The organism is Agromyces sp. Root81, from assembly GCF_001429165.1.
GTDB lineage: Bacteria > Actinomycetota > Actinomycetes > Actinomycetales > Microbacteriaceae > Agromyces.
This window is the reverse complement of sequence record NZ_LMIR01000001.1, coordinates 907696-964500: the sequence shown is the minus strand read 5'-3', so window position 1 is coordinate 964500 and position 56805 is coordinate 907696. Positions and strand designations below refer to the sequence as shown.

Genomic DNA, 56805 nt, shown 5'->3' with positions numbered 1-56805 from the left:
CGGCTGCGTCGGTGCCTCGCCGCCGCCGCCGAGCGGCCTCACTCGAACGTCGAGTCGACCGTTGTGCAGCCGCCCTCGGCCGGGATGGCCGAGACGGCGAGGGAGAGATCGGCGAGAACGGTCGTGCCCGAGACGACGTCGTTGTCGACGAGCACCTCGACGGCCGGCGTGCGCCCGTAGGTGGTGAACAGGTAGTTCGGCTTCTGCGACTCGTCGACGATCCAGTCGACCCCGTTGACGCTGGCGCAGCGATCGGTCGTGGGGCCGGGGGGCTCGGCGCCGCAGCGCAGCACGACGGATGCCGGTTCGCCCCACGCGCCCGTGCCCTGCGCGTTGGTCTCGCGCTTCTGCTGTTCGGCCTCGGTGTCCTTGGCGAGCGTGTCGGGCAGCCGCACGACGACGGCGGCGCAATCGGGGTCGCTCGCAAGCGGCGCGGTCTCGACCGGCACGATCGGGCTGCAACCGGCGAACACGAGCACCGAGGCGGCCGCGGCGGCGGAGGCGAACAGGCGGAATCCCGTGCGAGACCGGGCGGAGGCGGGTGAATCTGACATCCCGTTCAGGCTATCGCGAGTGACGCGCTCCCAGCTGGACGTCACCACTGACGCGCACGCTAGCGTGATGGGCATGCACGAGCCCGAGCGCGCTGACCCCGCAGCCCTGCCCCGAACCGTCGGCGACCTCGGCGAGGACGCCGCGCTCGCGCGGATCCTGCCGCGGCTGCGCCCGGCCGACGCCGCACTCCTCGGCCCCGGCGACGATGCCGCAGTGGTCGCCGCGGCCGACGGGCGGTTCGTCGTGACCACCGACCTCATGGTGCACGGCCCCGACTTCCGGCTCGCCTGGTCGACCCCGTTCGACCTCGGCTGGAAGGCGGCCGCCACGAACCTGACGGATGTCGCGGCCATGGGCGCCCGCCCGACCGCGCTCGTCGTGGCGATCGCCGCCCCACCGTCGCTCGACGCCGTGGTGCTCGAGGGCATCGCCGACGGACTCCGTGAGGGACTCCGCGCACTCGCCCCTGGAGCCGGCGTGGTCGGCGGCGACCTCACGGCCTCCGCGGTGCTGACGATCGCGGTGACCGCGTTCGGCGACCTCGAGGGCCGGCCGCCCGTGACCCGCAGCGGCGCCCGCCCGGGCGACGTCGTGGGGCACGCCGGTGCCCGCGGCGACGCGGCCCGCGGCCTCGCGCTGCTCTTCGACGAGGCGACGGATGCCGCGGGCGAACCCGATGCCGCTGCGGCCGAGGCCGTGCGCGCCCGGCATCCCGAGCTCATCGGCGCCCAACTGGCGCCCTCGCCGCCCGTCGCGGCCGGCGCGGCCGCCGCGATCGCCGGCGCCACGTCGATGCTCGACGTCTCCGACGGCCTCGCGAGGGACGCCCGCCGCATCGCGCAGGCGAGCGGCGTCGGCATCGACTTCTCGGCCGCGGCGCTCGGCCCCGACGTGCGCCTCGCGCTGTCCGGCGGCGAGGACCACGGCCTGCTCGCGACCTTCCCGCCCGGCACGCAGCTGCCTGAGCCGTTCGAGGCCATCGGGCTCGTGACGGATGCCTCGGGGGCGCTCTCCGTCGACGGGGTCGCGATCGGCTCGGCCGGCTGGGATCCCTACTCGGGCTGGGACGGCAGGTCGGGCTGAGCCGTGGTCGCCCACCAGAGCGTCGTCTCGCCGTAGTCGCGGCGACGCTCGAGCTCGATGCCGGCCGGCCACGCGGGTTCGGGGGAGCGGGAGCTCCGCTCGACCATGACGACGGCGTCAGCGGCCAGGAGCGGCGCGAGCAGCTCGAGGTCGCGGGCGAGCGCGCTCTCGTCGAGGTCGTACGGCGGGTCGATGAACGCGACGTCCACGCCCGCGGCTGCGGTCTCGAGATAGGCGGCGACGGGGCGCACGACGACCCGGACGTGCGGTCGCGGCCCGCTCTTCGCCGCCTTCAGCAGCGCGTCGGCGTTGGCGCGGCAGACATCGGCCGCCGGCTTGGCCCGTTCGACGAGCACGACGTCGGTGGCGCCGCGGCTCGCCGCCTCGAGTCCGAGTGCGCCCGATCCGGCGTACAGGTCGAGCACACGGGCGCCGTCGAGGGCGTCCCGCGCCTCGAGTGCGGAGAAGATCGCCTCCCGGACGCGGTCGCTCGTCGGGCGGGTGCCGGAGCGCGGCACCCGAAGGGTGAGTGAGCCGGCGAATCCGGCGATGATGCGGGTCATGCTCAGGCGAGCATAACGGGCGACCTCCGGGCGCTGCCATGATGCGTGGATGCGCGGCATGCTCGGCCGACCTCCGGGCGCTGCCATGATGCGTGCGTGGATGCGCGGCATGCTCGGCCGACCTCCGGGCGCTGCCATGATGCGTGGATGCGCGGCATGCTCGGCCGACCTCCGGGCGCTGCCATGATGGGAGGGTGGATGACTCGACCGACCAGGTGCCCGCCGAACCGTCCCGACACCGCGGCGCCGAACAGCAGATGATCGACCGACTCTGGGACTTCGGGGACCCTGCGGCCAGTGAGGAGCGGTTCAGGGAGGCCGCAGACGACGACGGCAACTCCGCGCACCTGCGCGCGGTGATGACCACCCAGCTCGCGCGTGCCCTGGGCATCCAGGGCCGCATCGACGAGGCGCTCGCCGCGCTCGAGGGCGTGGCGGCCGGCATTCGGGCCGACGACCCGCCCGCGGATGCCGCGGAGCTGCGAGCGCGCGTGGCGATCGAGCGGGGCCGGCTCGCGGCATCCGCTGGCCGCCCGGCCGACGCCGTGCCTGAGCTCACCCGAGGCGTGCGGGAGGCCGCGATCGCTGGTTCGCCGTTCCTCGTGCTCGACGCCCTGCACATGCTCGCGCTGAACGACGCCGGGCACGAGGAGGAGTGGGCCGCCGAAGGCTTCGACGTGCTCGCCGGGCGGCGCGACGCCAGGCTGCTGCGCTGGGGCGTGGCACTGCACAACAACCTCGGCTGGACGATGCACGACGGCGGCCGGGCCGAGGCGGCGCTCACGCACTTCGAACTGGCCGTCGAGGCGGCCGACCGCTACGGCACGGCCGAGCAGCGCCACGTCGCCCGCTGGTCGGTCGCGCGGTGCCTGCGCAGCCTGGGCCGCACCGACGAGGCGCTCGCGCTGCAGCGCGAACTCGCCGAAGCCCGTCCCGACGACCCGTACGTGCAGGCGGAGCTCGCCACACTGACGGAGGCGGAGCCTACGATCGAGCCATGACCGATGGGCGCGGCACAGAGGGGCGCGAAGCGACGACCGGCGGCGAGATCGCGCCCGGTTCGTTCACCCTCGATTCCCGCCTGTCGGGCGCGCTCGGCGGACGTACCGCGCAGGCGTTCGAGCGCGGCTTCGGGCATCGCACCGTCGGCGACCTGCTCGCCCACTATCCTCGGCGCTACGCCATGCGCGGTGAGCTCACCGCTCTCGCGACCCTGCCGCTCGACGAGAACATCACGATCATCGCCGAGGTGATCGAGGTGGGCGAGCGATCGATGCGCGCCCGCCGGGGCTCGATCGTCGAGGCGAAGATCACCGACGGCACGGGAGTGCTGACCCTGACGTTCTTCAACCAGCGCTGGCGCGCAGCAGACCTCCGGCCCGGGCGGCGCGGCATCTTCGCCGGCAAGGTGAGCGACTACAAGGGGCAGCGTCAGCTCGCGCACCCCGACTACGAGCTGTTCGACGACGCCACGCCGCTCGAGGCCGGCGACGCAGCGGCGAAGCGATGGGCCGAGGCGCCGATCCCGATCTACCCGGCGACGAGCACGCTCGCGAGCTGGCAGATCGCGAAGGCGATCGAGCTCGTGCTCGACGGTCTCGCCCCGCTCGACGACCCGCTGCCGGACTCCGTTCGCGCGGCGAAGTCGCTCCTCGTCCATCGACAGGCGCTCGAGCTCGTGCACCGGCCGGAGCGCGACGGTGACTGGAAGCGCGCCCGCGGCACCCTGCGCTTCACCGAGGCGTTCGTGCTGCAGACGGCGCTGCTCGAGCGCCGCGCCGAACTGCGCACGCACACGACCGCCGCGCGACAGCCCGTGCCCGGCGGACTGCTCGAGCGGTTCGACGCTGCGCTGCCGTTCACCCTCACGGGCGACCAGCTCGAGGTCGGTGGCGAGATCGCGCACGACCTCGGCGAGCCCGTGCCGATGAACCGGCTCGTGCAGGGCGAGGTGGGTTCCGGCAAGACGGTCGTCGCCCTGCGGGCGATGCTCGCCGTCGCCGACTCGGGCGGCCAGTCGGCGCTCCTCGCCCCGACCGAGGTGCTCGCCGGCCAGCACCTGCGATCGATCGCGAAGATGCTCGGCCCCGATCTCGCCGCCGAGCTCATGCCGACCCTGCTGACGGGCCAGCTCCCCGTCGCCGAGCGCAAGAAGGCCCTGCTGCGCGCCGCTGCGGGACAGTCCCGCATCGTCGTCGGCACGCACGCGCTGCTCGGCGACACCGTCTCGTTCGCCGATCTCGGGCTCGTCGTCGTCGACGAGCAGCACCGTTTCGGCGTCGAGCAGCGCGAGGCGCTCCGGCTCAAGGGGCAGAGCCCCCCGCACGTGCTCGTGCTGACGGCGACGCCGATTCCGCGCACCGTCGCGATGACGGTGTTCGGCGACCTCGACGTGTCGACGATCCGCGAGCTCCCCGCCGGTCGCGCGGGCATCACGTCGCAGGTCGTGCCGCTCGCGATCCGTCCCACCTGGCGGCCGCGCATCTGGGAGCGGCTCGCCGAAGAACTCGCGCTCGGGCGGCAGGCCTTCGTCGTGTGTCCGGCGATCGAGCCGAAGGTCGTCGAAGACGAGGGGCCGGGCGGCGCCCCGGTGGCCGAGTCGTCCGATGGTGAGGGCCGGGCCGACGCCGCCGCGCCCGTGGCATCCGTTGCCGTGGTGCTCGCCGAGCTGCGCGCCCACCCGCGCTTCGCCGAGACGCGCATCGCCCCGCTCCACGGCCGGATGTCCGCCGAGGAGAAGGATGCCGCGATGCGCGCGTTCTCGTCGGGCGAGATCGACGTGCTCGTCGCGACGACCGTCATCGAGGTGGGCGTCGACGTGCCGAACGCGAGCGCCATGGTCGTCGTCGACGCCGACCGGTTCGGCGTCTCCCAGCTGCACCAGCTGCGCGGCCGGGTCGGCCGCGGCGGGGTGCCGGGGCTCTGCCTGCTCGTGACCTCGGCCGTGCCCGGCTCCCTGGCCCTGCAGCGGGTCGAGGCCGTCGCCGCCACGCTCGACGGCTTCGAGCTCGCCCAGGCCGACCTCGAGCTGCGGCAGGAGGGCGACGTGCTCGGCGCCGTGCAGTCCGGCGGCCGGTCCTCGCTCAAGCTGCTGAAGGTGGCGCGCGACGGCGACCTCATCGCCGAGGCGCGGGAGATGGCCCAGGAGGTGCTCGCGGGCGGCGACGGACTCGCGTCGCACCCCGCCCTCGCGGCCGCGGTGCGCCGCCGACTCGACGAAGAGACGAGCGGGTACCTGAGCAAGGGCTGAGACTCTCCACAGCCCCTCCGGCTGGGCTGCGCGGGCAGTACGCTGTTGCGTATGCAGCGGATCGCCGTCGTCCCAGGTTCATTCGACCCCGTCACGCGCGGCCATCTCGACGTCATCGAACGGGCCGCGGGGCTCTACGACGAGCTGCACGTCGTCGTCGTGCACAACCCCGACAAGTCGGCGCTGCTGCCGATCGCGCAGCGCGTCTCGCTCATCGAGCGCTCGATCGCCGAAGCCGGCATCGAGGGCCGCATCGTCGTGGCCTCGTGGAGCATGGGCCTCCTCGTCGACTACTGCACCGACGTCGGTGCCTCCGTGCTCGTGAAGGGCGTGCGATCGCAGCTCGACGTCGCCTACGAGACGCCAATGGCGATCGTGAACCGCCACCTCGCCGGGGTCGAGACGGTCTTCCTCCTGCCTGATCCGGCGAACGCCCACGTGTCGAGTTCGCTCGTGCGTCAGGTCTCGGCGCTCGGCGGCGACGTCGCGCCGTATGTGCCGCCGGTCGTGGCCGAGTACCTCCAGGCGGCGATGACGCCATGACCGAGACCACGGCCGTCGCGGCCAAGATGGGCATCGACGAGGTCGGTGCGCGCGCGGCCACCATCGTGCAGAACGTCGAGGCGGTCATCGCCGGCAAGCGCGAGGCCGTGACGAGCGCACTCACCGTGCTGCTCGCCGAGGGCCACCTCCTCATCGAAGACGTGCCGGGCGTGGGCAAGACGATGCTCGCCAAGACCCTCGCCCGCTCGGTCGACGCGACCGTCAGCCGCATCCAGTTCACCCCCGACCTGCTGCCGAGCGATGTCACCGGCGTCTCGGTGTTCGACCAGTCGACCCGGCGGTTCGAGTTCAAGCACGGCCCGGTCTTCGCGAACATCGTGATCGGCGACGAGATCAACCGGGCGAGCCCGAAGACCCAGTCCGCGCTGCTCGAGTGCATGGAGGAGCGCCAGGTCACCGCCGACGGCACCACCTATCGGCTCGAGCCGCCGTTCACCGTCATCGCGACGCAGAACCCGGTCGAGATGGAGGGCACGTATCCGCTGCCCGAGGCGCAGCGCGACCGGTTCATGGCGCGCATCTCCATGGGCTACCCCTCGTCGGCCGACGAGCTGGCGATGCTCTCCACGCGGGAGACGTCGAGCCCGCTCGACGCACTCGAGCCCGTCGTCAGCCTCGCCGAGCTCCGCGGCATGATCGAAGCCGTGCAGCACGTGTTCACGTCGCAACCGGTCAAGGAGTACGCCGTCGACCTCGCGAGGGCCACCCGCGAAGACCGGCAGCTGCGGCTCGGGGCGAGCCCAAGGGCCACACTGCAGCTCATCCGCGCGGCCAAGGCGCACGCGGCGATGCACGGGCGCGATTTCGTGCTGCCCGACGACGTCGACGCGCTCGCCGTGCCGGTGCTCGCGCACCGGCTGGTGCCCACGAGTCGTGCGGTCGGGGCGCACGACCGCGACAGCGGGCCGCTCATCGACGCCATCGTGCGCCGCATCGTGGGGGAGACGCCGGTTCCGGTCGGCAGCGCACGAAGGAACTGACATGTGGCGCCCCCGCTCCGTTCGAGTCGCGACCTGGCCGCGACTCACTCGCCGGGGTGCCACGCTCGTCATCGTCGGAGTGCTGCTCCTCGCGGTCTCGCTCTGGTTCGACCTGCGCGACGTGCTCGTGCTCGCCTTCGTCGGCATCGCCATGCCGGCGGTGGCCGCGCTCTTCGTGACGCTGCGCAAGCCGACGCTCGCCGTGACCCGCCGGTTCGCGCCGCCGGTCGTGTCCGCCGGGGCATCGACGAAGGTCGCCCTCGTCATCAAGAACCGCTCGCGGCGCACCTTCGACGGTGCGCACTGGCGTGACGGCGTGCCGGCGGCGCTCACGGCCTCGCCCGAGGCGATCCTGCCGGCGATGGGGCCGTACGAGTCGATGCTCCCCTCGGGCGACGACACGGTGCGCGTCGAGTACCGGCTGCGGATGCCGCGGCGCGGCGTCTACCCGATCGGCCCCCTGCGGGTCGGCATCGCCGACCCGTTCGGGCTCGCCCGCATCGACCGCGACGTCGGCACGGCGCACGACGTGGTGGTGACCCCGCGGGTGACGCCGCTCGACACCGCGCTCGGCTCAGCGGCGAGCGTCGACGGCGTGCTCAACGGGTTGCAGCGGCGCACGCACCCGAACTCCGACGAGCTCATCGCGCGGGAGTACCGGTACGGCGATCCGCTGCGGCGGGTGAACTGGGCCGCGACGGCCCGTCGCGGCGAGCTCATGGTGCGCGAAGAGGAGCAGCGCGGCGACCCCGAGGCGCGCATCATCCTCGACACGACCCTCGCCGGCCGGGCGCGACAGACGAGCCACCGGCGCGAGGGCGACGATACGCCCCATTTCGGTTTCGAACTCGGCGTCGAGGTCGCGGCGTCGATCGGCATGCACCTGCTGGAACGCGGCTTCCGGGTGCGCTGCGACCGGGTCGACGACCCCGACCGGAGCCTCCTGTCCGAAGAGGCCGGCGCCGGCTACCGCATGCCGGGCGGCGATCGCATGCTGCTCGAAGACCTCGCGCGGCTCGACGGGCCCGCCCGGCCGGCCGGACCCCGAACGCAGCACGTCGATGCAGCGGCCCCGGCGTCGGGTGCTCGGGGCCGCGACGCCCGCATGCCAGGCTTCGCGGTGCTCGTCGATCCCGACGAGCACGATGCCCGCACCCTCGTGGCCCTGCGATCGACCTTCGAACCGGCCGTGGCCTTCGCGACCGAGGGCGTCGCGGCCGGCGTCGTCGACGCTCTCGAGAAGGCCGATTGGCGGGTCGTGCGCGTGCGCCGGGGCGCGGAGATCGCGGCGGCCTGGTCCGGCACGACCATGACCCGCCCCGAGCCGCAGGCGCGGCGCGGCGCGGCGCCGCGTGCGCCGGCAGACCTCGGCGGTGACTCCGATGCGCCCTGACCCCGTCCCCCTCTCGCGAGCGCAGCGACTCGCGCTGACCGCGGCCTCCTTCCTGCTGCTCGCGACCGCCGCGATGGCGCTCGGCCCGCTCATCGCCGGCAGCGGATGGTGGTGGCTCTGCGCCTTCATCGCGGGTGGAGTGCTGTTCTCAGGAGCCGGGCTGCGGGCGCTGCGGGCGCCTGCCTCCCTCGTCCCGGTGCTCGAGCTCGTGGTGCTCCTGCTGCTGCTCACGCTCGTGTTCGGCGGGGCGTCGAGCATCGCGCTCATCGTTCCGACGCCCGAGACGTTCGACACGTTCGGCGGCCTCATGTCGGGGGCCCAGCGCACGATCGAGCAGCAGTCGGTGCCTGCGATCGCCGTGCCGCCGCTGCTCTTCGCGCTCGCGCTCGGCATCGGGCTGCTCGCGGTCGTCGCAGACATCCTCGTCCAGACGCTGCGCATGCCGGCGCTCGCCGCGGCGCCGGCTCTCGTGCCGATCCTCGTGCCGGGCTTCATCATCGAGGCGGGCGCCGAGCTGCCGGCGCTCGTGCTGACCGCCGCGGCATATCTGCTGCTGCTCCGCGTCGACGTCCGCGTGCGCCGTCGGGCACGCCTCCTCGCGGGCGACGAGGGCGAGGACGCCGCCGTCATCGTGCCGCCCAAGCGCGTGCCCATCGTCTCGACGCTCGGCGCTTCGCTCGGTCTCGCCGCGGTGGGCCTGCTCACGGCGTCGGTGCTCGCCGCATCCACGCCGAGCGTGTCGACGAGCCTGCTGCTCGGGTCTCCCAGTCAGGGCACGCTGTTCGCACGGGGGGTGAGCCCGTTCATCGATCTCGGGCGCGATCTCCGGCGACCGGAGGCACGGCCGGCGTTCCACTACTTCGCCCGCGACGCCGATCGGCCGTACTTCACCCTGCTGACGCTCGACCGCTTCGAAGGCGAGGTCTGGGGGGTCACCGACACGGCCGTCGACGGCGACAACACGGTCGATGCGATGCCGCTGCCCGATGGACTCTCCGAGGAGGTCGAGACCTCGGAGCATCCGATCGAGGTCGTCGTCGACGAGGTGCGCACCACGTGGCTGCCCGTGCCCTACCCGGCATCGCGCATCGAGGGGCTGAGCGGCTCCTGGTTCTGGGACCCCGGATCGCTCGCCGTGCGCAGCGTCGACACCAACACCGGGGGTCAGCGGTACCGGGTCACCCGGCTCGAGGTGACGCCCACCGTGGCGCAGCTGCGCGACGCGAGCACCGAGGTGCCCGCCGAACTCGAGGCCAATCTCGAGCTGCCCGAGGAGATGCCGCCGATCATCGCGGACACGGCCGTCGTCGTGACCGCCGGAACGACGTCCAAGTACGACGCGGCGGTCGCGATCCAGTCGTTCCTGCGCTCGTCGCAGTTCGACTACGACACCGAGGCGCCTGTCGCAGAGGGCTACGACGGGGGAGGGTTCGACGTCATCGCGCAGTTCCTCGAGACGAAGTCGGGCTATTGCGTGCACTTCGCCTCGACGATGGCGGTGCTCGCACGCGAACTCGGCATCCCCTCGCGGATCTCGCTGGGCTACACGCAGGGCTCGCCGACCCAGGAGCGGGTCGACGGCGTGCAGCGCGTCGAAGTCGACTCGCACGACCTGCACTCCTGGCCCGAGCTGTACTTCGAGGGCGTCGGTTGGGTGCCGTTCGAGCCGACGCCGGGTCGTGGCAGCGTGCCCGACTACTCGCGCCCAGGGGCCGGCGACGGCACCGGCGCCGCTGCGCCGAGCACCGCCCCGATCACGCCAGGCGCGAGTGGCCGTCCCGACCTCGATCCCGACCGCGGGCTCGCAGGGCAGGGCGGCGGCGGCGCCACCGCCGATTCGTGGTGGCAGCGCGGCCTTTCCGTCGTGCTCGTCGCGGTGCTCGTGCTCCTCCTGCCGGCGATGCTGCGGCTCGGGCAGCGCTGGACGCGCCGCCGCCGCATCGCGAAGGGCGAGCGGCCGGCGGATGCCGCGTGGGACGAGGTCATCGCGACGGCCCGCGATCTCGGGGCGGGCGGTGACGACGTCGAGACCGCCCGGGCCTTCGCCGCCACGGCCGCCGAGCGCGAGGCGTTCGGCGAGGCGGCGGCGCTTGCCGCGCTCACCGCCCTGCGCGATGCCGTCGAACGCGAACGATACGGGCCCGAGACCGGTTCGCCGCCCGAGGCATCCGAATTGCAGGAGCAACTCGATCGGGTGCGCGCAGCGCTGCTCGCGGATGCCGCGCTGTCGGCGAGAGCGCACGCCGTGTTCGCACCGCGTTCGCTCTTCGACGCCGCGCGCCGGGCTTTCGGCGAACGCCCATCCGTCGACGCGTAGACTCGTCGCTCGTGGCCATCAAGCATTCTCCGTTCCGCGTGAACGTGCGAGATCTCGTCAACCGTCCGGGCGAGATGCGCGAGCACCCGTTCACCGTCCCCGCAGGCGACCAGATGGGCGAGGGACTCGTCGCAGTCCGAGCCGGTTCCGAGCTCGATCTCGAGGTCCGACTCGAGTCGGTGCACGAGGGCATCCTCGTCACCGCCGAGATCGATGCGGTCGCCGAAGGGGAGTGCGGTCGGTGCCTCATTGACATCGCCTTGCCGGTCGAAGTCGAGTTCCAAGAACTCTTCGGGTATCATTCTGGGGAAGCCATCGAGTATGAGGTTCAAGACGACCACGTGGATCTTGAACCACTCATCCGAGATGCGGTAGTGCTGGCACTGCCGTTCCAGCCGGTGTGCCGACCGGATTGCCCGGGTCTCGACCTCGAGACCGGGCTCCGACTGGCCGATCATCCGGAACTCGTCACCCCTGAGCACAGCGATCCACGATGGTCCGCGCTCGCCGGGTTCCAGGCTTCCGAAGACAGCGGCCCGGATGACGCATCCGGCGCCGACCAGCAGAGAGAAGAGAGATAGTCATGGCTGTTCCGAAGCGGAAGAAGTCACGCGCCCGAACCCACATGCGCCGTGCGCAGTGGAAGGCCGAGGTCCCCACCCTGGTCAAGACGGTCGAGAACGGCAAGGTCACCTACAGCCTTCCTCACCGTGCCAAGGTCGTCGAGGACTCGGCGGGCACCCCGCTCTTCCTCGAGTACAAGGGCCGCAAGGTCGCCGACGTCTAGTCGGCCCCAGATACCTGAACGACCGGTCGTGACGCGAACGGAGCTCATCGGGGCTGAGGATCGAGCGATCGAGGAACTGCAGCAGCGTCTGCAGATCTCGATCGATCCCGCCCTGCTCCAGCTCGCGCTCACGCACCGGTCATTCGCGTACGAGAACGGCGGCATCCCGACCAACGAGCGCCTGGAGTTCCTCGGCGACTCGATCCTCGGGCAGGCCGTGACGGTCAAGCTGTTCCGCGATCATCCCGACCTCGACGAAGGCGAACTCGCGAAGCGGCGGGCGAGCCTCGTCTCGAGTGTCGCCCTCGCCGAGGTCGGTCGTTCGATCGATGTCGGCCCGTTCATCAGGCTCGGCCGCGGCGAGACGATGACCGGCGGCGCCGACAAGCCGTCGATCCTCGCGGACACCGTCGAGGCGATCATCGGCGCGGTGTACCTCGACGCCGGCGGCGATGCCGCCACTGCGCTCGTGCTGCGACTCGTCGCACCGCTCATGAAGGACCCGGCCCGGTTCGGCGCGGCCATGGACCCGAAGACGAGCCTGCAGGAGATCGCCGCGCGTCGTGGCGCCTCCGCGCCCGTGTACACGGTGGCCGAGAGCGGCCCCGACCACAACAAGCACTTCGTCGCAACGGTGACGGTGAGCGACCTCGTCGAGGCGTCGGGCGAGGGCTCGAGCAAGAAGCAGGCCGAGATGGCAGCTGCGCTCGAGGCCTGGACCCTGCTGAACTCGCACTGACGTGCCCGAGCTGCCCGAGGTCGAGGTGGTGCGGGCGGGACTCGCGCCTGCGGTCACCGGTGCCGTCGTCGCTGCGGTCGAGGTGCTCGAGCCGCGTTCGCTGAAACGGCACGACGCGGCATCCGGCGATTTCGAGACGTTGCTGACCGGCGCTCGCATCGAAGCGGCCGTGCGGCGCGGCAAGTTCCTCTGGCTGCCGCTCTCGGGTGACGAGCGCCGTGACGGCCGCGCGGTCGTCGGCCACCTCGGCATGAGCGGGCAGATGCTGCTGCGCACGCCCGACCATCCCGGTGACGACGCCCACGCGCGCGTCCGGCTGCACCTCGAGCATCCCGAGCACGGCGAGCTGCGCGTCGACTTCGTCGACCAGCGCATCTTCGGCTCGCTCGCCGTCGATCGTCTCGTGCCGACGGCCGATGGCGAGATCGCCGGCTTCTCCGACGGGGTGTCGGGGGAGTGGGCGCGGCTCGTGCCGGCCCAGGTGGCCCACATCGCGCGAGATCCCCTCGATCCCGCCTTCTCCGATCGCGCGTTCTTCGCCGCACTCGACAGGCGCGACACGGCCGTCAAGCGCGTGCTGCTCGACCAGGGCGTCGTCAGCGGCATCGGCAACATCTACGCCGACGAGTCGCTGTGGGCCGTGAAGCTGCACGGCGAGCAGCCCGCCTCGTCGCTCTCGACGAGAAGGGCGCGCGAGCTCCTCGCCGCCGTACGCGACGTGCTCGGCAAGGCGCTCGCCGAGGGCGGCACGAGCTTCGACGCCCAGTACGTCAACGTCAACGGGGCATCCGGGTACTTCGAGCACTCCCTGAACGCGTACGGGCGCGCAGGCAAGCCCTGCTCGCGCTGCGGCACGCCGATGGTGCGCGAGGCGTTCATGAACCGCGGTTCGCACTTCTGCCCGAGGTGCCAGCGGCGGCGGTAGTCGATCAGTCGACGAGCGAAACGTGGTCCACGGTGTCGCAGCACAATGACGCGACTGCATAAACTCCGCCATCGAAACCGTAGGCAAGGGAGAGCCTGAGCGACTGCGTTTCAGAGCGCCATGCCGCGCTGAGTGACACGAGCTCGCACTCGCTGAAGATGTGCGGATCCGCCTCAGGGGGAAGGCGGTGAGCCACAATTGCATGGAGGTCTTCGGGATGCTTGTCTTGCACGAAACTGAAAGCGGTTCGCGCCTGCTGCAATGCGATTTCTTGCTCCGCAGAAGGAACTTGGCTGTCGAAAAGCACACCGGATGAATACGTGCAGTCCGAAATCGTGATTGCACATCTGAAGAAGTTGGTGGAGAGTGGCTCGAACTCAAGGGGCGACATCGGCCCCAGCCTATCTGCGCAAACAGTAGGGACAGGGCTGCTGCACGCTTGGGCCACAGCTAGTTCAGGCAGCAGGTCCGAGGCTGATTCGGGCGATGGCATGGTGTCCAGGTGCGCGCCGGGAAGGATGTCGGAACTCGGCGCGGATCCGGATGAGCTGTGGGTCAGAGACGGGCAGGTCGAAGCGGCTCAATGACCTGGACCTCGGAGCGCTCGCGCAGCTCGAGGAGCGCCTCGGCAAGGTTCGAGCCGAGCAGATGGAGGGTGTTCATGCCGCGCGATTCCCACACCGGGAACTCCCCGTCGGCATTGCGGCTTGCGACGTCCCAGAGGAGAAGATCGCCGTTCTCGCTCCAGCCGAAGACGTCGAGTCGTTCGGCGAGGTCCCAGCCACCGTCTGGCTCGATCATCCAGTCGAACTCCTGCTCTTCGCCGTCGCGGAAGACCGTGTGGAAGTGCGCGGTGAGGTTCGCTGCACGGGCCCGCCCGTCTGCGAAACCGGGTTGCACGGGCGGGTAGATGAGCCACAGGCCGAACGTGCGAGCCCAGCCGCAGGTGCGAACGAACTCGCGGTAGCTCTGGGGATACCCGCCGCCGTCCGGGAAACGGAACGAATCGAGTGCCTCGAAGTCGACATGCTCGAACGAGGGGGATTCAGGCGCGGGGAAACTCATGACTCGAGTATGGTCGGGGCCGCTGGAGCCAGGCCTGTGGAGGCAGACGGAGTGACGGCGGCGACGGTCAGTCCCACACCAGGAACACGATGCGCTCGTGTCCGGAGATCGCCGGGATGCTGCAGTAGTCCTCGAGTGACTGCTCGTCCGACTCGATGATTCCGTCGCTCTGCAGCGACTCGGTATCGAGCCGGGCCTCCAGGTCGACCGCGGGCGCCGTGGTCGCGATGAGGATCGATTCGGCACACACGTCGCCGTTCTCCTCGTCCGTCTCGGTGTCCCAGTGCAGCCCGACACGGACCCAGGCGACGTCCGTGGCCTGCTCTGCTTCTCGAAGTCGGCGCAGGATCTCAGTCAGTGGCGGCCTTCCGTATCCCCACTGGTTCGGGGCGAGTGAATCCTCCGCCTCGTTGCCGTCGAAGAACTCTTCGAGGGTGAGCAAGGGCAGGCGGTCGCCCTCCATCCGTCGGGCGACCTGAGCAGAGGTGATCACTCGGCTTCCTTCCTGTGGGGATCGTGGATGGTTTCGGGTGTCCGAACTGCCGGCGGGTCAGGCGCGCTGCCACTCGGCGCTCATGCCGCGGGGTGTGAAGCCGAGCGCGATGTTGATCGCGAGCATGTGCTCGTTCTCGTCGGCGTTCCACGTGTAGATGTCGCTGCGCTCGGGCGCGGTCTCGCCGAGGCGCACGAGGTTGCCGAGCTTCAGCAGCATGCCGAGCCGGTGACCGCGGTGCGGACCGAGCACGATCGTGTCCCACTGGAACACCGCCACCGAGTTCGGCGGCAGTGAGAGCTCCGTATAGCCCGCCACTGCGCCGTCGGGGGCGATCGCGGCTTGCACGAGCGTCGTGCGACCACCCGCGAGCGCGAGCGTCTCGCCGGCCCGCACCCGATCGGCGTCCCAGGCCTCCTCGTCGATCGTGATGCCGCCGGCGGGCGGGTCCGTGGCCATCGAGGCGTGCGCCACTGCGAGGGAGTCGAGCAGTTCCTCGGGGGCGCGGTCGATCCAGCCGACGAGCCGGTAGGCGGCGGAGGCGGCGTCGCGGGCGGCGAGTCGCTCCGCGAGCAGCGAGCGGAATTCGTCGAACCGCCCGGTCACGGTGAGCCCGCTCACGCGTTCGAGCTGGCCGAGGCGGTACCCGTGACGGGTCGCGAACGCGGCGCCCGGGTCGGCCGCGGGGATCGAGCCGGTGCCGTCGGGTGCCTCGAGACGCGGTCCTGCGAGTTCGAGGCCGGCAGGCGGCACATCCGAGAACCCGGTGAGCACCTCGCGACCGATCGATCGCGCGTGCACCTCTGCACGGCGCAGCAGCGCAGTGCCGATGCCGCGTCGGCGCTCGGCGGCGGCGACCCCGACCGTGATCTCGGCCGTACGGGCGCCCTCGCTCTGCTCCCACTGCACCTCGGCGCGGCCGATGCAGCGGTCGGCGTCCCAGGCGGCGAACGCCTGCCGGCCGGTGTAGCGGTCGTCGTGGAACTCGGGCAGCAGCTCGGCGGCCTCGTAGGAGAAGCGCCGGTGCCCCCACACTGACTCCTCGACCTGCGCGGTGAGCTCGACGTACGCCTCGAACTCCACTGCATCGGGTGTGCCGAGTCGCTCGGGTGCGTCCAGTGGTCGGATGTCGATGCTCACGTCTTCCTCCTCGCCGCCCCGCGGGCAGCCGATCAGGATATCGGCAGTGCCCGGCGGCGACAAGCACGAATCACGCCGTCGACGGCGCGCGTGCGCGGCGAGGGCACGAACCTCGGATACCGTAGTCCCCAGCGTTCTCGCGACCAGGAGAGGGTGGGACGTGTACCTGAAGAGCCTGACGCTCAAGGGCTTCAAGTCCTTCGCACAGCCGACGACGTTCGCGTTCGAACCCGGCGTCACCTGCATCGTCGGTCCCAACGGCTCCGGCAAGTCCAACGTCGTCGACGCCCTCGCCTGGGTCATGGGCGAGCAGGGCGCCAAGACGCTGCGCGGCGGCAAGATGGAGGACGTCATCTTCGCGGGCACCTCCACCCGGGGTCCGCTCGGCCGCGCCGAGGTGAGCCTGACGATCGACAACAGCGATGGTGCGCTGCCGATCGAGTACACCGAGGTCACGATCTCGCGCACGCTCTTCCGCAACGGCACGAGCGAATACGCGATCAACGGCGAGAACTGCCGCCTGCTCGACGTGCAGGAGCTCCTGAGCGACTCCGGTCTCGGCCGTGAGATGCACGTCATCGTCGGCCAGGGCCAGCTCGACCAGGTGCTGCGAGCCACTCCCGAAGACCGCCGTGGCTTCATCGAGGAGGCCGCCGGCATCCTGAAGCACCGTCGGCGCAAGGAGAAGACGCTCCGCAAGCTCGACGCCATGCAGGCGAACCTCACCCGGCTCTCCGACCTCGCGGGAGAGATCCGGCGGCAGCTGAAGCCGCTCGGGCGCCAGGCCGAGGTCGCCCGCGAGGCCGCCACGATCGCCGCCGTCGTGCGCGACGCCAAGGCGCGCCTCCTCGCCGACGAGGTCGTCGGGCTCCGCAGTGCGCTCGACGAGCACGGCAAGAGCGAACACGAACGCCACGCCGAACGCCTCGTGCTGCAGGATCGGCTCGAGCAGCACCAGGCCAAGGTCACCCGCCTCGAGCAGGCTCAGGTCGGCGATGCCGTCGACCGGGCGCGATCGACGACCTTCGCGCTCGAGCAGGCGCAGGGTGGTCTCCGCTCACTCGACTCGCTCGCCCGGCAGCGCATCGCCCTGCTCGGCAGTGCGGCCGAGCAGACGGATGTCTCGCCGAGCGTCACCCGCGCGATGATCGACGAGGCCGTGACCGAGCTCACGGGCATCCGCGACGGCGTGGGCAGCGCGGCATCCGCTCTCGACGACGCGCACGAGGCGACGATGCACCGCCGCGCCGAACTCGACACCGTCGACGAGGGCATCGCCCGCCAGAGCGCGCTCGTCTCGGCGTACGACCTCGAACTCTCCAAGCTCACGGGTCAGGCCGACACCGCGGCGTCGAAGCTCGCCGCCGTGCGCGGCGAGGTGCTGCGCCACGAGAACGCCCTCGCCGCCTCGGCCGAGCGACGTACCTCCGCGGCGGGCGCGCTCGCCGCGGCGGAGGCCGAAGCCGACAACGGCGAGACCGCGGAGACCGACCTCGACGAGGCCTACGAGCTCGCCCAGGCGGCGGTGTTCGAGGCCGAAGCCGAGATCGAGCGCATCCGCGAGTCGCTGCACGGCCGCGAACGCGAACACGGCGCACTCGGCGCCCGCACTCAGGCCCTCTCGCTCGCCCTCGACCAGAAGGACGGCTCGGCGGCACTCGTCACGGCCGGTGTCAGCGGCGTGCGCGGGCTCCTCGCCGAGGCGCTGCAGGTCGAGCCCGGCTACGAACCGGCGATCGCCGCGGCCCTCGGCTCGCTGAGCGACGCCGTGCTCGTCGACGACCGGGCCGCCGCGTTCCGCGCCCTCGAGCACGCCGAACGCGGCGAACTCGGACGCGTCGCCCTGGCACTGGCCGACGCCGGCGCGGCGCCGGCCGCGGCGGCACCGGTCGCCGGACTCACGGCCGCATCCGAGGTCGTCACGGCACCCCCCGGGGTGCTCGGTCTCCTCGCCGAGGTGCTCATCGCCGACGACCTCGCGGCCGCCCGCGACGCCGAGGCGGCACTCGCGAGGCGTTCCACCCCGGCCACCGTCATCACGAAGGACGGCACCGTCGTCGGCCGCTACGTGCTGCGCGGCGGCTCGGGCCGCAAGCAGAGCCGCATCGAGCTCATCGCCGAACGCGATCGCGCCGCCGCCCGCCTCGAGGAGGTGCGCGCCGAGATCGAGCGCGCCCGGTTCGAGCTCACCGAGCAGCGCCAGATCGTCGAGCAGTCGAAGGAGCAGTCGAAGCGTGCGCTCGCGGCACTGCGCGAGTTCGACGCGCAACTGGCCCAGCGCACCGAACGACTGAACCGCGCGCGCGTGCAGGCCGAGGCGGCCGACGCCGACTCCGAGCGACTGCGTCAGGCCGCCGCCCTCGCGGAGGAGCGCGTCGCCGAGGCCGAGCAGCTGGCCGCAGCAGCGAAGACGGCGCTCGAGGCGGCCCGTGCCGAGCCGCGACCGGTGCTCGAGACAGGTGCCCGCGACGGCGCGCTCGCCATCCTCGAGACGGCGCGGGAGGCCGAGGTCGAGGCGAAGCTGCGACTCGAGACGGCCAAGGAGCGCGTTCGCGCCGAAGAGGCCCGCATCCGCGCCATGGAGGCCCAGTTCGAGGCGGAGCGACAGGCCGCAGCGGATGCCGCGCGCCGCGCCGTGATCCGTCGGGCCCAGCTCGAGGCGGCCACCAGGGTCGCCGACGTGCTGCCCGCAGCACTCGCCTCCGTCGACGCATCCGTCGCCGAAGCCCGCGTAGCTCTCGTCCATGCCGAGGCCGAACGCGCCAGCCGCAACGAGGAGCTGCAGGCGGTGCGCCGGGAGGAGGCCGCCGTGCGCGAGCGGCTGCAGTCGGTCACCGAAGACGTGCACGGCCTCGAACTGCGCATCTATGAGAAGAAGCTCCACGTCGCCGGCCTCGTCGAGCGTGCGGAATCCGAGCTCGGGCTCACCGAGGACGTGCTCGTCGACGAGTACGGGCCCGAGCAGCTCATTCCGGCGGACGACGAAGACGGTGAGCCGCGCCCGTTCCGGCGCGAGGAGCAGCAGCGCCGCCTCGCGGTGGCCGAGCGCAAGTTCACCCAGCTCGGCCGCGTCAACCCGCTCGCGCTCGAGGAGTTCGCGGCGCTCGAGCAGCGCCATCTCTTCCTCACCGAGCAGCTCACCGACCTCGCCAACACGAGGAAGGACCTGTTGACGATCATCGAGGAGATCGACGGCAAGATGGAGTCGATCTTCCGCAGTGCGTTCGACGACACCCAGGCGGCGTTCGCCGAGGTCTTCCCCGTGCTCTTCCCGGGCGGCGTCGGCAGTATCACGCTCACCGATCCCGAGAACATGCTCACGACGGGCATCGAGGTGAGCGTCAAGCCCGCGGGCAAGAAGATCGAGCGCCTCTCGCTGCTCTCGGGCGGCGAGCGCTCCCTCGCCGCGGTCGCGCTGCTCATCGCGATCTTCAAGGCCCGCCCCAGCCCGTTCTACATCATGGACGAGGTCGAGGCGGCGCTCGACGACGCGAACCTCGGGCGCCTGCTGACGACCATGGAGTCCCTGCGCGACGACTCCCAGCTCATCGTGATCACGCACCAGAAGCGCACGATGGAGATCGCCGACGCCCTCTACGGCGTCTCGATGCGGCAAGACGGCGTGTCGGCCGTCGTCGGTCAGCGCGTGCGCGAGGAGCGCGAGGCGAAGGCGAGCTGACGCTGCCGGCGGCTCGCTCCGCTCAGGTCAGGTCAGCCGACGATCGTCGGGCTCGACGATCCGGAACCACCGGTACCCGTACGCGTCGAGGTGCACGTCGATGCGACCGCGCTCGTCGATCGGCTCGGCGCCGACCGCGAACAGGTCGGAGAGCACGGTGCCCGGGGCGACCCGGCCGAGCTCGAGCGGCACCACCGTCGGCGCGGCCGCGAAGTTGTGGACGGCGACGAACCGTCCGACGTCGGCGGTGATCCGGTGCGCGAGCACGGCGTCCTGTCCGGTCGACAGCAGGTCGAGCTCGCCCCATCCGATCTCGGGGGAGCTGCGGTACCGCACGGCGAGTCGCGACACGAAGGCGAGCAGCGAGTCGGGGTCGTGCATCTGCGCCTCGACGTTCACGTGCTCGGGCGCGTAGCCGTCGGCGGGCGGCGTCGCGACGAGTTTCGCCGGCGTGGCCCGGGAGAAGCCGCCGTTGCGATCGTCGGTCCACTGCATCGGCGTGCGAACCGCCAGCCGCCCCTCCTGCGCCGGGTTCTCGCCCATGCCGATCTCCTCGCCGTAGAACAGCACGGGCGTGCCGGGCAGCGAGAAGAGCAGGCTGTAGACCAGGCGGATGCGGCGCGGGTCCCCGTCGAGCATCGGCGGCAGCCGGCGCACGATCCCGCGGCCGTAGACGCGCATCCACTCCTCGGGCGCGAACGCCTCGAAGACCTCCTCCCGCTCCGCGTCCGAGAGCTTGTCGAGCGTGAGCTCGTCGTGGTTGCGCACGAAGTTCGCCCACTGCGCCTCGGGCTCGAGCACGGGACGCTTCGCGAGCGACGCGGCGAGCGGTCGGGCGTCCTCCCGGGCGAGCGAGAGGTAGAGCGCCTGCATGCCGAGGAAGTCGAACTGCATCGTGAGCTCTGGCGGGTCGCCCGTGCGACCGAAGAACTCGAGCTGCTGGTCGTACGCGAGGTTCACCTCGCCGAGCAGCACGGCCTCGCTCGATCGACGCTGCAGGAATCGACGGATGTCGCGCAGGATCTCGTGCGGGTCGCCGATGTCGACGCCCTCGGGCGCCTCGATGAGGAACGGCACCGCGTCGACCCGGAACCCCGAGATGCCGAGCTCCAGCCAGAATCCGATCGTCTTCGCGATCTCGTCGCGCACGGCGGGGTTCGCGATGTTCAGGTCGGGCTGGTGCCGGTAGAAGCTGTGCAGGTAGTACTGGCCGGTGCGCTCGTCGAGCTCCCAGACGCTGTCCTCCTCGCCCGGGAAGACCGTGCCCGCCTGCTGCTTCGGGGGTTCGTCGCGCCACACGTACCAGTCGCGGTACGGGGAGGTGCGGCTCCGCCGGGCCGCCGTGAACCACGGATGCCGCTCCGATGTGTGGTTCATCACGAAGTCGATGATCACGCGCATGCCGGCGTCTCGCGCCGTTCGCGTGAACTCGGCCACGTCGCCGAGCGAACCGAGTCGCGGGTCGACGCCGAGGAAGTCGGTGATGTCGTAGCCGTCGTCGCGATCGGGGGTGGGCTGGAACGGCATCAGCCAGATGCACGTCACTCCCAGGTCGGCCAGGTGGTCGAGCCGATGGGCCAGCCCCTCGAAGTCGCCTGAGCCGTCGTCGTTCCAGTCCATGTAGGTCTCGACGTCGAGGCAGTAGACGACCGCGGTCTTCCACCAGAGGTCGCTGCGGTCGGTGATCCTCATCGCCCGACCTCCGTGAGCGTGGGCACGACGTGCTCGCCGAACGTATCGATGAAGGCGGTCTGTTCGGTGCCGACGTGGTGGAGGTAGAGGCGATCCACCCCGAGCTCGGCGAGTCCGATCAGGTGGTCGAGGTGCCGGCTCGGGTCCGAGGAGACCAGCAGAGTCCGGGCGACCTGCTCCGCCGAGGCATCCGCAGTGCGTTCGTCGAACGCCTCGGGTGTGTCGAGTTCCCACGCGACATGCGATGGAACGATGCTCTGCCGCCACTGGTCGTGCGCGATCGCGAGGGCCTCGTCATCGGTCGCGGCCCAGCTGAGGTGCACCTGCACCGAGACCGGACCGCGCCCGCCCGCATCCCGATAGGCGTCGATGAACGCGCGGAGCGCGTCGCCGGGCTGGTCGACGGTGATGACGCCGTCGGCCCACGCAGCGGCCTCGCGCGCCGTCTCGATGCCCACGGCTGCTGCGAACAGGGGCGCCGGTGACTCGGGCAGGCTCCAGATGCGCGCCCGGTCGACTCGGATGCGGCCGGCGGCGGACACCTGTTCGCCCGCGAGCAGGCGACGCATGACGTCGACGGTCTCGATGAGCCGCGCGTCGCGCTCGCCCTTCTCGGGCCACGGCTCGCCGGTGACGTGCTCGTTGATCGCCTCGCCGCTGCCGATCGCAGCCCAGAATCGTCCCGCGTACATCTCGGCGAGGGTCGCGATCTTCTGCGCGGCGATCGCCGGGTGGTAGCGCTGCCCGGGTGCAGTGACGACACCGAGCGAGAACCGGGTGGCTTCGAGCGCTGCGGCGAGCCAGCTCCATGCGTATCCGGAGTGACCTTGGCGGACGCTCCAGGGTTCGAAGTGGTCGCTGCACATCGCGGCATCGAACCCCGCATGCTCGGCATGCCTGACCGCCTCGAGCAAGCGGCTCGGCGGGAGTTGTTCGTGCGAGGCATGGAATCCCACGATCGTCATCGGTGTTCCTTCCGTCACCTCGAGGTTCGGCGCTGGAGCGGTGGCCGGCAACCCCTTGCGGGCGTCCACTGGATCGGTGTAGCGGGCATGCGCTCTAGGCTGGAGACATGGCAGAACGTGCATCCTGGTCGCTCGGCGCGGCCCTCCGCGGGGTCTTCGGGGCGAAGACGATCGACGAGGACACGTGGGACGACCTCGAGTCCGCACTGATCCGGGCGGACTTCGGCCCATCGGTCACCGAGGAGATCGTCGCGCAGATCCGCGCGCAGGTCGAGCGGTTCAAGACGACCGATCCCAAGGACGTGCAGCGGATGCTCCGCGAGATCGTCGAGGAGCGGCTCGCGAAGTACGACCCCACGCTGAAGCTCACCGAGCGGCCGGCCGTCGTGCTCGTCGTCGGCGTCAACGGCGTCGGCAAGACCACGACCATCGGCAAGTTCGCGCGGTTCCTCCGCACCTTCGACCGCACCGTCGTCGTCGGCGCGGCCGACACCTTCCGCGCGGCGGCGGTCGACCAGCTCGCGACGTGGGCCGAACGCGCCGGCGTCGGCATCGTGCGCCCCGAGCGCGAGGGCCAGGACCCGGCATCCGTCGCCTTCCAGACCGTCGAGCAGGCCAAGCGCGACGGCACCGAGATCGTCATCATCGACACCGCCGGTCGCCTGCACACCAAGGGCGGGCTCATGGACGAGCTCGGCAAGATCAAGCGCGTCGTCGAGAAGCAGGCGCCGATCAGCGAGGTGCTGCTCGTGCTCGACGCGACGACCGGTCAGAACGGCCTCGCCCAGGCCGAGGCCTTCATCGAGCACGGCGGGGTCACCGGCCTCGTGCTGACGAAGCTCGACGGCAGCGCCAAGGGCGGTTTCGTGCTCGCGGTGCAGGAGAAGACCGGCCTGCCGATCAAGCTCATCGGACAAGGCGAGGGCATCGGCGACCTCACGGGATTCACGCCGCACGTCTTCGCGCAGAAGCTCGTCGGCTGAGAAGGCTGAGAAGGAGAACGACATGGCGATCGAACACGACTACTTCGGCCTCATCGGCGACTACTGGGCCGAGCGCAAGGAGTACGGCGACCAGGACGTCGAGGTCGTGCTCGACGCGGACGTCGACGACGTCTCGACCGCGTCGCTCGACGCGGCGGCGACGATGATCGGTGAACTCGAACTCATCGACGACGAGCTGCGCGGCGTCTTCGTCGGCCAGCTCGATTCGGGCAGCAGCCCCGTGTCGCAGTTCCTCGCAGCGGTGCTGAACGGCGACGAAGCGGATGCCGCGACCGACGCGATCACCCGCGACTCCGGCGACCGTGACATCGATGCACTCCGGTCGCTGAGCCTCGTGCGCGTCGACCTCCGGCCCGACGCCGACGGCGACGGCGAGCACTTCGCCGAGTTCGAGTTCGGGCTCGCGCCCGAAGAGATCGACTCGCGCCTCGTCGCGTCGATCGACATCCAGCGCGACATGGTCGACCTCCGCTTCGACGCCTGAATGCACGGGGGCCGAAGCCGCCCACCGTTCGCTGCGAGCTGCGCGGCAGAGGCGACAGAGGCGGCATCCGACCTCAATTAGACTTGGCGAACCATGGCTACCTTCGGAAACCTGTCTGACCGCCTCGCCGAGACCTTCAAGAATCTCCGCACCAAGGGCAAGCTCTCCGCGTCCGACGTCGACGGCACCGTCCGCGAGATCCGTCGCGCGCTGCTCGATGCCGACGTCTCGCTCGACGTCGTCAAGGAGTTCACGGCGCACGTGCGCGAGCGCGCGCTCGGCGACGAGGTCAACAAGGCGCTGAACCCGGCCCAGCAGGTCGTGCAGATCGTCAACGAAGAGCTCATCAGGATCCTCGGCGGCGAGCAGCGGCGACTGCAGTTCGCGAAGAAGCCGCCGACCGTCATCATGCTCGCCGGCCTCCAGGGCGCCGGGAAGACCACCCTCGCGGGCAAGCTCGCGAAGTGGCTCGTCAAAGACGGCCACACGCCCCTGCTGGTGGCGGCCGACCTCCAGCGTCCGAACGCCGTGAACCAGCTGCAGGTCGTCGGCGGCCAGGCCGGCGTGCCGGTCTTCGCCCCCGAGCCGGGCAACGGCACGGGCGACCCCGTGAAGGTCGCGAAGGACGCGGTGAAGCACGCCGAGCGCGCCCTGCACGACGTCGTCATCATCGACACCGCCGGTCGCCTCGGCGTCGACGCCGAGCTCATGAAGCAGGCGTCGAACATCCGCAAGGCGACGAACCCCGACGAGGTGCTCTTCGTCATCGACGCGATGATCGGTCAGGACGCCGTCACCACGGCGAAGGCGTTCCAGGAGGGCGTCGACTTCACCGGTGTCGTGCTCTCCAAGCTCGACGGCGACGCGCGCGGCGGTGCCGCGCTCAGCGTGGCCTCGATCACCGGACGTCCGATCATGTTCGCCTCGACGGGTGAAGGCCTCGACGACTTCGAGCCGTTCCACCCCGACCGCATGGCGAGCCGCATCCTCGACCTCGGCGACATCCTCACCCTCATCGAGCAGGCGCAGTCGGCGTTCGATGAGGAAGAGGCGATGAAGGTCGCCGAGAAGTTCGCGACCGACACCTTCACGCTGAACGACTTCCTCGGTCAGATGCAGCAGCTCCGCGGTGCCGGCTCCATCAAGAAGATGCTCGGCATGCTGCCGGGCGCCGGCGGCATGAAGCAGCAGCTCGAGAACTTCGACGAGCGCGAGATCGTGCGCACCGAGGCGATCATCCAGTCGATGACCCCGGCCGAGCGCGAGAACACCAAGCTGCTGAACGGCTCGCGACGCCTGCGCATCGCCAGGGGTTCCGGCATGACCGTCACCGACGTGAACCAGCTCGTCTCGCGCTTCGAGCAGGCCGCGAAGATGATGAAGACCGTCGCCCGCGGCGGTATGCCGCAGATCCCCGGCATGGGGCCGATGCCGGGCGGCGGCGGCCATGGCAACGGCAAGCGCCAGTCGGGCAAGGGCAAGAAGTCGAACGCCTCGCGCTCGGGCAACCCCGCGAAGCGGGCGGCCGAGAACGCGGCGATCGCCTCGGGCGCGACGCCCGGTGCCGCGAGCGCACCGGCGGGTTCGGGCTTCGGCCTGGGTGGCGGCGGCGCGAAGGGCGCACCGAGCGAGGAAGAGCTCGCGGCCCTGCAGAAGATGCTGCGCCGCTGACTTCGCTCCATGGTCCAGGAGAAGCTCTTCCCTGAGCGGCAGCGCTGCAGGAAGTGCGCGCAGAAGCTCGGCGGGCCCGGGGTTCCGGTCTACCAGGGGCTGTACTGCACGCCTCGGTGCGCAGGCATCGCGGAGCTGGTGCTCGATGCTGCGAACGCACCCCGCGAGTGCAAGACCGAGCGGGGCGGCCGGTGGGAGTTCAAGCGCCGGTATCGGAGCGAGATCGAGATTCCGGGCAAGCTCCGTGAGGACCCGTCGACGAGCTGGTACACCTGCCAGCACTGCGGCCACCTCCACATCGGCCACAGTCGCATCGACCTCGCGACCGAGACGCATCGCGTCCTCGGCGACCGAGTGGCGCTGGCGGACTTCCTCGTCAAGAGCCGTGGCAATGCGACGCACAAGCAGATCGCCGAGCTCGCGAAGATCCGTCCGATCCGACTCAAGGAGCTCGAGGATCCGACCTCCGAGAAGGTCGACCTGAGCGCCTTCTTCGCAGTACTCGCGGTCTACCGGATCAAGCTCGCAGCCGTGCTCCGCGAGGACCGGTCGAGGCGCCCAACCCGCTGACCGTCCGAGGACAGGCGGGCTTGTCGTGGATCGTCAGGGCGGGACGTTCCGGTGCGTCGCGCGTGCCTACCGGGCATCGTGGCGCACCCGGCCGGCGAGCTCCTCGAGGGCCGGGCCGTCGACGACCGTCGCGCCGGTCGCGACCGAAATCGGGTCGGTCGCGAGCCAGTGCGCGACCGATTCGGGGTCGAGCGGATGCCGCGACGCCACGATGATCGTGTTGCCGGCCGCGACTCGGGCAAGCACCGCCTCCGACCCGACCACCAGCACGTCGGGCAGCAGTTCGAGCACCGCAGCGAGGGTGTCGCCGGTGACCTGCGGCTCCGCCCCGTTCAGGCAGTTGACGATCAGCACGCCGCCAGGTGACAGGAGCGAGGCCAGCTCGGCGAAGAACTCGACCGTCGTGACGTGGCGGGGCACCGCGCCCCCTGCGAAGACGTCGACGAGCACGATGTCCCATTGGTCGTCGCCCTCGCCGGCGAGCCGTTGCGCCTCGGCGCGCGCGTCGCCGATCGCGAGCTCGATCGGCGCATCGGCGGGCAGCGGCAGGTGCCGCGTGACGAAGGCGAGCAGGTCGGCGTGGAGCTCGACGACGCGCTGTCGACTCATCGGATGCATCGCATGCACGTAGCGGGGGATCGTGAGCGCGCCGGCGCCGAGATGGAGGACGGCGGGCGCTTCGCCCGGGACGGTGGCGAGCACAGCGGCGATGCGGCGCACGTACGGCAGCTGCAGGTCGCGCGGGTCGTCGGGGTTGACGTGCGACTGCGTGACGTCGTCGATGACGAGCGAATACCCGCCGTTGGTGCCCCGATCCGGCTGGAGCTCCGCCCGGAACGTTGCGGTCTCGAGGATCAGCGGAGTCTCCATGTCTCGACCCTAGGCGATGCCGAGGGGGCGTCGGAGCCGTGCCGGAACGGCGCAGGATCGGGCTGTGCGGACGACGCTCCGAGCGGGCGGAATGCACCGAGGTACAGTGAGATCGCAGAAGCCCGCTTGCGAGGACTGGAGCACGGACGATGGCGATCGGAACCTCTGACTACCGCGACGCCGGGCTCGAGTTCGGCGAGGAGTTCCTCTTCGGATCCGCCACGGCGTCGTACCAGATCGAGGGTGCCGTGCATGAGGACGGACGGGGTCCGTCGATCTGGGACACCTTCAGCCACACTCCTGGCAAGGTCTGGAACGGCGACACGGGCGACACCGCGTGCGACCACTATCACCGCCTCGATGACGACCTCGACCTCATGGCGCGACTCGGCCTCGAGGCCTACCGGTTCTCGATCGCCTGGCCGCGCATCCAGCCGACCGGACGGGGCGCCGCGAACGACGCCGGGCTCGCCTTCTACGAGCGTCTCGTCGACGGACTCATCGCCCGCGGCATCCGCCCGATCGCGACGCTCTACCACTGGGACCTGCCGCAGGCGCTCGAAGACGAGGGTGGATGGGCCAACCGCGAGACCGCCTCCGCCTTCGCCGACTACGCCCGTCTCGTCGGCGAGCGGCTCGGCGACCGCGTAGCCGTGTGGACGACGCTCAACGAGCCGTGGTGCAGCGCCTACCTCGGCTACGGCTCGGGCGCGCACGCCCCCGGGCTCATGGACGGCGCGAAGGCACTCGCCGCGGTGCACCACCTGAACCTCGCCCACGGCCTCGCGATCGCGGCGCTGCGCGAGGTCGTGACGAACGACCCCGGCTACTCGATCACCCTGAACCTCCACGTCATCCGGCCGGCGGGCGAGGGCGGCGCCGAAGCCGCCCGTCGCATCGACGGCCTCGCGAACCGTGTGTTCCTCGGGCCGCTGCTCGGCGACGGCTACCCGGCCGACGTGATCGCCGATACCGCGGCGATCACCGACTGGTCGTTCGTGCGGCCGGGCGACACCGAGATCATCGCCGAACCGCTCGACCTGCTCGGCGTGAACTACTACTCGACGGTGACGGTCGACCTGTGGGACGGCGTCTCGCCGCGTGTGAACGCCGACGGCCACAAGGACATGGGCGGCACGCCGTGGCCGGGGTCCGAGCACGTCGAGTTCCTCGTCCAGCCCGGCCCGTACACCGACATGGGCTGGAACATCGACCCGTCCGGCCTCGAGGAGCTGCTCGTCTCGCTGAGCGAGCGGTACCCCGAGCTGCCGCTCATGGTGACGGAGAACGGGGCGGCGTTCCCCGACGTCGTCGTCGACGGGCCTGCCGGCCCCGGGGTCCACGACCCCGAGCGCACCGACTACCTGCGCCGGCACTTCACCGCGGCGCACCGGGCCATGGCCCGCGGCGTCGACCTGCGCGGCTACCAGGTGTGGTCGCTCATGGACAACTTCGAGTGGGGCTACGGCTACTCCAAGCGCTTCGGCATCGTGCGAGTCGACTTCGACACCTTCGAGCGCCTGCCGAAGGACAGCGCGCTCTGGTACGCCGAGCTGATTCGCACGCGGCGCCTGCCAGACTAGGCGGCGGTCGCCGGGCTCGTCGTCGCGTTCGCGTCAGGCGTCGACGGATGTCGCGGGCGGCTCGCCATCGATGCCGTCCCGCAGTTCGCGGGCGAGGTGGGCGACCACCGCGCGGAGGTCGCCGTCGGCGGCCTCGGCGACCCGCAGCTGGCGGGCGTAGCTCGCGCCGGAGTCGAGCATGGCGCGCACCCCCTGCAGCTCAGCGGCGCAGCCCAGCCGATCGGCGATGGGGGCGAGGGTCGTCAACAGCTCGCGGAGGTCGTCGGCGACGGGGCGCTCGGTGCCCGCGACATCCGTGATCACCTCGGCGTCGAGCCCGTAGCGCGCCGCACGCCATTTGTTCTCCCGCACGTACCAGGGTTGCAGCACGGTGAGGGTGCCGCCCTCGTCGAGCCGGGTGCTCATCCACTCCACGAGGCACTGCACGAGTGCGCCGATCGCCGCGATCTCGGCGGCCGTCGAGAGGCCGTCGCAGACGCGCACCTCGACCGTGCCCCACTTCGGGGAGGGACGGATGTCCCAGCGCACCTCGCTGTGGTCGTCGATGACGCCCGTGCGAACGAGGTCGTCGACGTAGCGCTCGTACGCGGGCCAGTCGGCGAGCGGGTAGGGGAGCCCCGCGGTCGGCAGCTGCTGGAACATGAGGGCGCGGTTCGAGGCGTAACCGGTGTCGACGCCGGCCCAGTACGGGCTCGACGCCGAGAGCGCCTGCAGGTGGGGGAGGTAGGCGAGCAGCCCGTCGAGGATCGGCAGCGCCTTGTCGCGATCCTCGATGCCGACGTGCACGTGCACGCCCCAGATCATCATGTTGCGCCCCCACCAGCGGGTGCGCTCGATGAGCTTGTGATACCTCGGCTTGTCCGTGAGGTGCTGGTCGTACCACTGGCTGAAGGGGTGGGCGCCCGCGCAGATCAGGTCGTAGGCACCGAGTCCGTCGATGACCGCGCGCACCTCGGCGAGCTGGCCCTCCAGGTCGGCGACGGCGCCCGCGACCGTGTCGTGCACGTCGCTCACGAGCTCGACGGTGTTCGTCAGCAGCTCGGAGGTGATGAACGGATGGTGCCCGCCGTCACTGCCTGCATCGAGCGCGTCGAGCACCTGGCCGGCGACCGAGGCGAGTTCGCCGGTGGCGCGGTCGACGATGGCGATCTCCCATTCGAGCCCCACGGTGGACCGTGCCGATCGTGCGAATTCGATCGCCATGCAGCACCCCCGTTCCGTGCCTCCCGGTGCAGGGCCATCATGACACGACGGGCCGGATCCGCGGTGGCGCGCGGGTCACGGAACGCCATCTCGGCAGCCGCCCCCGACTACGCTGTGGTGCATGACGTACCAGGGGAGCAGCCATGAATGACTCGTCGCTGCTGGCGGAGGTCGTGAGCCTGCGCGAGCAGGTGGAGCGCGCCATGTCGTCGCGCATCGTCGCGGGGGAGTACGAGCCGGGTGCCGTGCTGACCGTTCCCACGATGGCCGCCGAGTTCGGCGTCAGCGCGACGCCCGTGCGCGAGGCGATGCTGAACCTCGCCCGCCGCGGGTTCCTCGCACCGATGCGCAACCGCGGGTTCCGCGTGACCGAGGTGTCGCTCGACGAGCTCCGCCAGCTGCGCGAGGTGCGGCAGCTGCTCGAGGTGCCGCCGATGCGCCAGCTCGCCGGACACGTCACCGATGAGGCGGCCGAGCGCCTGCGCGGGCTCGCCGCGGAGATCGTGCATGCCGGCGACGAAGGCCGGTTCCAGGACTACCTCGAGGCCGACACGACCTTCCACCTGACGCTGCTCGAGCTGACGGGCAACCAGTTCCTCGTGTCCCTGGTCGGCGAGCTGCGTCAGCAGACGCGCCTGACGGGGCTCGTCGAGCTCGCGGAGACGGGCGCGCTCACCGAGTCGGCGCTGGAGCACGCCGAGCTCGTGCAGCTCCTCCTCGACGGCGAGGGCGATGCCGCGGCCGAGCTGATGCGCCGCCACATCGGGCACGTCGGCGGCATCTGGAGCGGCGAGCACGAGGACTGAATCCGGCGCTCGCCCGTCGTGGTGATCCGACTTGCGCGCAGCGTCGCTGGCAGTAATATGTCACATATCGCCGCCCGGCGATGAGGCACTGTCGTACTCGAAGGAGAGTCACATGCAGTTCGGATCTCGGCGCCGCAAGCGCCTCCTCCACGTCGCCGTCGCAGCCGGCGTCCTCGCGCTGACCGCGGGATGCTCGAGCGGTCTCGCCGGCGGAGGCTCGGAAGCCACCGATGACGGACCCATCAAGATCGGCATGCTCGCGCCCTTCTCGGGCAGTGAATCGGCCTTCGGCGTCTACATGCAGAACGGCGCCCAGCTCGCCGTGAACGAGATCAACGCGGCGGGCGGCGTGCTCGGCCGCGACCTCGAGCTCCTCGTCGAGGACGACGCATGCGATGCCACGACGGCCGTCTCGGGCGCCAACAAGCTCGTCACCGACGGCATCGTCGCCTCGGTCGGCGGCTACTGTTCGGGCGCGACGCTGCCGACGCTGCCGATCTTCGACGAAGCGGGCATCCCGATGGTGATCCCGGCGGCGAACTCCAACGAACTCGTCGACCAGGGCCTGCCCGGCGTCTTCCTCATCAACGGCACCGGCGACCAGCAGGCCGAGGCCGCCGTGACCTACGCCAAGCAGATCGGCGCGACGAACGTCGCGGTCGTCGACGATGCCACGAGCTACTCGGCCGACCTCGCCGAGGCGTTCACCGAGCAGGCCACCGCGGCCGGGCTCGAGGTCGTCGCGCACGAGACCATCACCCCCGGTGAGAACGACTACTCCGCGGTCGCGACGACGCTCGCGAGCCAGCAGCCCGCACTCGTCTACTGGACCGGCTACTACCAGGAGGGCGGCCTCATCGCCCGGCAGTCGCAGGACGCCGGGTTCCAGGGCGTGTTCCTCGTCGCCGACGGCTCGGTCGACGCCAAGTTCGCCGAGATCGCAGGTGAGGGCTACATCGACAACGTCGTCGGCACCTTCACCCAGACGCCCGACATGATCGAGGGTGCCGACCAGTGGATCGCCGACTACGAGGAGCTCGCCGGCGACCCGCCCGGGCCCTACTCGACCCAGGCGTACGACGCCGTGCGCGTGATGGCGCAGGCGATCGAGGATGCCGGCGACACCGAGTTCGACAACGTCGTGGCCGGTCTCGAGGGCCTGAAGGACTTCGACACCTTCGCCGGACCGCTCACGTTCACGGACACCCACACCCTGTCGGGCGGCGGATTCGTGATCGTCGCCATCGACCCCGCGACCGGCGCGTTCGTCCTCGAGGACGACCTGCAGGGTTGACGCATCGGGGCGGGGCTCCGGCCCCGCCCCGACTCGTCGGAAGGAACTCCTCTGCAATGATGCAGCTCATCTGGAACGGTCTCATCGTCGGATCGTTCTACGCCCTCGTCGCGCTCGGCTACAGCATGGTCTACGGGATCATCAAGCTCCTGAACTTCGCGCACGGCGACATCTACATGCTCGGCGCGTTCGTCGGGTTCTTCACGCTCTCGGCGTTCGGCATCTCGAACGAGACGTCGATCCCGCTCCTGCTCGTCGTGCTCCTGCTGTCGATGGTCACCACCGGCCTCATCGGCGTGGGCATCGAACGCATCGCGTACCGCCCGCTCCGCAGGAGCCCGCGGCTGGCGGTGCTCATCACGGCGATCGGCGTCTCGTTCACCCTCGAGTACGGCGTGCGCCAGATCTTCGGCCCGAACCCCGAGGCGTTCCCCATCCGCCTGGAGTCCAGCGGGTTCGACGTGCTCGGCATGCGCGTCACGGCATCGCAGATCGTGCTCGTCGTCATCGCCGCCGTGCTCATGCTCGTGCTCGCCCACATCGTGGAGCGCACGCGGCAGGGCCGCGCGATGCGGGCGATCGCCCTCGACCCGACGGGCGCGCAGCTCATGGGCGTCAACGTCGACCGGGTGATCGCGATGGTGTTCTTCATCGGCTCCGCGCTCGCCGGAGCGGCCGGTGTCATGGCCGGGGCCTACTACGGGTCGATCGACTTCCTCATGGGCTTCATCATCGGGCTGAAGGCGTTCACCGCCGCGGTCATCGGCGGCATCGGCAACCTGTACGGCGCCATGCTCGGCGGCGTGCTGCTCGGCATGCTCGAGTCCTTCGGCTCGGCGTGGTTCGGCGGCGAATGGCGGGATGTGTTCGCCTTCGGGTTCCTCATCCTGTTCCTGACGCTGAAACCCACGGGCCTGCTCGGTGCCCGCGTCGTTGAGAGGATGTGACCTGGTGCGCGATCTCGACCTCGCCCTGAAGCACGTGCCGTTGCGTGCCCCCGCGCCCCTGTTCGAGCGGCCGCAGCCGCCGAAGGGCGTCTTCACCTCCCAGCGCGGCTTCATGCGCGCGCTCGGTCTCCTGGCTGTCCTCCTGGTCGCCGTGCTGCCGTTCATGGATGCCTCCCGGTACACGATGTCGATCGCGACGAGTGCGCTCATCTACGTGATGCTCTGCATGGGCCTGAACGTCGTGGTCGGCTACGCCGGGCTCCTCGACCTCGGCTACATCGCGTTCTTCGCGGTCGGCGCCTACGTCTCCGGCATCTTCACGACGGTGCTCGGCTGGCCGATGTGGGCCGCGCTCATCGCGACGATCATCGCCTGCATCACGGCGGGCATCATCATCGGAGCACCGACCCTGCGCCTCCGCAGCGACTATCTCGCGATCGTCACCCTCGGGTTCGGCGAGATCATCCGCATCACGGCCAACAACCTGAAGATCACGGGCGGCCCCTCCGGCATCCACGGCATCCCCAGCTGGAGCTTCGGGCCGTGGAGCTTCGACGACGGCTTCTCGCTGCTCGGCATCGACTTCCCCGAGCGCGTGGTGTTCTACTACTTCGTCGCGCTCGTCGTGATCGTCGTCGGCGTGATCGGCGCCGGGCGCCTCGCGAAAGGCCGACTCGGCCGGGCGTGGAAGGCCGTGCGCGACGACGAGGACGCCGCTGAGGCGATGGGTATCAACACCTACATCGCCAAGATCTCGGCGTACATCATCGGCGCCGTCTGGGCCGGCATGGCCGGTCAGCTGATGGCCACGCACCTGTCGGCGATCAGCCCGAACAGCTTCCAGTTCCTCTACTCGGCCCTCATCCTGATGGCCGTGGTGCTCGGCGGCATGGGCTCCACGCCCGGTGTCATCATCGGCGCGCTGTTCGTGTCGCTGGCACCCGAGCTGCTGCGCGACTTCGCCGAATGGCGCTACCTCATCTTCGGCGTGCTGCTCGTCGTCGTCATGCTGTTCCGCCCGTCGGGGCTCTGGCCGGCCACCGCCGTGCTGCCCTGGCTGCGGCGCAGCCGTCCGACCCCGCCGGCGTTCACCGAGGCGACGGCCGTGCCGGCGAGCATCATGGAGTCGGTCGACGGCACGCCGACGACCGACGCACACGAAGGAGACCGCGCATGAGCGCCCTGCTCGAGGTCCGCGATCTCAGGCTGCAGTTCGGCGGGGTCACGGCCGTCGACGGACTCAGCTTCGAGGTCCGCGAGGGCGAGATCCTCGCCGTCATCGGCCCGAACGGCGCCGGCAAGACGAGCGCGTTCAACTGCATCTCCGGCTTCTACCTGCCGACCGCCGGCGCGGTGGTCTTCGACGGCAAGGCGATCGTGCGGGCCGTACCCGAACTCTGGCGCAGGCTCGGACTCGTGAACCTGCTCCAGAGCTTCGGCCTCTACCGGGTGCTCCCGTCGCGGGTGACGAAATGGGGCATGGCCCGCACGTTCCAGAACCTCCGGCTGTTCCGCGAGCTCTCGGTGCTCGAGAACGTCACCACCGCGATGCACGCGAACCTCCGCGAGGGATTCTGGGCGACCCTGCTGCACACGCCCGGCTACCGCCGTGCCGAGGCGGCGTGCGTCCGGGAGGCGAGGGGATGGCTCGACTTCGTCGGCTTCGAGGACGACGAGCAGCTCTACGTCACCCAGCTGCCGTACGGCGAGCAGCGGCGGGTCGAGATCGCCAGGGCGCTGGCCACGAGCCCGAAGCTCCTGCTGCTCGACGAACCCGCCGCGGGCCTGAACTTCAACGAGAAGCAGGCGCTCATGCGGCTCATCCGCAAGATCAGGGGGCTCGGCGTCGCCGTGGTGCTCATCGAACACGACATGGGACTGGTCATGGAACTCGCCGAGCGCATCGTGGTGCTGAACTACGGCAAGGAGATCGCCGACGGCGCCCCCGAGGTCGTGAAGCGGGATCCCGCCGTGATCGAGGCCTACCTCGGCGTCGACGAGAGCGAGGACGCGTGATGACGACGCTCGAGGTGCGGGACGCGGATGTCGTCTACGGCCGGGTGCACGCACTCCGTGAACTGAGCTTCACCGTGGGCGAGGGCGAGATCGTGTGCCTGCTCGGCAACAACGGCGCCGGCAAGTCGACCACCATGAACATGCTCTCCGGGCTCGTGCGCCCGCGTTCGGGCTCGGTGACCTGGCAGGGGATGGACCTCGCGACGGCCAAGCCGTGGGACATCGTCTCCGCCGGGCTCATCCACGTTCCCGAAGGACGACGGATCTTCTCGACCATGACGGTGCACGAGAACCTGCTGCTCGGCGGCTACACCGTGAGCGACGCCAAGGCGATCGCAGCGCGTCTCGACGAGGTGTACGCCATGATGCCGCGCCTCGCCGAGCGCCGCTCGCAGCAGGGCGGCACGCTCTCCGGCGGCGAACAGCAGATGGTCGCGATCGGCCGGGCCCTGATCGGGGGGCCGAAGCTGCTGCTGCTCGACGAGCCGTCGATGGGACTCGCACCGCTCGTCGTGAAGCAGGTCATGGAGATCATCGCCGCGGTCAACGCGACGGGCACGACCGTGCTGCTCGTCGAGCAGAACGCGCGTGCAGCGCTGAAGATCGCCCACCGCGCGTACGTCGTCGAGACCGGGAGGGCGACCCTCGAGGGGCCCGCCGCCGAACTCGCGAAGGATCCGCGTGTCATCGAGGCGTACCTCGGTGGTTGACTTGCGACGAGGAGGTGCATCGTGCGTGTCGCGGTGATCGGTTCGGGCATCGTGGGTGCCGCGTGCGCGCTCGCACTCGTCGAGGGCGGCGCGGAGGTCGTCGTGATCGACCGGGTGGGCGTGGCCGGCGAGACATCCAGTCGCTGCGAAGGCAACCTGCTCGTCAGCGACAAGGCGCCGGGCGCCGAGGCCGACCTCGCCGTCTCCTCGAACGCGATGTGGCGCGCGCTCGCCGAGCGGCTCGACGCCGACCGGCCGAACGGGCAGCCGGCGACGGAGTTCGAGGCGAAGGGCGGCATCGTCGTCGCCTTCGGCGGCGGCGAGGCGGCGCTCGAGCGGTTCGCCGACGCGCAGCGGGCCACCGGCATCCGCGCGGAGGCGCTGGATGTCGCGGCGCTCGCCGCGGCCGAGCCGTTCCTGTCGCGCGAGGTCGTGCACGCGGTGCACTATCCCGACGACGCCCAGGTGCAGCCGTCGACGGCGACCCAGGCCCTGCTCGACACGGCGGTGCGCGGCGGCGCCCGACTCGTGATCGGCGAGGTGACCGGCGCGCTCGGTCGGCCGGGCCGGCTCTCCGGGGTGATGACGACGGCCGGGCCGATCGAGGCCGACGTCGTCGTGAACTGCGCCGGGCCGTGGGCCGGCGAGGTGGCCGCCCGGCTCGGCGCCCGCCTGGACATCCGGCCGCGCAGGGGAGTGATCCTCGTCACGACGCCGATGCCGCAGCGCGTGTTCCACAAGGTGTACGACAGCGACTACGTCGGCGCGGTGGGCTCGGGCGACGCCGCCCTGCAGACCTCGACGGTCGTCGAGTCGACTCCGGGCGGCACCGTGCTCATCGGTTCGAGTCGTGAGCGGGTCGGCTTCGACGAGCACCCGGGCGTTGCCCCCGCTGCAGCCATCGCGGCGAAGGCGGTGCGCCTCTTCCCGTTCCTCGAGCAGACGACCCTGCTGCGCAGCTACTTCGGCTTCCGCCCGTACGCGCCCGACCACCTCCCGGTCATCGGAGCCGATCCCGAGGTCTCGGGGCTCGTGCACGCGACCGGTCACGAGGGCGCGGGCATCGGCCTCGCTCCCGCCACCGCCGAACTCGTCGCGCACACCGTGCTCGGCGCACCGACCGCCCTCGACCCGACCCCGTTCCTCCCGAGCCGGGCCAGCCTGCAGGAGACCGCATGATCCGCATCACCGTCGACGCCGAGTCGATCGAGGGACGCGACGGCCAGACCATCGCCGGCGTGCTCATCGGCGCCGGCCGCACCGCGTGGCGCACGGCGCAGACCGGCGATCGCGGCGTGTTCTGCGGCATCGGCGTCTGCCACGACTGCCTCGTGACCGTGAACGGCGTCGAAGGAGTGCGGGCGTGTCAGCGGGAGGCCGTCGACGGCGACCGAGTCGAGCGGGAGGTGCGGGCATGACCGGCGCCAAGCGGGTCGCGATCCTCGGCGGCGGTCCGGCCGGGCTCGCCGCCGCGCAGGCGGCCCTCGCCGCCGGAGCCGACGTCACGCTGCTCGACGAGGGCGGCCGGCTCGGCGGCCAGTACTGGCGGCATCACGAGCAGCTCACCGACCGGCGTCTCCAGCACGGCTGGGCGCGGTTCGAGCGGCTCCGAGGCGTCCTCGACCGCGCCGAGGTGCACACCGGTGCGAGCGTCTGGTCGGTCGAGGCATCCGATGGCCTGGTGCGGCTGCAGGCCGTCGTCGGTCCAGCGGATGCCACGGCGCGGGCCGCACTCGACATCGAGGCCGATGCCGTGGTCGTCGCGACGGGCGCCCACGATCTCGCCCTCCCCGTGCCCGGCTGGACCCTCCCGGGCGTCACGACCGCGGGCGCGGCCCAGGCGCTCGCCAAGCGCGACGGCGTCACGGTCGGGCGGCGCACGGTCGTGAGCGGTGCGGGCCCGTTCCTGCTGCCGGTCGCGCAGTCGCTCGCCGTCGCGGGCTCCGAGGTCGTCGGCGTGCACGAGGCATCCCGCATCGGAGCGCTCGCGGCCGGCTGGCTGCCGCGGCCGTGGCAGCTCGCCGGCAAGGCGGGCGAACTCGTCGAGTACGTCGGCGCCCTGGCCCGGCACGGCATTCCGTACCGGATCGGCAGCGGCGTGGTGCGGGTGCTCGGCACCGACCGGGTCGAAGGCGTGGTCATCGCCGCGCTCGATGCCGAGTGGCGCCCCATTCCGGGCACCGAGCGCGAGGTCGCGTGCGATGCCGTGGCGCTCGGGCACGGGTTCACGCCGCGCCTCGAGGTCGCGATCGCCCTGGGGTGCACGATCGAGGGGGATCGCCGCGGGCGATTCGTCGTCGTCGACGAGGCCCAGCGCACGAGCGTGGCCGGCGTGTACGCGGCCGGTGAGATCACGGGCATCGGCGGTGCGGACGCCGCGCTCGCCGAAGGGGCCGTAGCCGGCTTCGCCGCGGCGGGGGGTGCGCGCGACGACGCACGCATCAGCGGTCCGCTCGCCGTGCGGCGACGCATGCGAGCCTTCGCGGCGCGGCTCGAACGCGCCCACGGCATCCGGCCGGGCTGGACCTCGTGGCTCGCCGACGACACCGTCGTGTGCCGCTGCGAGAACGTCACGCGCCGCGCGATCGCCGATCGGGCCGATGCGCCGCTGCGGGCGATGAAGCTCGCGACTCGGGCCGGGCTCGGCCCGTGCCAGGGCCGCACGTGCGGCAGGGCCGTCGAGGCGATCGTGGCGGAGGCCGGCGGAGCGCCGGAGGGATTCGACCGCCGGCCGGTGCTCGCGCCGGTGCGGCTCGGCGAGGTCGCGGCACTCGGGCGGGGGAGCGCCGTGATCGACACGGAGCCCGCTCGACGCGATGATGCCGAAACGACGGTTGCCGCCGTCGAGGCACAGCAGTAATATGTGACATATTACCGATCCGCGAAGAGCGGACCAGAGAAACGGAAGATCAGATGACCAGCACCATGGACCTCGGCGGCGTCGTCGTCGCCACGACGCTCGCCTTCACCGAAGACGACTCGGCGCCCGCCGGACTCGCGGTGGACTACGACAAGTTCGCCGAGCACGTCGACTTCCTGATGAGCAACGGATGCCGCGGGGTCGGCCCCAACGGCTCGCTCGGCGAGTACTCATCGCTCACCGACGAGGAGCGGCGCAAGGTGATCCAGGTCGCCGTCGAGGCCGTCGACGGGCGCGGCATCGTCATCGCCGGCGCCCACGGCGTCGGCAGCCACCAGGCACGCAAGTGGGCCGAGTGGGCCCGCGAGGACGGCGCCGACGGCGTGCTGCTGCTGCCGCCCACGCTCTACCGTGCGAACGAGGGCGAGGTCATCGCGCACTACGAGGAGGTCGCCAAGGTCGGCCTGCCGATCATGGCGTACAACAACCCGTTCGACACGAAGGTCGACCTCGTGCCGTCGCTCGTCGCGAAGCTCGCCGAGATCCCGGAGGTCGTGGCGATCAAGGAGTTCTCGGGCGACGTGCGCCGGGTCTACGAGATCAAGGAACGCTGCGACATCGACATCATCGCGGGCGCCGACGACGTGCTCTTCGAATTCATGGTGAACGGTGCCGTCGGCTGGTTCGCCGGCTACCCCAACGCCTTCCCGAAGGAGGCGGTCGAGCTCTACAACCTGCTCATCGAGGGCAAGTGGCACGAGGCGCGCGAGCTCTACACGCAGCTCGTCGCCGTCTTCCGCTGGGACTCGCGCACCGAGTTCGTGCAGGCGATCAAGCTCTCGATGGACATCTGCGGCAACTCCTACGGCGGGCCGACGCGTCCGCCGCGGGGCCCGCTCAGCGACGAGCATCGCGCCCAGGTCACCGTCGACACCGAGCGGGCGCTCGCCGCGCTGGCGGCCCGCTGATGCGTGGGTCGCTGTCGGCGCAGTGTCGAGGCCGTCGTTCGCCGCGAATCTCGACGGCGGCCCGCTGATGCGTGGGCGCCGGGTCGTCTCGGCCGTCGACTCGCACACCGAGGGCATGCCGACCCGCGTCGTCACGGGCGGCGTCGGCCGGATCCCCGGCGCCACCATGAACGATCGGCGCCTCTACGCCATGGAGCACCTCGACGGGCTGCGCGGCCTCCTCATGAACGAGCCGCGCGGCCACGCTTCCATGTCGGGGGCGCTCCTGCAGCCGCCCGCGCGTGACGACGCCGACTGGGGCGTCGTCTTCATCGAGGCCAGCGGCTTCCTGCCGATGTGCGGACACGGCACGATCGGCGTCGCCACGGTGCTCGTCGAGACGGGCATGGTCGAGGTGACGGAGCCCGTGACCGAGATCCGGCTCGACGTGCCCGCCGGGCTCGTCATCGCCCGTGTCGCGGTCGAGGGCGGGCGCGCCGTGCACGTCACGATCGAGAACGTGCCGAGCTTCGTCGAGCGACTGGATGCCTCGATCGAGGTGCCCGGCTACGGCGCCGTACCCTACTCCGTCGCCTTCGGCGGCAACTTCTACGCGCTCGTCGAGCTCGACGACATCGGGCTGCCGTTCGATCGCGCCAGGAAGGACGACATCGTCGCCGCGGGCCTGGCGATCATGAAGGCGATCAACACCCAGGCGCCGCCGCGCCATCCGGAACTCGACGGCGCGAACCACGTGCATCACGTCGAGTTCATCGCGCCCGGCTCCGACGCCGTGCGTTCGCGGCACGCGATGGCGATCCACCCGGGGTGGTTCGATCGCTCGCCCTGCGGCACCGGCACGTCGGCGCGCATGGCCGAGCTGCACGCGCGCGGCGAGCTCGCCCTCGAGACCGACTTCGTCAACGAGTCGTTCATCGGCACCGAGTTCACCGGGCGACTGCTGCGGGAGACCACCGTCGGCGGCGTGCCCGCCGTGGTGCCCACCATCACGGGCCGAGCATGGGTGACCGGGCTCGGCCAGTACTTCCTCGACGACGACGACCCGTTCCCCGAGGGGTTCGTCTTCTGACCACCCTGACCGACCCCCAGCACAGAGCGGATCGACCCATGACGACCTCCACCGAACCCGACCTCGATCGCATCGCCGAACGGGCGGCCACCGTCGCGCGCGCCTTCGCCGCGACCGAGCCGCGCGCCCGAGCCGCGGCACTGGTCGCCGTGGCCGACGCCCTCGACCGCAACGCCGCCGAGCTCATCGCGATCGCGATGCGCGAGACGGGCCTCACCGCACCGCGTCTCATCGGCGAGGTGCGCCGCACCTCGAACCAGCTCCGGCTCTTCGCCGAGGCGATCGTCGACGGCGCCTACCTCGACGCCCGCATCGACGCATCCGACCCCGAGTACGTCATCGGTCCGCGGCCCGACCTGCGCCGCGTGCTCGAGCCGGTCGGACCCGTGCTGAACTTCGCGGCGTCGAACTTCCCGTTCGCGTTCTCGGTCGCGGGCGGCGACTCGGCGGCGGCGCTTGCCGCCGGCTGCCCCGTCGTGGTCAAGGCGCACTCGGGGCACCTCGAGCTCTCCCGGCGCACTGCAGAGGTCGTCGTCGAGGCGCTCGCCGCCGCCGGCATGCCGGATGGCGTGTTCCAGCTCATCGAGGGGCAGCAGAACGGCGTCGCCCTGCTGAAGGACGACCGCATCCGCGCGGGCGCCTTCACCGGCTCGACGCACGTCGGCCGGCTGCTCGCCGACATCGCGGCGACCCGGCCGCGGCCGATCCCGTTCTACGGGGAGCTCGGCAGCATGAACCCCGTCTACGCCACGGCCGGCGCCGTCGCCGCCGAGCCCGAGCTGCTGCAGGGGTTCCTCGCTTCCGTGGCCGGCTCGGCCGGTCAGCTCTGCACGAAGCCGGGCTTCCTCTTCGTGCCGGCGGGCGCCGAGCTCGACGGGCTGGCCGAGGCCGCGGCCGCGGTCGGCGAGCATCGCCTCCTGAATCCGGGCATCGGCCGCGCCTTCGAGGAACGTCGCCGAGCCGTGCTCGGCGCGGACGGCGTCACAGTACTCGCCGAGGGCGAAGTGCGAGTCGACGACGACGGGCAGCGCTTCGTGACGCCGACCGTGGTCGAGGTCCCGGTCGAGCAGTTGCGCGAGCAGCCGGAGGCGCTCCTCGAGGAGTCATTCGGTCCGCTGTCGGTGATCGTGCGGTACTCGGATGCCGCAGCGCTCCCCGCCCTCCATCGCGAGCTGTTCCCCGGCAACCTGACCTCGACACTGCACGCGACCGACGATGAGGCGGCCGGGCTCGGCGAACTCGTCGACGCGCTCGCCGAGACCAGCGGCCGCGTGCTCTTCGGCGGTTGGCCGACCGGCGTCTCGGTGACGGCCGCCATGCAGCACGGCGGGCCGTTCCCCGCCACCACGACCGACGCCACGAGCGTCGGCACGGCGGCGATCACGCGGTTCCTCCGCGGCGTCGCGTACCAGAACGCGCCCCAGTCGCTGCTGCCGGAAGCGCTGCGCGACGACAACCCGTGGGGTGTTCCGCAGCGCCGCAGCGAGGCGGGCGCGTCGAGCGGGTGGGGGAGCCTCACCGGCGACCACTGAGCCGGCATCCACGAGATCTCAGGTACGCGAACGGCCCGGGCGGATCCGCCCGGGCCGTTCGTCGTCTCATGCGCTCAGCGCAGGCTGAAGCCCTCGGCGAGCGGGTCGGCCGGATCGAGCTCGAACTCGCAGCTGCCCACGCGGTACGCCTGGCCGGTGACCTCGGGCACCACGGCGCCCTCCGTGCGTTCGGCCACGCGCGCGAGGAAGCGCGTGCCGATGATCGAGTCGTGGGTCAGCACCTCGCCGTCGGCGAGCTCGCCGGTGTGCGCGAGCAGCGCCACCCTCGACGCAGTGCCCGAGCCGCACGGGCTCCGGTCGACCTCGCCGTCGGCGAAGACGGTGACGTTGCGCTGCCATGGGCCGTCGGCGGTGCGGCCGAGGTCGTCGACGAGGATCGTGCCGTACACGCCCGACAGTCGGTCGTCGGCGAGCTGGGCGGCCGGGTGGTCGTTCAGCGCCCACTTGATCTCGCGGCCGAGGCGGATGAGCTCGGTCGTGTCGGCCGGCGTCACGGTGAGGCCGAGGGAGGCGGCGGGCAGGGTCGCGTAGACCGCGCCGCCGAAGACGAGGTCGACGGCGACGTCGCCGCGGCTCGTCGAGAGGGGGATTCCGGTCGCCAGCACCCGGGACGGGACGTTGCGGAACACGACGCCCGTGGTCTCGCCGCCGCTCCGCTGCACGCGCGCCTGCACCCGGCCGCTCGGCACATCGATCGTGACGAGCGCCTCGCCGTCGTCGGGCGCGGCGACACGGCCCGTCTGCACCGCCCAGGCGCCGAGCGCCATGGTGCCGTGCCCGCATGCGGTCGAGAAGCCGTCCTTGTGCCAGAACAGCACACCGAAGTCGGCGCCGTCGTCATCGGGCGGAGTGATGAATCCGCCGTACATGTCGTCGTGGCCGCGCGGTTCGAGGCAGAGGAACCGGCGCACGGCGTCGGCCCGCCCCGTCATCGCCTCGACCCGCCGGGCCGCGACGGTGCCGCCCTCGGTCGGGACGTCGAGCACGATGCGGAACGGTTCGCCCGCGGTGTGCCAGTCTTCGGTCTTCCAGTGCATCATGCCTTCCGTTCGTTCGTCAGGGCGAGCTGGGCGACGGCGAGATCCTGCCAGCCCATGCCGCAGGTCTTGATCACGACGGGCCGAGCGGATGCCTCGGGGCCGCCGTCGCCGAACAGCTGCGCCATCGGGGTGAGCGCGTCGGGGGAGAGGTGCCCCTCGGCGATGGCCAGGATGACGTCGCCGGCCTCGGCGAGCGCCACCCGCTGCGACTCGACGATCACGCGAGCGCGACCGAGGAGCTCGCCCGGCAGTTCGCGGGCGTCGCGTTCGTGGGAGCCGACGGCGACGACCGCGGTCCGGTCGCGCACGAGTGCGGCGTCGAAGAGCGGCTCGCGAGCGGTAGTGGCGCAGACGACGAGGTCGGCCTCCGCGACATCCGCTGCCGTGCCGACGGCGACGTCGAGACCTCTCGCGGCGACGAGCGCCACTGCGTGCTCGGCCTTCGCCCGGTCGCGGCCGACGAAGCGAACGCGATCGATCGGACGGATGGCGCGCATGGCCTCGACGTGTCGCACGCCCTGGGGGCCGGTGCCGAAGACGACGAGCGACGAGGCATCCGGCGCGGCGACGACGTCGGCGACGGCGGCCGACACGGCCGGCGTGCGCAGGCTCGTGAGCTCCGTGCCGTCGAGGAGGGCGACCGGTGCGAGGGTCAGGGCGTCGAGCACGACGTAGATCGCCTGGATGCGCTCGAGGCCGCGCGCCGGGTTCGCCGGTGCCACGGTCGCGAGCTTCTGGCCGGTGTACGCGCCGAGGTCCGACGGCATGAGCAGGAGCTGGCCGTGCCGCACGTCGACGATCGCACGCGGCGGATCGGCGTCGGGGTCGAACCCGCCGCGGAGGGCCTGCTGCAGAGCGTCGATGGCCTGGCGCATGGTGATGCGCTCGGCGATGGCGGGGCCGTCGAGGAGTCGGAGCGAGTCGAAGATGCCGGGCATGGACACATCGTACGGGTAATGCGTAATATGTCACATATCGCCGACGGCTCGAAGCTCTCGACCCGACGAGCTGCGATCGGGATTCGGCCGCCACGAGCGCCGGAGCCCCCGTGCAGCGCTCGCTCGAGCACGGCGATCCGCGACGTCGTCCGACGACGCGGACAGCGAATGATTCAAAGGTGACTCATGGCTCGATCCACTCTTCGCGTCGCGGCGGTGCTCGCCGTCTCGACGGCGCTCGCGTTGACCGCGTGTTCGACTTCGCCCAGCGCCGATTCCGGCGACGGTGAACCGCAGACCGGCGGCACCCTCAAGGTGCTCGCGAACGGCGACGTCGACCACCTCGACCCGCAGCTCGTCTCGTACGTGCCGACCTACAACGTGATGCGCTCGGTGTCACGCTCGCTGCTGAGCTACGCGGCCAGCGACGACGCCGCAGAGCGCATCGTGCTCCAGCCCGACCTCGTCGAGGAGGTGCCCACACCGAGCGCCGACGGGCTCACCTACACCGTGACCCTTCGCGACGGCGTCACGTGGGGCGCGCCCGACGGCGCCCGCCCGATCGTCGCGAGCGACGTCGCCCGCGGCATCGAGCGCCTCTGCAACCCGCACATCTCGGGCGCCCTGGCCGGCTACTTCCAAGGACTCATCGCCGGCATGGACGAGTTCTGCACCGGCTTCGCCGCCGTCGCCCCCGAGGTCGGCCCGATGAAGGAGTACATCGAGGGCAACGAGATCTCCGGCATCCAGACGCCCGACGACCGCACGATCGAGTTCACCCTCGTCGAGCCCGCGAGCGACTTCCCGTTCATGCTCTCGCTCGACGCGGCCGACCCGGCGCCGATCGAGGCGCTCGACGCGCTGCCCGACTCGCCCGAGTACCGTCGCGGCTTCGTGTCGTCCGGCCCCTACCAGGTCGCCGAGTACACGCCCGACGCGAAGCTCGTGCTCGAGCGCAACCCCGCGTGGGACCCCGAGAGCGACCCGCTCCGCAAGGCCTACGTCGACGGCATCGAGATGACGATGGGCGTCGAGGGCGACGCCGCGATGCAGCAGCTGCAGGCCGGCTCGGCCGACATGCTCTTCGACCTCTCCCCGAGTCCCGCGAACATCCAGCAGCTCAAGGCGGCGAACGACGAGAAGTTCTCGACCATGGAGAACGGCGGCGTCGACCAGTTCATGTGGATGAACACCGCGTCGACCAACAACGAGGGCGCGCTCGCCAAGCTCGAGGTCCGCCAGGCACTGCAGTACGCGGTCGACAAGTCGGCCGTCGTGCAGACCATGGGCGGCGCCGACCTCGCCGGCGTCACGAACGGCATCTTCGGCCCCGGCATCCTCGGCTACCAGGAGTCCGACCAGTACGCGACCGAGGGCGGCAAGGGCGATCCCGAGAAGGCGAAGGAGCTTCTCGCCGAGGCGGGCTACCCCGACGGACTCACCCTCAAGATGCCGTACCGCAACGTCGGCACGCAGCCCGACATCGCCCAGACGGTGCAGGCGAGCCTCGAGCGCGCCGGCATCACCGTCGAGCTGACGCCCGTGCCGCCGACCGACTACTACGCGAACTTCATGACGAACCGCGACAATGCGAGCTCGGGCGCCTGGGACATCGCGCTCGTCGGCTGGTCGCCCGACTGGCAGGGCGGCGCAGCGCGCAGCGTCTTCCAGCCGCAGTTCGTCTTCGACGGCACGCCCCAGTCGTACAACTACGTCGACTTCAACAGCGACGCGGCGAACGAGCTCGCCGCCGAGGCCCTCGCCGCGGAGACGCCCGATGAGGCGGCCGACCTCTGGCACCAGGTCGACGAGGCCGTCATGGCCGACGCGCCGATCGTCAGCATCGCCTACCGGCTGAAGTCGAACTACCACTCGGCCCGCGTCGGCGGATTCGAGCCGTACGCCCAGAGCCAGAACGGCGACTGGACGAACGTCTGGCTCACGAAGTAGCCATCCGCATCATCCGAATCATCAGGTATCCGGCGGCCGGCCTCGGCCGGCCGCCGGGTCAGATCGAGGGACCCCAATGACGATCCTCCTCGACGTGCGCGACCTCGCCGTCGACATCCCAACAGAAGACGGCACCGTGCATGCGGTGCAGCACGTCTCGTTCGCCGTGAACGAGGGCGAGTTCTTCGGCGTCGTCGGCGAATCCGGCTCCGGAAAGTCCGTGATGGTGCAGTCGATCATGGGCCTCGTGCCCGGCGCTCGCACCAGCGGCTCCGTGCTGTTCCGCGACCGCGACCTGCTCTCCCTCGCGCCCGAGCAGCTGCGCTCGGTGCGCGGGCGGGAGATCAGCATGATCTTCCAGGACCCGCTCTCGAGCCTGCACCCCCAGTACACGGTGGGCTGGCAGATCGTCGAGCAGATCCAGGCGCACGAGAAGGTCAGCACGAAGGCCGCGAAGGCGCGTGCGATCGACCTGCTCGACCGGGTGCGCATCCCGGATGCCGCGGCACGCTTCGACGCGTACCCGCACCAGTTCTCGGGGGGCATGCGACAGCGCGTGATGATCGCGATGGGCCTCTCGCTCGGACCGGCGCTCATCATCGCCGACGAGCCGACCACCGCCCTCGACTCGACCGTGCAGGCGCAGATCCTCGACCTGCTCGGCGAGATGCGCAGCGAGTTCGGCACGACCGTGCTCATGATCAGCCACGATCTCGGCGTGCTCTCGCGCGTCGCCGATCGGGTCATGGTCATGTACGGCGGTCGTCGCATGGAACTCGGGGCCGCCGATGCGGTGCTGTGCGGCCCAGCACACCCCTACACCGCGGGGCTCCTGCGGTCGTCGTCGTTCAACCGGGAGCCGGGCACGCCGCTCGTGCCCATCGGGGGGCGCCCACCGAGCCTGCTCGCACCGCCCGAGGGCTGCGCGTTCCGCGACCGCTGCCCGGACGCGATGTCGATCTGCGGCACGAAGCCGCCCGTTCGCCACTACGACGACGGCACCGAGGTGGCCTGCTGGCTCGAGTCGACGCCGGTGGAGCCGGACCCGCCGGTGCTCCCGCCGCCCAGCCTGCTCGCGAGTCCCGACGACCCCATCGTGAAGGTCGACGGGCTCCGGCTCACGTTCCCGCAGCGCCGTGGGGAGCCGCGCGTCGTCCTCGACGACATCTCGCTCGAGGTGCGGCGGGGCGAGACGCTCGGCCTCGTGGGCGAGAGCGGCTGCGGCAAGACCACCCTCGCCCGTGCGATCGCCGGGCTCGTCGCGCCGACCGCGGGCACCGTCGAGTTCGACGGCGCCCCGACGGGGAACCTCGATCGCGCTCAGTGGCGTGATCTGCGTCGCCGGGTGCAGCTCGTCTTCCAGGATCCATTCGGCTCGCTGAACCCCCGCCGTCGCGTCGGCTCGATCATCGGCGACCCGTTCCGCATCCACCGGCTCGCGAGCGGCGCAGAACGACAGGCGAAGGTGCAGGAGCTCATGGAGCTCGTCGGGCTGAACCCCGAGCACTACAACCGCTTCCCGTCGCAGTTCTCGGGCGGGCAGCGGCAGCGCATCGGCATCGCGCGGGCGCTCGCCCTGAACCCCGAGCTCGTGATCCTCGACGAGCCGGTTTCGGCGCTCGACGTGTCGATCCAGGCGCAGGTGCTGAACCTCCTCGACGAGCTGCAGCGCCGGCTCGGCCTCACCTATCTGTTCATCTCGCACGACCTCGCCGTCGTCCGCCACGTCTGCGATCGCATCGCCGTGATGGAGGGCGGGCGCATCGTCGAGCTCGGCACCGCCGACGAGGTCTGGAACGACCCGCAGCAGCCGTTCACCCGGCGCCTGCTCGCCGCGGCCGCACCCGAGATCCCGAGAGAGCCGCGCGATCGCCGTCTGCTGCCGCTGTCGGTGGCCGGCGCCGGCCAACAGCCCGTATCCGGGCACCCCGCCGATCGGCACGCCGCCGATCGCATCGCCGTGGAGGTCGCCTCGTGAGCCTCATGCCCAAGACCCCCGCGGCTGCGGCGCGCGCCTCGACCGAGGTGCAGGCGCGCGGCTCCGGTCGGCTCACGCTCACCCGGCTGCTGCGCGACCCCGCGAGCATCGCCTCGATGATCGCGATCCTCCTGATCATCGCGTTCGCGCTCTGCGCCCCGCTCATCGCGGCGTGGACCGGTCACGGCCCGACCGAGCAGTTCCGCGAGACCGGGCTCACGCCCGAGGGGATCCCGGTGGGTCCGAACTCCGAGTTCCTGCTCGGCACCGACCAGCTCGGACGCGATGTGCTCGTGCGCCTCGCCTACGGTGCGCAGGTGTCCCTCCTGGTCGGCGTGCTCGCCTCGATCGTGGCGTCGGTGATCGGCATCGCGATCGGCACGATCTCCGGGTTCTCGGGCGGGGTCGTCGACACGGTGCTCAGCCGCACCATGGACCTCGTCATGAGCGTGCCGTTCCTGCTCTGCGCGATCGCCCTCGTCTCGGTGCTCGGCCCGAGCCTGAGCCTGTCGATCGCGGTGATCGTGTTCTTCAGCTGGACGGGCCTCGCCCGCGTCATCCGCGGACAGGTGCTGGCCCTCCGCCATCGAGAGTTCGTCGAGGCGGCCCGCTCGCTCGGCGCATCGCGCACGTCGATCATGTTCCGCGACATCCTGCCCAACCTGGTCGTGCCGATCATCGTCTACACGACGCTCATGATCCCGGCGGCGATCGTGTTCGAGGCGACGCTCTCGTTCCTCGGCCTCGGCATCGTGCCGCCCACGCCCAGCTGGGGCAACATGCTGGCGGATGCTGCGAACGGCTCCCTCTACCTCGTGGCGTGGTGGATGGTCGTCGTGCCCGGCGGCGCCCTGCTCGCACTGACCCTCGCATTCAACCTGCTCGGCGACGGCCTCCGCGACGCACTCGACCCCGCCGCCGTCTCGAAAGGCAAGCGCGCATGACCCGGTTCATCCTGTCCCGCATCGCCTTCGGCGTGCTCGTGCTGTTCCTCCTGAGCGTGTTCGTGTTCATGCTCTTCTACGTCTCGCCGTCGGACCCCGCCCGCATCATCGCGGGCGACAAGGCGACCGAGGAGCTCATGGCGCAGATCCGCGCGAACCTCGGGCTCGACCGCCCGATCACCGAGCAGTACGTGACCTTCATCGGCAACCTCCTGCAGGGCGACCTCGGCTACTCCTACCGCTCGAGCATGCCGGTCTCGGAGCTCGTCGTCTCGCGCATCCCGGTCACCATGTCCCTCGTCTTCGGCGGCATGGTCTTCTGGCTCGCGATCGGCATCCCCATCGGCATCGTCTCGGCGAAGCATCCGGGCTCGGTGCGCGACCGGCTCGGACAGGGCTTCGCGATCGTCGGCATCAGCTTCCCGACCTTCGTGCTCGGCATGCTCGCGCTGTACCTGCTGTACTTCGTGCCGACGAAGCTCGGGTTCATGCTGTTCCCCCCGAGCGGCTACGTGCCGTTCGAGCAGAGCCCGCTGCAGTGGGCCTGGCACCTGCTGCTGCCGTGGTTGACGCTCGCGCTCGTCGTGGCCGCCGTGTACGCGCGGCTGACGCGGGGGCAGATGCTCGAGGTGCTCGGCCAGGACTACATCCGCACCGCTCGCGCCAAGGGCGTCGACGAACGCCGCGTGACGTACGTGCACGCGTTCCGCAGTGCGATGCCGCCACTCGTCACCCAGCTGGGCATCGACATCGGGCTCATGCTCGGCGGCGTCATCGTGATCGAGCAGGTCTTCGGCCTGCTCGGCGTCGGCAGCCTCGCGGTGACGTCGGTCGCCATGCAGGATCGACCGGTGGTGATCGCGATCGTCCTCCTCGGCGGCGTCTTCGTCGTCGTCTCGAATCTCGTCGTCGACACGACGTACGCGTTGCTCGACTCGCGGGTGCGGACGGCGACCCGATGAGCGCGCGCTGGTATCCGATCGGCTCGGATGTCGTGGCCCGCGAGCTGTGGCTCGACGTCCCGCTCGACTGGGCCGACCCCGACGGGCCGACGATCCGCCTCTTCGCACGCGAGCTCGTCGACGCCGCGCGCCGCGACGAGGACCTGCCGGTGCTCGTCTACCTGCAGGGCGGGCCCGGCGGCAAGTCGCCGCGGCCGCTCGGCCGTGACGGTTTCCTCGACGAGGCGCTCGCCCGGTTCCGCGTGGTGCTGCCCGATCAACGGGGGACCGGCCGCTCGACCCCCATCGAGGGTCGGCAGCTCGAGGGGCTCACCGCCGACGCATCGGCGAGGATCCTGGCCCTGCACCGGGCCGACTCCATCGTGCGCGACCTCGAGGCGCTGCGACACGCGCACTACGACGGTCGGCCGTGGTGGACGCTCGGCCAGAGCTACGGCGGCTTCCTCACCCTGCACTACCTCTCGGTGGCGCCCGAGGCGATCACGGCCTCGGCGATCGCCGGAGGGCTGCCGAGCCTCGACCCGTCGGCCGACGACGTCTACGCTCGCACCTTCCCCCGCGTGCGGGCGAAGAACCGCCGGTTCGCCGAGCGGCTGCCGCATCTGACCGAGCGCATCGCGCGGGTCGCCGATGTGCTCGACGCCGGCGACGTGCGCCTCCCCGACGGCGACCGGCTCACCGTGCAGCGCCTGCAGACCCTCGGCTTCGACTTCGGCATGGCCCCGGGCTTCGACCGGGTGCACTGGGTGTTCGACGAGGCGTTCGCCGACGCCGGCGAAACGCTCATCAGCGAGACCTTCCGCTCGAACGTCGGCGCACTCACCGCGTTCGATCGGAACCCGCTCTTCATCGCCCTGCAGGAGAGCATCTACGGCCCCGGCCCCACCGCGTGGGCGGCCGAGCGGGCACGTGCCGACAATCCCGACTTCGCGCCCGACGCCCGCCCGCTGCTCTTCACCGGCGAGATGGTCTTCCCGTGGATGTTCGAGGAGGTGCGGGCGCTGCGCGGCTTCCGCGCTGGCGTCGAGCGGCTCGCCGAGACCGCCCGGCCGATCGAACTGTACGACCACGACCGGCTCGCGGCGAACGCCGTGCCCGTCGAGGCCGTCGTCTACCTCGACGACATGTACGCGGACGCCGCGTTCTCGCTCGACACCGTCGAACGGGTCGGCGGCCTCGAAGCCTGGATCACCAACGAGTTCGAGCACGACGGACTGCACACGGGAAAGGTCGCCGGACGCCTGTTCGACGCTCTCGACCGGCGCGTCGCCGGCTCGGCCCACGCCCCGCGCACCCGACAGCGCCCGTGACGCGCCCGACAGCGCCCTTGAAAGGACCCGGAATGACCGAACCCACCCACACCCACGCCCACGCAGCGAGCGGGGGAGGATCATCGATGCCCGCTCCGGCCGAGCGAGACCCGCGGATGCCCCGCCTCGCGCAGTCTCCGGGGTTCAACGAGTCCATGCGCAGCGGCTGGGGCACGCCCGTGCGCACGCCGGTCATCCCGGACGGCGCCGCGCTCGCCGCGCACCACCACCGGAGTCGGCTCTCCGCAGCGCTGCCGGGGCGCACGATCGCCGTCGCCGCCGGCCGCGCCCCGGTGCGCGCGAACGACACGACCTTCGAGTTCCGCGCCGACAGCGACTTCCTCTGGCTCGTGGGCTGCGGCATCGAGGATGCCGTGCTCGTGCTCGAGCCGGTGCCCGGCGGTCACGACGCCACCCTGTACCTGCCCGCCCCCGCGCGTCCGGGCGATGCCGGGTTCCACGCCGACCCGCTCCGAGGCGAACTCTGGGTCGGGCCGATGCCCGGTCTCGCCGAGTACGCCGATGCGCTCGACATCCGCACGCGCCGCATCGAGGAACTCGTGCTGCGCGACGGCACCCTGACGGCGGGGACACCCGCGCAGGCCGGGCCCGCCGCCGCGGCCCTCTACGGACGGTCGCGCTCCGCCGACCTCGCCCGCGTGCTCGCCGAGCTCCGCATGATCAAGGACGATTGGGAGGTCGCCGAACTCGCGGCCGCCGTCGCCTCGACCGAGCAGGGCTTCGCAGCGATGGCGCGCGAACTCTCCTCGGCCATCGAATGGGGCGGCGAGCGTTGGCTGCAGGGCACCTTTGACCGCTACGCGCGCACGGTCGGCAACGGTCCGGGCTACGCGTCGATCGTGGGGTCCGGCGCCCACGCGCCGATCCTGCACTGGGTGCGCGCCGAGGGCGACATCAGCCCCGACGAGCTGCTGCTGCTCGACGTCGGCGTCGAGCGCCGGTCGGGCTTCACCGCCGACGTCACCCGCACGATCCCGGCCGGCGGGCGGTTCAGCACCGCGCAGCGAGCCGTGCACGACCTCGTCGAGGCGTCGCACCGTGCCGGTCTCGCAGCGGTCGCGCCTGGCCGGCCGTGGTCGGACTTCCACACCGCGAGCATGGAGGTCATCGCGCAGGGCCTCCACGACTGGGGGATGCTGCCCGTCTCCGTCGACGAGGCGCTCGCTCCCGACGGCCAGCAGCATCGCCGCTACATCGTGTGCGGCGTCGGGCACCACCTCGGCATCGACCTGCACGACTGCGCGTCGGCGAGCTACGCCGCCTATCAGGGCGCTGTGATGCAGCCGGGCATGGCCCTCACTGTCGAGCCGGGCCTGTACTTCCACGCCTTCGACGAGACGGTGCCGCCGGAGCTCCGCGGCCTCGGCGTGCGCATCGAGGACGACCTGGTAGTGACGGCGACGGGCCACGAGGTGCTCTCGAGCGGACTGCCGATCGACGCGACGGGCCTCGAGGCCTGGTTGGCGGCGGCGCGATCGGGCGAACTGAGCGCATCAGCCCAGGAGGCCGTCTCCGGTCGCTGAGTCCCGCGTGTCGTGCGTCCCGATGCTGCAGTCGGGACGCATGGCGCGGTCCGATTCTCGTTTCGGCGCGGAATCTGCAAGAATGATCAGTCGAGTTCTGTATCGCCCGACCCTCTATCAGGCGCGCAGAACCCCTTTGAGCTTCCGCCGAGTGTGCACCCCACGCTCACGGCTGTCAGTTCGCCAACTCACAACATTTCAGGAGAATTGTGGCTGTCAAGATTCGTCTCAAGCGTCTCGGCAAGATCCGTGCGCCGTACTACCGCATCGTCGTCGCCGACTCGCGCACCAAGCGCGACGGTCGCGTGATCGAGGAGATCGGCAAGTACCACCCCACCCAGAACCCCTCGTTCATCGAGGTCGACTCCGACCGCGCGCAGTACTGGCTCTCCGTCGGCGCTCAGCCGACCGAGCAGGTCGCGGCGATCCTCAAGCTCACGGGCGACTGGGGCAAGTTCAAGGGCGACAAGAACGCCGTCTCGACCGTTCAGGTCGCGGAGCCGAAGGCCGCCTTCGTCGCCGACGAGAAGAAGAAGCCGGTGCTGAAGCCCAAGGCCGAGAAGCCTGCGGCCAAGGTCGAAGAGGCTCCCGCCGAGACCGCGACGGACGAGGCGTAAAGCCTTGCTCCAGTCCGCGCTCGAACACCTCGTCAAGGGGATCGTCGATCACCCTGACGATGTGAAGGTCGTCTCCGCGTCGAGCGCACGTGGCGAGGTCCTCGAGGTTCATGTGAACCCCGAGGACCTCGGTCGCGTGATCGGCCGCGCCGGCCGCACTGCGAAGGCGCTCCGCACGCTCGTCACCGCCCTCGCCGACGGTCGTCGCGTTCGCGTCGACGTCGTCGACACCGACGACTGACGTGGCCGACACTTCAGGTACACAGCTCCGGGTCGGGCGCCTGCTGAAGGCGCACGGCCTCAAGGGCGCCATCAAGATCGAGCTCTACACCGACGACCCCGACCGGCGTTTCGTTCCGGGCGCGGAGTTCTCGCTGCAGGTGCCCGGCGACTCGCCGTGGCACGGCAAGAGCCTCACGCTCCGTGAGCTCCGCTGGTACAACGGGCACGCTGTCGGGTTCTTCGACGGCGTCGACGACCGCACCGCGGCCGAGGGCCTCGCGAAGGCGATCCTCTGGGTCTCGCACGTCGAGGAAGAGGCGCAGGAGGACGACGCCTGGTACGACCACCAGCTCATCGGCCTCGCGGTCATCCGCGATGGTCAGCGGGTGGGCGAGGTCGCGCACGTCGAGCACTTCCCGGCCCAAGACCTGTTGATCGTCAAGACCGGCAACGGCGAGGTCATGGTGCCGTTCGTCGCGGCCATCGTGCCCGAGGTCGACCTCCACGCCGGCACGCTCACGGTGACGCCGCCTCCCGGACTCTTCGAAGAGATCCCCGAGGCCGAGCCGGCGCCAGCAGCCGAGCCCGAGGCGCCGGCCGAGTCCGAAGCGGCACCGGTCGATGAAGCCGAGACGGATGCCTCGGCGCCCGTCGAGGCCGACCGCGACGAGTAGTCCGCCGATGCACGTCGACATCGTCACGATCTTCCCCGAGTTCTTCTCGGTGCTCGACTTGTCGCTCCTCGGCAAGGCGCGCCAGTCGGGCCTCATCGAGGTGACGGCGCACGACTTGCGCGATGCCACACACGATCGGCATCGCACGGTCGACGACACCCCGTACGGCGGCGGTGCGGGCATGGTCATGAAGCCCGAGCCGTGGGGCGAGGCGATCGACGGCATCGTGGGCGACGGGGCATCCGATGCCCTGCTCATCGTGCCGTCGCCCGCCGGCGAGCCGTTCACCCAGCAGATCGCCCGCGAGCTGGCCGCCGAAGAGCACCTCGTGTTCGCCTGCGGCCGCTACGAGGGCATCGACCAGCGTGTGGTCGACCACTACGCGACGCGCATGCGCGTGCGGCTCATCAGCCTCGGCGACTACGTGCTGAACGGCGGCGAAGTCGCCGTCATGGCGATGATCGAGGCCGCCGGACGTCTCGTGCCGGGCGTCGTCGGCAACCCCGAGAGCCTCGTCGAGGAATCCCACGAGGACGGCCTGCTCGAGTACCCGAGCTACACGAAGCCGGCCTCGTGGCGCGGGCTCGACGTGCCGCCGGTGCTGCTCTCGGGCAACCACGGGGCGATCGCCGCCTGGCGCCGCGAGCAGCAGATCGAACGCACGCGGCGCGTGCGTCCCGAGCTGCTCGGCGAGTAGCCCGGCCGGCTCGTCGCCGGCGCGTGCGCAGTCGCGCGCCAGTCTTCACCTGCCGGAAACACGCGGGTGCGGTGCGTGAAACACGCCCTCCCTAGCGTCGAACCGGCGGGTGAGACCGGTTCCCGCCGGAAAGCGCGGGTTGCACATGGTCGGGTCGAGAGGCGCCGGCGCCCCGGCGGAGCACGTCGAGGCGCATCCGCTCCGACTCGTCGCCGTCACCCACGGGGAGCCCTCCAGCGCCAACCGCGAGGCCGTCATCCGGCTCGTCGACGGCGTGGCCTCTGCACGACCCGAACTCGACGTCTCCATCAGCTTCGTCGACGCCAGCCGATCGGATGTCGCGGCTGCCGCCCTCGGCGCCGACGACGACGCCCCTGCGGTCATCGTGCCGCTCGTGCTCTCGGCGGGCTTCCACGTGCGCACCGGGCTCTCGCTCGGGCTCGATCGGCGCGGTGCGGCCCGGGGCTCCGCCGACGGCGTCGCCGGGGCCACCGGCACCGGCTCCGGCACGAGGCTCGCTGCAGAGCTCGGCCCCGACGACCGCATCGTCGAGGTGCTCGCCGAGCGGCTCGCTCGACTGAAGCTCGCCGACACCGACGCCGTCGTGCTCGCAGCTGCGGGCTCCAACGACCCTCGCGCGGTGCGGGAGTGCTTCGAGACGGCCCGCCGACTCGGGCATCGACTCGGTCGATCGGTGACCGTCGGGTTCATCGCCGCGGCGATTCCCCGGTTGCACGATGCGATCGAGATGATCCGCGAGGTGCATCCCGGTGTGCGCGTTGTCGTCGGCAGCTACCTGCTCGCGCCGGGCACCTTCTACGACACCGCGGCATCCGTCGGTGCGGATGCGATCGCCGAGCCGCTGCTGCTGCCCGGCGAGCCGGCACCGCGCCGGCTCGTCGAACTCGTGCTCGAACGGTACGACGACGTCGCCGTCAGCCGCTTGGAACGGGCGTGACGGCGAACGGATCGACGAGCCGCCGGACTCAGCCGCGCTGGGTGAGCACGATCGGGTCGCCGTCGGTGATCGCGATCGTGTGCTCGGAGTGCGCGCCGCGCGAGCCGTCGGCGCTGCGCAGGGTCCACCCGTCGGGGTCGGTGAAGATGCGATCGGTCGTCTCGAGGAACCACGGCTCGATCGCGACGACGAGTCCGGGCTTCAGCGGCAGACCGCGACCCGGGCGGCCGTTGTTCGGGATGTGGGGGTCGCCGTGCATCGTGCGGCCGACTCCGTGGCCGCCGAAGTCGGTGTTGATCGAGTAGCCCTCCGCCTTCGCGACATCCGCGATCGCCCGCGAGATGTCGCCGATGCGGTTGCCCGTGCGCGCCGCGGCGATGCCGGCGTCGAGTGCGCGCCGGCTCGTGTCGATGAGGCGCAGGTCCTCCTCGCGGGGCGTGCCGACGACGACCGAGATCGCCGAGTCGGCGACCCATCCGTTCACCGAGGCCGCGAAGTCGAGGCTCAGCAGGTCGCCGTCGCGCAGCGCGTAGTCGCGGGGGAGGCCGTGCAGCACCGCGTCGTTGACCGAGGTGCAGATGACCTTGCCGAACGGGCTCGCGCCGAACGAAGGGTGGTAGTCGATGTAGCAGCTCTCAGCGCCCGCCTTGCGGATCATCTCGTGCGCGAGGGCATCGAGCTCGAGCAGGTTCACGCCGACCGCGGCGGCGGCCGAGGTGGCCTCCAGCACGCTCGCCACGAAGCGACCGGCGGGTCGCATCTCCTCGATCTCGGCAGGGGTCCGAAGTTCAATCACGACTCCATTCTGGCGGCTCCGCCCTGAGTGAACACTCGGCACGCGCGCAGCGAGTCCGGATTACGCTGAAACCATGCTCCTGAGGCGTGCGCTGTACAGATGGCAGATGATCGCGATCGTCGTGCTGCCGGTGTGGCTCGCCGTGGGCTGGGCCATCTTCGGCGGAGGCGGCTGGGGCACGCTCGGGCTCGTCATCGTCGTTCCCGTCGCGTTCGTGGTGCTCGGCGTCGTCGCGCTCCTCACGAATGTGCGGCCGACCGTGCGCCAAGAGCGTGCGCTCTCGTGGACCGACGTCGGCGTGCTCACGGCCTGGCAGCTCTCGATCATCGGCACCGGGTTCTACGGTGCGTCCGCGACGGCCTTCGGCGTGCTCGCGA

53 protein-coding genes and 1 pseudogene (1 of these 54 only partly in view) are annotated in these 56805 nt (G+C 71.0%); 41 read left to right on the top strand and 13 right to left on the bottom strand.

Annotated elements, in window-relative coordinates:
- Positions 1-38: 38 nt before the first annotated feature.
- Positions 39-554, bottom strand: coding sequence for a DUF3515 domain-containing protein (locus ASE14_RS04635; RefSeq protein WP_056651297.1), 516 nt, complete (start codon positions 552-554; stop codon positions 39-41).
- A gap of 73 nt (positions 555-627) precedes the next feature.
- Here ASE14_RS04635 and thiL point away from each other — a divergent pair, with 73 nt between their 5' ends.
- Positions 628-1638 (top strand): thiamine-phosphate kinase, encoded by a 1011-nt coding sequence (thiL, locus tag ASE14_RS04630; protein ID WP_369816449.1) that lies wholly within the window; start codon positions 628-630, stop codon positions 1636-1638.
- Here the strand turns inward: thiL and ASE14_RS04625 are convergent.
- Complete coding sequence (locus ASE14_RS04625) at positions 1608-2201, bottom strand: RsmD family RNA methyltransferase (protein ID WP_056651774.1); 594 nt, start codon at positions 2199-2201, stop codon at positions 1608-1610. The genes thiL and ASE14_RS04625 overlap by 31 nt on opposite strands.
- Before the next feature lie 194 nt (positions 2202-2395).
- On the opposite strand from ASE14_RS04625, the gene ASE14_RS04620 reads away from it, so the two are divergent.
- From ASE14_RS04620 to mutM, 10 genes are read left to right on the top strand one after another with little or no spacing between them, the layout of a single operon-like run.
- Positions 2396-3202 carry a tetratricopeptide repeat protein gene (locus ASE14_RS04620; protein WP_056651291.1) on the top strand — a complete coding sequence of 269 codons (807 nt, stop codon included), beginning with the start codon at positions 2396-2398 and terminating at the stop codon, positions 3200-3202.
- Complete coding sequence (locus ASE14_RS04615) at positions 3199-5451, top strand: ATP-dependent DNA helicase RecG (RefSeq protein ID WP_082600067.1); 2253 nt, start codon at positions 3199-3201, stop codon at positions 5449-5451. The genes ASE14_RS04620 and ASE14_RS04615 overlap by 4 nt, the downstream gene beginning before the upstream one ends.
- A gap of 51 nt (positions 5452-5502) precedes the next feature.
- Positions 5503-5994 carry a pantetheine-phosphate adenylyltransferase gene (gene coaD, locus ASE14_RS04610; protein WP_056651288.1) on the top strand — a complete coding sequence of 164 codons (492 nt, stop codon included), beginning with the start codon at positions 5503-5505 and terminating at the stop codon, positions 5992-5994.
- Positions 5991-6995, top strand: coding sequence for a MoxR family ATPase (locus tag ASE14_RS04605; RefSeq protein ID WP_056651286.1), 1005 nt, complete (start codon positions 5991-5993; stop codon positions 6993-6995). Before coaD ends, ASE14_RS04605 begins: the two co-directional genes overlap by 4 nt.
- Position 6996: 1 nt before the next feature.
- On the top strand, positions 6997-8388 hold the full coding sequence (locus tag ASE14_RS04600) for a DUF58 domain-containing protein (RefSeq protein ID WP_056651284.1): 1392 nt from the start codon (positions 6997-6999) through the stop codon (positions 8386-8388).
- Entirely contained in the window at positions 8378-10705 is a 2328-nt protein-coding gene (locus ASE14_RS04595) for a DUF3488 and transglutaminase-like domain-containing protein (protein ID WP_157372786.1), read from the top strand. Before ASE14_RS04600 ends, ASE14_RS04595 begins: the two co-directional genes overlap by 11 nt.
- A gap of 11 nt (positions 10706-10716) precedes the next feature.
- Complete coding sequence (locus ASE14_RS04590; RefSeq protein ID WP_235511083.1) at positions 10717-11286, top strand: DUF177 domain-containing protein; 570 nt, start codon at positions 10717-10719, stop codon at positions 11284-11286.
- 2 nt (positions 11287-11288) lie between these two features.
- Positions 11289-11492, top strand: coding sequence for a 50S ribosomal protein L32 (rpmF, locus tag ASE14_RS04585; protein WP_022891802.1), 204 nt, complete (start codon positions 11289-11291; stop codon positions 11490-11492).
- Positions 11493-11538: 46 nt separating this feature from the next.
- On the top strand, positions 11539-12231 hold the full coding sequence (rnc, locus tag ASE14_RS04580) for a ribonuclease III (RefSeq protein WP_157372819.1): 693 nt from the start codon (positions 11539-11541) through the stop codon (positions 12229-12231).
- 1 nt (position 12232) lies between these two features.
- Positions 12233-13156, top strand: a complete 924-nt coding sequence (gene mutM / locus ASE14_RS04575) for a bifunctional DNA-formamidopyrimidine glycosylase/DNA-(apurinic or apyrimidinic site) lyase (protein ID WP_056651276.1) — start codon at positions 12233-12235, stop codon at positions 13154-13156.
- Positions 13157-13160: 4 nt separating this feature from the next.
- Here mutM and ASE14_RS04570 read toward each other — a convergent pair whose 3' ends face one another.
- The 4 genes from ASE14_RS04570 to ASE14_RS19915 form a co-directional block, all read right to left on the bottom strand.
- Positions 13161-13547: a hypothetical protein gene (locus ASE14_RS04570; protein WP_157372784.1), complete on the bottom strand. Its 387-nt coding sequence runs from the start codon at positions 13545-13547 to the stop codon at positions 13161-13163.
- A 164-nt stretch (positions 13548-13711) separates the two neighbouring features.
- Positions 13712-14221, bottom strand: coding sequence for a hypothetical protein (locus tag ASE14_RS04565; protein WP_056651270.1), 510 nt, complete (start codon positions 14219-14221; stop codon positions 13712-13714).
- A gap of 67 nt (positions 14222-14288) precedes the next feature.
- Positions 14289-14714, bottom strand: coding sequence for a hypothetical protein (locus tag ASE14_RS04560; RefSeq protein WP_157372782.1), 426 nt, complete (start codon positions 14712-14714; stop codon positions 14289-14291).
- 57 nt (positions 14715-14771) lie between these two features.
- Positions 14772-15854, bottom strand: coding sequence for a GNAT family N-acetyltransferase (locus tag ASE14_RS19915; RefSeq protein ID WP_162257695.1), 1083 nt, complete (start codon positions 15852-15854; stop codon positions 14772-14774).
- A gap of 160 nt (positions 15855-16014) precedes the next feature.
- On the opposite strand from ASE14_RS19915, the gene smc reads away from it, so the two are divergent.
- Positions 16015-19533 carry a chromosome segregation protein SMC gene (gene smc, locus ASE14_RS04550; RefSeq protein WP_056651261.1) on the top strand — a complete coding sequence of 1173 codons (3519 nt, stop codon included), beginning with the start codon at positions 16015-16017 and terminating at the stop codon, positions 19531-19533.
- A 27-nt stretch (positions 19534-19560) separates the two neighbouring features.
- On the opposite strand, the gene ASE14_RS04545 is transcribed toward smc, so the two are convergent.
- The gene (locus ASE14_RS04545) at positions 19561-21225 is read right to left on the bottom strand and encodes an alpha-amylase family protein (RefSeq protein WP_056651259.1); all 1665 of its coding nucleotides are present in this window, start codon (positions 21223-21225) and stop codon (positions 19561-19563) included.
- Positions 21222-22190: a TIGR03885 family FMN-dependent LLM class oxidoreductase gene (locus ASE14_RS04540; protein ID WP_056651256.1), complete on the bottom strand. Its 969-nt coding sequence runs from the start codon at positions 22188-22190 to the stop codon at positions 21222-21224. Before ASE14_RS04540 ends, ASE14_RS04545 begins: the two co-directional genes overlap by 4 nt.
- A 107-nt stretch (positions 22191-22297) precedes the next feature.
- Between ASE14_RS04540 and ftsY the strand changes: the two genes are divergently transcribed.
- The 4 genes from ftsY to ASE14_RS04520 all read left to right on the top strand — a co-directional run bounded on the left by ftsY (position 22298) and on the right by ASE14_RS04520 (position 25919).
- Positions 22298-23173, top strand: coding sequence for a signal recognition particle-docking protein FtsY (ftsY, locus tag ASE14_RS04535; protein WP_056651254.1), 876 nt, complete (start codon positions 22298-22300; stop codon positions 23171-23173).
- A gap of 22 nt (positions 23174-23195) precedes the next feature.
- Positions 23196-23678 (top strand): hypothetical protein, encoded by a 483-nt coding sequence (locus ASE14_RS04530; RefSeq protein WP_056651251.1) that lies wholly within the window; start codon positions 23196-23198, stop codon positions 23676-23678.
- Positions 23679-23771: 93 nt separating this feature from the next.
- Positions 23772-25349 carry a signal recognition particle protein gene (gene ffh, locus ASE14_RS04525; RefSeq protein WP_056651246.1) on the top strand — a complete coding sequence of 526 codons (1578 nt, stop codon included), beginning with the start codon at positions 23772-23774 and terminating at the stop codon, positions 25347-25349.
- A 9-nt stretch (positions 25350-25358) separates the two neighbouring features.
- The gene (locus tag ASE14_RS04520; protein WP_056651244.1) at positions 25359-25919 is read left to right on the top strand and encodes a hypothetical protein; all 561 of its coding nucleotides are present in this window, start codon (positions 25359-25361) and stop codon (positions 25917-25919) included.
- A 66-nt stretch (positions 25920-25985) separates the two neighbouring features.
- On the opposite strand, the gene ASE14_RS04515 is transcribed toward ASE14_RS04520, so the two are convergent.
- A complete protein-coding gene (locus ASE14_RS04515) occupies positions 25986-26789 on the bottom strand; it encodes a spermidine synthase (RefSeq protein ID WP_056651241.1) in 804 nt (267 codons plus the stop codon).
- A gap of 149 nt (positions 26790-26938) precedes the next feature.
- Here ASE14_RS04515 and ASE14_RS04510 point away from each other — a divergent pair, with 149 nt between their 5' ends.
- Positions 26939-28372 carry a GH1 family beta-glucosidase gene (locus ASE14_RS04510; RefSeq protein ID WP_056651238.1) on the top strand — a complete coding sequence of 478 codons (1434 nt, stop codon included), beginning with the start codon at positions 26939-26941 and terminating at the stop codon, positions 28370-28372.
- 33 nt (positions 28373-28405) lie between these two features.
- Here ASE14_RS04510 and ASE14_RS04505 read toward each other — a convergent pair whose 3' ends face one another.
- Positions 28406-29575, bottom strand: coding sequence for a glutamate--cysteine ligase (locus ASE14_RS04505; RefSeq protein WP_056651235.1), 1170 nt, complete (start codon positions 29573-29575; stop codon positions 28406-28408).
- 143 nt (positions 29576-29718) lie between these two features.
- On the opposite strand from ASE14_RS04505, the gene ASE14_RS04500 reads away from it, so the two are divergent.
- The 12 genes from ASE14_RS04500 to ASE14_RS04445 all read left to right on the top strand — a co-directional run bounded on the left by ASE14_RS04500 (position 29719) and on the right by ASE14_RS04445 (position 41777).
- The gene (locus ASE14_RS04500) at positions 29719-30381 is read left to right on the top strand and encodes a GntR family transcriptional regulator (protein ID WP_056651230.1); all 663 of its coding nucleotides are present in this window, start codon (positions 29719-29721) and stop codon (positions 30379-30381) included.
- A gap of 112 nt (positions 30382-30493) precedes the next feature.
- Positions 30494-31675 carry a branched-chain amino acid ABC transporter substrate-binding protein gene (locus tag ASE14_RS04495; protein ID WP_056651226.1) on the top strand — a complete coding sequence of 394 codons (1182 nt, stop codon included), beginning with the start codon at positions 30494-30496 and terminating at the stop codon, positions 31673-31675.
- 56 nt (positions 31676-31731) lie between these two features.
- Positions 31732-32622: a branched-chain amino acid ABC transporter permease gene (locus ASE14_RS04490; protein ID WP_056009660.1), complete on the top strand. Its 891-nt coding sequence runs from the start codon at positions 31732-31734 to the stop codon at positions 32620-32622.
- Between the two features lie 4 nt (positions 32623-32626).
- Positions 32627-33799, top strand: a complete 1173-nt coding sequence (locus ASE14_RS04485) for a branched-chain amino acid ABC transporter permease (protein WP_235511082.1) — start codon at positions 32627-32629, stop codon at positions 33797-33799.
- Complete coding sequence (locus tag ASE14_RS04480; RefSeq protein ID WP_056651223.1) at positions 33796-34638, top strand: ABC transporter ATP-binding protein; 843 nt, start codon at positions 33796-33798, stop codon at positions 34636-34638. Before ASE14_RS04485 ends, ASE14_RS04480 begins: the two co-directional genes overlap by 4 nt.
- Positions 34638-35348, top strand: coding sequence for an ABC transporter ATP-binding protein (locus ASE14_RS04475; protein WP_056651220.1), 711 nt, complete (start codon positions 34638-34640; stop codon positions 35346-35348). Before ASE14_RS04480 ends, ASE14_RS04475 begins: the two co-directional genes overlap by 1 nt.
- A gap of 21 nt (positions 35349-35369) precedes the next feature.
- Positions 35370-36527 (top strand): FAD-binding oxidoreductase, encoded by a 1158-nt coding sequence (locus ASE14_RS04470; RefSeq protein WP_235511081.1) that lies wholly within the window; start codon positions 35370-35372, stop codon positions 36525-36527.
- Positions 36524-36766, top strand: coding sequence for a (2Fe-2S)-binding protein (locus tag ASE14_RS04465; RefSeq protein ID WP_056651214.1), 243 nt, complete (start codon positions 36524-36526; stop codon positions 36764-36766). The genes ASE14_RS04470 and ASE14_RS04465 overlap by 4 nt, the downstream gene beginning before the upstream one ends.
- Entirely contained in the window at positions 36763-38208 is a 1446-nt protein-coding gene (locus ASE14_RS04460) for an FAD/NAD(P)-binding oxidoreductase (protein ID WP_082600061.1), read from the top strand. The genes ASE14_RS04465 and ASE14_RS04460 overlap by 4 nt, the downstream gene beginning before the upstream one ends.
- Positions 38209-38261: 53 nt before the next feature.
- Positions 38262-39176, top strand: a complete 915-nt coding sequence (locus tag ASE14_RS04455; RefSeq protein ID WP_056651211.1) for a dihydrodipicolinate synthase family protein — start codon at positions 38262-38264, stop codon at positions 39174-39176.
- A 67-nt stretch (positions 39177-39243) separates the two neighbouring features.
- Entirely contained in the window at positions 39244-40245 is a 1002-nt protein-coding gene (locus ASE14_RS04450; protein ID WP_056651764.1) for a proline racemase family protein, read from the top strand.
- Between the two features lie 38 nt (positions 40246-40283).
- Positions 40284-41777, top strand: a complete 1494-nt coding sequence (locus tag ASE14_RS04445) for an aldehyde dehydrogenase (NADP(+)) (protein ID WP_056651208.1) — start codon at positions 40284-40286, stop codon at positions 41775-41777.
- Between the two features lie 74 nt (positions 41778-41851).
- On the opposite strand, the gene ASE14_RS04440 is transcribed toward ASE14_RS04445, so the two are convergent.
- On the bottom strand, positions 41852-42838 hold the full coding sequence (locus ASE14_RS04440) for a proline racemase family protein (protein WP_056651205.1): 987 nt from the start codon (positions 42836-42838) through the stop codon (positions 41852-41854).
- Positions 42835-43776, bottom strand: a complete 942-nt coding sequence (locus ASE14_RS04435; RefSeq protein ID WP_056651202.1) for an ornithine cyclodeaminase family protein — start codon at positions 43774-43776, stop codon at positions 42835-42837. Before ASE14_RS04435 ends, ASE14_RS04440 begins: the two co-directional genes overlap by 4 nt.
- 186 nt (positions 43777-43962) lie before the next feature.
- On the opposite strand from ASE14_RS04435, the gene ASE14_RS04430 reads away from it, so the two are divergent.
- The 11 genes and pseudogenes from ASE14_RS04430 to ASE14_RS04380 all read left to right on the top strand — a co-directional run bounded on the left by ASE14_RS04430 (position 43963) and on the right by ASE14_RS04380 (position 55632).
- Positions 43963-45726 carry an ABC transporter substrate-binding protein gene (locus ASE14_RS04430; protein ID WP_056651198.1) on the top strand — a complete coding sequence of 588 codons (1764 nt, stop codon included), beginning with the start codon at positions 43963-43965 and terminating at the stop codon, positions 45724-45726.
- 76 nt (positions 45727-45802) lie between these two features.
- Positions 45803-47602: pseudogene (locus ASE14_RS04425) on the top strand (ABC transporter ATP-binding protein); the annotation flags it as partial.
- 107 nt (positions 47603-47709) lie between these two features.
- Positions 47710-48648, top strand: coding sequence for an ABC transporter permease (locus ASE14_RS04420; RefSeq protein WP_056651763.1), 939 nt, complete (start codon positions 47710-47712; stop codon positions 48646-48648).
- Complete coding sequence (locus ASE14_RS04415; protein WP_056651195.1) at positions 48645-49610, top strand: ABC transporter permease; 966 nt, start codon at positions 48645-48647, stop codon at positions 49608-49610. The genes ASE14_RS04420 and ASE14_RS04415 overlap by 4 nt, the downstream gene beginning before the upstream one ends.
- Complete coding sequence (locus ASE14_RS04410) at positions 49607-50920, top strand: alpha/beta fold hydrolase (RefSeq protein ID WP_056651192.1); 1314 nt, start codon at positions 49607-49609, stop codon at positions 50918-50920. The genes ASE14_RS04415 and ASE14_RS04410 overlap by 4 nt, the downstream gene beginning before the upstream one ends.
- Before the next feature lie 32 nt (positions 50921-50952).
- The gene (locus ASE14_RS04405) at positions 50953-52464 is read left to right on the top strand and encodes an aminopeptidase P family protein (RefSeq protein WP_235511080.1); all 1512 of its coding nucleotides are present in this window, start codon (positions 50953-50955) and stop codon (positions 52462-52464) included.
- 209 nt (positions 52465-52673) lie between these two features.
- The gene (gene rpsP / locus ASE14_RS04400) at positions 52674-53081 is read left to right on the top strand and encodes a 30S ribosomal protein S16 (protein ID WP_056009615.1); all 408 of its coding nucleotides are present in this window, start codon (positions 52674-52676) and stop codon (positions 53079-53081) included.
- Positions 53082-53085: 4 nt separating this feature from the next.
- Positions 53086-53322 carry an RNA-binding protein gene (locus ASE14_RS04395; protein ID WP_056651189.1) on the top strand — a complete coding sequence of 79 codons (237 nt, stop codon included), beginning with the start codon at positions 53086-53088 and terminating at the stop codon, positions 53320-53322.
- A 1-nt stretch (position 53323) separates the two neighbouring features.
- Complete coding sequence (rimM, locus tag ASE14_RS04390; protein ID WP_056651188.1) at positions 53324-53977, top strand: ribosome maturation factor RimM; 654 nt, start codon at positions 53324-53326, stop codon at positions 53975-53977.
- A 7-nt stretch (positions 53978-53984) separates the two neighbouring features.
- Entirely contained in the window at positions 53985-54674 is a 690-nt protein-coding gene (gene trmD / locus ASE14_RS04385) for a tRNA (guanosine(37)-N1)-methyltransferase TrmD (RefSeq protein ID WP_056651181.1), read from the top strand.
- 145 nt (positions 54675-54819) lie between these two features.
- A complete protein-coding gene (locus ASE14_RS04380) occupies positions 54820-55632 on the top strand; it encodes a sirohydrochlorin chelatase (RefSeq protein WP_056651177.1) in 813 nt (270 codons plus the stop codon).
- A gap of 28 nt (positions 55633-55660) precedes the next feature.
- On the opposite strand, the gene map is transcribed toward ASE14_RS04380, so the two are convergent.
- Positions 55661-56428: a type I methionyl aminopeptidase gene (gene map / locus ASE14_RS04375; RefSeq protein ID WP_056651176.1), complete on the bottom strand. Its 768-nt coding sequence runs from the start codon at positions 56426-56428 to the stop codon at positions 55661-55663.
- 73 nt (positions 56429-56501) lie between these two features.
- Here map and ASE14_RS04370 point away from each other — a divergent pair, with 73 nt between their 5' ends.
- Positions 56502-56805, top strand: partial view of a hypothetical protein gene (locus ASE14_RS04370; protein WP_056651173.1) — the 5' portion only. 233 nt of this gene lie beyond the right edge of the window; 304 of the gene's 537 nt are visible here — the first part of the coding sequence; its start codon is at positions 56502-56504; the stop codon falls past the right edge of the window.

Coding starts and splice junctions, on each gene's coding strand:
- ASE14_RS04635 (WP_056651297.1), bottom strand. CDS start 554: ATGTCAGATTCACCCGCCTCCGCCCGGTCTCGCACGGGATTCCGCCTG.
- ASE14_RS04530 (WP_056651251.1), top strand. CDS start 23,196: ATGGCGATCGAACACGACTACTTCGGCCTCATCGGCGACTACTGGGCC.
- ASE14_RS04605 (WP_056651286.1), top strand. CDS start 5,991: ATGACCGAGACCACGGCCGTCGCGGCCAAGATGGGCATCGACGAGGTC.
- trmD (WP_056651181.1), top strand. CDS start 53,985: ATGCACGTCGACATCGTCACGATCTTCCCCGAGTTCTTCTCGGTGCTC.
- ftsY (WP_056651254.1), top strand. CDS start 22,298: ATGGCAGAACGTGCATCCTGGTCGCTCGGCGCGGCCCTCCGCGGGGTC.
- ASE14_RS04595 (WP_157372786.1), top strand. CDS start 8,378: ATGCGCCCTGACCCCGTCCCCCTCTCGCGAGCGCAGCGACTCGCGCTG.
- ASE14_RS04415 (WP_056651195.1), top strand. CDS start 48,645: ATGACCCGGTTCATCCTGTCCCGCATCGCCTTCGGCGTGCTCGTGCTG.
- ASE14_RS04565 (WP_056651270.1), bottom strand. CDS start 14,221: ATGAGTTTCCCCGCGCCTGAATCCCCCTCGTTCGAGCATGTCGACTTC.
- ASE14_RS04410 (WP_056651192.1), top strand. CDS start 49,607: ATGAGCGCGCGCTGGTATCCGATCGGCTCGGATGTCGTGGCCCGCGAG.
- ASE14_RS04445 (WP_056651208.1), top strand. CDS start 40,284: ATGACGACCTCCACCGAACCCGACCTCGATCGCATCGCCGAACGGGCG.
- ASE14_RS04450 (WP_056651764.1), top strand. CDS start 39,244: ATGCGTGGGCGCCGGGTCGTCTCGGCCGTCGACTCGCACACCGAGGGC.
- ASE14_RS04545 (WP_056651259.1), bottom strand. CDS start 21,225: ATGAGGATCACCGACCGCAGCGACCTCTGGTGGAAGACCGCGGTCGTC.
- ASE14_RS04510 (WP_056651238.1), top strand. CDS start 26,939: ATGGCGATCGGAACCTCTGACTACCGCGACGCCGGGCTCGAGTTCGGC.
- ASE14_RS04540 (WP_056651256.1), bottom strand. CDS start 22,190: ATGACGATCGTGGGATTCCATGCCTCGCACGAACAACTCCCGCCGAGC.
- ASE14_RS04435 (WP_056651202.1), bottom strand. CDS start 43,776: ATGCCCGGCATCTTCGACTCGCTCCGACTCCTCGACGGCCCCGCCATC.
- ASE14_RS04500 (WP_056651230.1), top strand. CDS start 29,719: ATGAATGACTCGTCGCTGCTGGCGGAGGTCGTGAGCCTGCGCGAGCAG.
- ASE14_RS04420 (WP_056651763.1), top strand. CDS start 47,710: ATGCCCAAGACCCCCGCGGCTGCGGCGCGCGCCTCGACCGAGGTGCAG.
- ASE14_RS04430 (WP_056651198.1), top strand. CDS start 43,963: ATGGCTCGATCCACTCTTCGCGTCGCGGCGGTGCTCGCCGTCTCGACG.
- ASE14_RS04505 (WP_056651235.1), bottom strand. CDS start 29,575: ATGGCGATCGAATTCGCACGATCGGCACGGTCCACCGTGGGGCTCGAA.
- ASE14_RS04380 (WP_056651177.1), top strand. CDS start 54,820: ATGGTCGGGTCGAGAGGCGCCGGCGCCCCGGCGGAGCACGTCGAGGCG.
- ASE14_RS04480 (WP_056651223.1), top strand. CDS start 33,796: ATGAGCGCCCTGCTCGAGGTCCGCGATCTCAGGCTGCAGTTCGGCGGG.
- ASE14_RS04440 (WP_056651205.1), bottom strand. CDS start 42,838: ATGATGCACTGGAAGACCGAAGACTGGCACACCGCGGGCGAACCGTTC.
- ASE14_RS04495 (WP_056651226.1), top strand. CDS start 30,494: ATGCAGTTCGGATCTCGGCGCCGCAAGCGCCTCCTCCACGTCGCCGTC.
- ASE14_RS04475 (WP_056651220.1), top strand. CDS start 34,638: ATGACGACGCTCGAGGTGCGGGACGCGGATGTCGTCTACGGCCGGGTG.
- ASE14_RS04600 (WP_056651284.1), top strand. CDS start 6,997: ATGTGGCGCCCCCGCTCCGTTCGAGTCGCGACCTGGCCGCGACTCACT.
- ASE14_RS04455 (WP_056651211.1), top strand. CDS start 38,262: ATGACCAGCACCATGGACCTCGGCGGCGTCGTCGTCGCCACGACGCTC.
- thiL (WP_369816449.1), top strand. CDS start 628: ATGCACGAGCCCGAGCGCGCTGACCCCGCAGCCCTGCCCCGAACCGTC.
- ASE14_RS04520 (WP_056651244.1), top strand. CDS start 25,359: ATGGTCCAGGAGAAGCTCTTCCCTGAGCGGCAGCGCTGCAGGAAGTGC.
- ASE14_RS04490 (WP_056009660.1), top strand. CDS start 31,732: ATGATGCAGCTCATCTGGAACGGTCTCATCGTCGGATCGTTCTACGCC.
- ASE14_RS04405 (WP_235511080.1), top strand. CDS start 50,953: ATGACCGAACCCACCCACACCCACGCCCACGCAGCGAGCGGGGGAGGA.
- ASE14_RS04465 (WP_056651214.1), top strand. CDS start 36,524: ATGATCCGCATCACCGTCGACGCCGAGTCGATCGAGGGACGCGACGGC.
- ASE14_RS04625 (WP_056651774.1), bottom strand. CDS start 2,201: ATGACCCGCATCATCGCCGGATTCGCCGGCTCACTCACCCTTCGGGTG.
- coaD (WP_056651288.1), top strand. CDS start 5,503: ATGCAGCGGATCGCCGTCGTCCCAGGTTCATTCGACCCCGTCACGCGC.
- ASE14_RS04460 (WP_082600061.1), top strand. CDS start 36,763: ATGACCGGCGCCAAGCGGGTCGCGATCCTCGGCGGCGGTCCGGCCGGG.
- ASE14_RS04570 (WP_157372784.1), bottom strand. CDS start 13,547: ATGTCGCCCCTTGAGTTCGAGCCACTCTCCACCAACTTCTTCAGATGT.
- rpmF (WP_022891802.1), top strand. CDS start 11,289: ATGGCTGTTCCGAAGCGGAAGAAGTCACGCGCCCGAACCCACATGCGC.
- ASE14_RS04515 (WP_056651241.1), bottom strand. CDS start 26,789: ATGGAGACTCCGCTGATCCTCGAGACCGCAACGTTCCGGGCGGAGCTC.
- ASE14_RS04615 (WP_082600067.1), top strand. CDS start 3,199: ATGACCGATGGGCGCGGCACAGAGGGGCGCGAAGCGACGACCGGCGGC.
- ffh (WP_056651246.1), top strand. CDS start 23,772: ATGGCTACCTTCGGAAACCTGTCTGACCGCCTCGCCGAGACCTTCAAG.